This is a genomic window from Mesorhizobium sp. M0833, from assembly GCF_040319905.1.
Taxonomy (GTDB): domain Bacteria; phylum Pseudomonadota; class Alphaproteobacteria; order Rhizobiales; family Rhizobiaceae; genus Mesorhizobium.
This window is the reverse complement of record NZ_JAMYOQ010000014.1, coordinates 112,958-160,690: the sequence shown is the minus strand read 5'-3', so window position 1 is coordinate 160,690 and position 47,733 is coordinate 112,958. Positions and strand designations below refer to the sequence as shown.

At 61.7% G+C, this 47,733-nt stretch carries 38 protein-coding genes and 2 pseudogenes (1 of these 40 running past the window's edge); 18 read left to right on the top strand and 22 right to left on the bottom strand.

Going from position 1 to position 47,733, the window contains the following annotated elements:
• A pseudogene (locus tag NKH98_RS18025) lies at nt 1-595 on the bottom strand (helix-turn-helix domain-containing protein); the annotation flags it as partial.
• A 180-nt stretch (nt 596-775) separates the two neighbouring features.
• Here NKH98_RS18025 and NKH98_RS18020 point away from each other — a divergent pair.
• On the top strand, nt 776-1,576 hold the full coding sequence (locus NKH98_RS18020; protein WP_352900266.1) for an SDR family NAD(P)-dependent oxidoreductase: 801 nt from the start codon (nt 776-778) through the stop codon (nt 1,574-1,576).
• 145 nt (nt 1,577-1,721) lie between these two features.
• Here NKH98_RS18020 and NKH98_RS18015 read toward each other — a convergent pair whose 3' ends face one another.
• From NKH98_RS18015 to NKH98_RS18000, 4 genes are read right to left on the bottom strand one after another with little or no spacing between them, the layout of a single operon-like run.
• Entirely contained in the window at nt 1,722-2,147 is a 426-nt protein-coding gene (locus tag NKH98_RS18015; RefSeq protein WP_254816701.1) for a DUF1178 family protein, read from the bottom strand.
• A complete protein-coding gene (locus tag NKH98_RS18010; RefSeq protein ID WP_352900263.1) occupies nt 2,144-3,010 on the bottom strand; it encodes a carbon-nitrogen hydrolase family protein in 867 nt (288 codons plus the stop codon). The genes NKH98_RS18015 and NKH98_RS18010 overlap by 4 nt, the downstream gene beginning before the upstream one ends.
• Before the next feature lie 10 nt (nt 3,011-3,020).
• A complete protein-coding gene (gene grxC, locus NKH98_RS18005; protein ID WP_254816699.1) occupies nt 3,021-3,290 on the bottom strand; it encodes a glutaredoxin 3 in 270 nt (89 codons plus the stop codon).
• A 37-nt stretch (nt 3,291-3,327) separates the two neighbouring features.
• Nucleotides 3,328-4,128, bottom strand: coding sequence for a ComF family protein (locus tag NKH98_RS18000; RefSeq protein WP_352900260.1), 801 nt, complete (start codon nt 4,126-4,128; stop codon nt 3,328-3,330).
• A 54-nt stretch (nt 4,129-4,182) separates the two neighbouring features.
• On the opposite strand from NKH98_RS18000, the gene NKH98_RS17995 reads away from it, so the two are divergent.
• Entirely contained in the window at nt 4,183-5,055 is an 873-nt protein-coding gene (locus NKH98_RS17995; protein WP_352900258.1) for a methyltransferase domain-containing protein, read from the top strand.
• 48 nt (nt 5,056-5,103) lie between these two features.
• Here the strand turns inward: NKH98_RS17995 and NKH98_RS17990 are convergent, their stop codons facing one another.
• The 5 genes from NKH98_RS17990 to argJ form a co-directional block, all read right to left on the bottom strand.
• Entirely contained in the window at nt 5,104-5,283 is a 180-nt protein-coding gene (locus NKH98_RS17990) for a Flp family type IVb pilin (protein WP_254816696.1), read from the bottom strand.
• A gap of 126 nt (nt 5,284-5,409) precedes the next feature.
• Nucleotides 5,410-5,715 (bottom strand): hypothetical protein, encoded by a 306-nt coding sequence (locus NKH98_RS17985; RefSeq protein ID WP_254816695.1) that lies wholly within the window; start codon nt 5,713-5,715, stop codon nt 5,410-5,412.
• 126 nt (nt 5,716-5,841) lie between these two features.
• Complete coding sequence (locus NKH98_RS17980) at nt 5,842-6,264, bottom strand: (deoxy)nucleoside triphosphate pyrophosphohydrolase (protein WP_352491816.1); 423 nt, start codon at nt 6,262-6,264, stop codon at nt 5,842-5,844.
• Nucleotides 6,261-7,040 carry a GNAT family N-acetyltransferase gene (locus NKH98_RS17975; protein WP_352649341.1) on the bottom strand — a complete coding sequence of 260 codons (780 nt, stop codon included), beginning with the start codon at nt 7,038-7,040 and terminating at the stop codon, nt 6,261-6,263. The genes NKH98_RS17980 and NKH98_RS17975 overlap by 4 nt, the downstream gene beginning before the upstream one ends.
• Complete coding sequence (gene argJ / locus NKH98_RS17970) at nt 7,040-8,281, bottom strand: bifunctional glutamate N-acetyltransferase/amino-acid acetyltransferase ArgJ (RefSeq protein WP_352900254.1); 1,242 nt, start codon at nt 8,279-8,281, stop codon at nt 7,040-7,042. Before argJ ends, NKH98_RS17975 begins: the two co-directional genes overlap by 1 nt.
• Before the next feature lie 180 nt (nt 8,282-8,461).
• On the opposite strand from argJ, the gene NKH98_RS17965 reads away from it, so the two are divergent.
• Nucleotides 8,462-9,688 (top strand): caspase family protein, encoded by a 1,227-nt coding sequence (locus tag NKH98_RS17965; RefSeq protein WP_352900252.1) that lies wholly within the window; start codon nt 8,462-8,464, stop codon nt 9,686-9,688.
• Nucleotides 9,689-9,691: 3 nt separating this feature from the next.
• Here NKH98_RS17965 and NKH98_RS17960 read toward each other — a convergent pair whose 3' ends face one another.
• Entirely contained in the window at nt 9,692-9,928 is a 237-nt protein-coding gene (locus NKH98_RS17960; protein ID WP_352649338.1) for a putative antibiotic biosynthesis monooxygenase, read from the bottom strand.
• Between the two features lie 111 nt (nt 9,929-10,039).
• On the opposite strand from NKH98_RS17960, the gene NKH98_RS17955 reads away from it, so the two are divergent.
• On the top strand, nt 10,040-10,696 hold the full coding sequence (locus NKH98_RS17955; RefSeq protein ID WP_352900280.1) for a TetR/AcrR family transcriptional regulator: 657 nt from the start codon (nt 10,040-10,042) through the stop codon (nt 10,694-10,696).
• A gap of 43 nt (nt 10,697-10,739) precedes the next feature.
• Here the strand turns inward: NKH98_RS17955 and NKH98_RS17950 are convergent, their stop codons facing one another.
• Entirely contained in the window at nt 10,740-11,657 is a 918-nt protein-coding gene (locus tag NKH98_RS17950) for a peptidylprolyl isomerase (protein ID WP_352821252.1), read from the bottom strand.
• Between the two features lie 252 nt (nt 11,658-11,909).
• Between NKH98_RS17950 and secA the strand changes: the two genes are divergently transcribed.
• The gene (gene secA, locus NKH98_RS17945) at nt 11,910-14,642 is read left to right on the top strand and encodes a preprotein translocase subunit SecA (RefSeq protein ID WP_352900249.1); all 2,733 of its coding nucleotides are present in this window, start codon (nt 11,910-11,912) and stop codon (nt 14,640-14,642) included.
• A gap of 339 nt (nt 14,643-14,981) precedes the next feature.
• Here the strand turns inward: secA and NKH98_RS17940 are convergent, their stop codons facing one another.
• Entirely contained in the window at nt 14,982-15,167 is a 186-nt protein-coding gene (locus tag NKH98_RS17940; RefSeq protein WP_031194557.1) for a hypothetical protein, read from the bottom strand.
• Between the two features lie 274 nt (nt 15,168-15,441).
• Between NKH98_RS17940 and NKH98_RS17935 the strand changes: the two genes are divergently transcribed.
• Together NKH98_RS17935 and NKH98_RS17930 are read left to right on the top strand one after the other, a co-directional pair.
• Nucleotides 15,442-16,842, top strand: coding sequence for a lipopolysaccharide biosynthesis protein (locus NKH98_RS17935; protein ID WP_352900247.1), 1,401 nt, complete (start codon nt 15,442-15,444; stop codon nt 16,840-16,842).
• Complete coding sequence (locus tag NKH98_RS17930; protein ID WP_352900245.1) at nt 16,842-18,122, top strand: GNAT family N-acetyltransferase; 1,281 nt, start codon at nt 16,842-16,844, stop codon at nt 18,120-18,122. Before NKH98_RS17935 ends, NKH98_RS17930 begins: the two co-directional genes overlap by 1 nt.
• A 10-nt stretch (nt 18,123-18,132) precedes the next feature.
• On the opposite strand, the gene NKH98_RS17925 is transcribed toward NKH98_RS17930, so the two are convergent.
• A complete protein-coding gene (locus tag NKH98_RS17925) occupies nt 18,133-18,477 on the bottom strand; it encodes a hypothetical protein (protein WP_352900242.1) in 345 nt (114 codons plus the stop codon).
• 393 nt (nt 18,478-18,870) lie between these two features.
• Here NKH98_RS17925 and NKH98_RS17920 point away from each other — a divergent pair, with 393 nt between their 5' ends.
• The 7 genes and pseudogenes from NKH98_RS17920 (at nt 18,871) to NKH98_RS17890 (ending at nt 24,620) form a co-directional block, all read left to right on the top strand.
• Nucleotides 18,871-19,479 (top strand): hypothetical protein, encoded by a 609-nt coding sequence (locus NKH98_RS17920; protein WP_352476299.1) that lies wholly within the window; start codon nt 18,871-18,873, stop codon nt 19,477-19,479.
• A gap of 355 nt (nt 19,480-19,834) precedes the next feature.
• Entirely contained in the window at nt 19,835-21,271 is a 1,437-nt protein-coding gene (locus NKH98_RS17915) for a tyrosine-type recombinase/integrase (RefSeq protein ID WP_352900240.1), read from the top strand.
• Entirely contained in the window at nt 21,268-21,576 is a 309-nt protein-coding gene (locus NKH98_RS17910) for a helix-turn-helix domain-containing protein (RefSeq protein WP_352900237.1), read from the top strand. Before NKH98_RS17915 ends, NKH98_RS17910 begins: the two co-directional genes overlap by 4 nt.
• A gap of 63 nt (nt 21,577-21,639) precedes the next feature.
• Nucleotides 21,640-21,954, top strand: a pseudogene (locus NKH98_RS17905) (type II toxin-antitoxin system RelE/ParE family toxin); the annotation flags it as partial.
• Nucleotides 21,955-21,959: 5 nt separating this feature from the next.
• Nucleotides 21,960-22,316, top strand: coding sequence for an XRE family transcriptional regulator (locus NKH98_RS17900; protein ID WP_352900234.1), 357 nt, complete (start codon nt 21,960-21,962; stop codon nt 22,314-22,316).
• A gap of 227 nt (nt 22,317-22,543) precedes the next feature.
• Nucleotides 22,544-23,332: a DUF5131 family protein gene (locus NKH98_RS17895; protein ID WP_352900232.1), complete on the top strand. Its 789-nt coding sequence runs from the start codon at nt 22,544-22,546 to the stop codon at nt 23,330-23,332.
• 25 nt (nt 23,333-23,357) lie between these two features.
• Nucleotides 23,358-24,620 carry a three-Cys-motif partner protein TcmP gene (locus NKH98_RS17890; RefSeq protein ID WP_352900229.1) on the top strand — a complete coding sequence of 421 codons (1,263 nt, stop codon included), beginning with the start codon at nt 23,358-23,360 and terminating at the stop codon, nt 24,618-24,620.
• Nucleotides 24,621-24,803: 183 nt separating this feature from the next.
• On the opposite strand, the gene NKH98_RS17885 is transcribed toward NKH98_RS17890, so the two are convergent.
• From NKH98_RS17885 to NKH98_RS17855, 6 genes are read right to left on the bottom strand one after another with little or no spacing between them, the layout of a single operon-like run.
• Nucleotides 24,804-28,100 (bottom strand): DUF499 family protein, encoded by a 3,297-nt coding sequence (locus tag NKH98_RS17885; RefSeq protein ID WP_352900226.1) that lies wholly within the window; start codon nt 28,098-28,100, stop codon nt 24,804-24,806.
• A gap of 12 nt (nt 28,101-28,112) precedes the next feature.
• Nucleotides 28,113-31,052 (bottom strand): DUF1156 domain-containing protein, encoded by a 2,940-nt coding sequence (locus NKH98_RS17880; RefSeq protein ID WP_352900223.1) that lies wholly within the window; start codon nt 31,050-31,052, stop codon nt 28,113-28,115.
• Nucleotides 31,036-35,280: a sacsin N-terminal ATP-binding-like domain-containing protein gene (locus tag NKH98_RS17875; RefSeq protein ID WP_502894272.1), complete on the bottom strand. Its 4,245-nt coding sequence runs from the start codon at nt 35,278-35,280 to the stop codon at nt 31,036-31,038. Before NKH98_RS17875 ends, NKH98_RS17880 begins: the two co-directional genes overlap by 17 nt.
• Nucleotides 35,277-36,254 carry an ASCH domain-containing protein gene (locus tag NKH98_RS17865; protein WP_352900214.1) on the bottom strand — a complete coding sequence of 326 codons (978 nt, stop codon included), beginning with the start codon at nt 36,252-36,254 and terminating at the stop codon, nt 35,277-35,279. The genes NKH98_RS17875 and NKH98_RS17865 overlap by 4 nt, the downstream gene beginning before the upstream one ends.
• Nucleotides 36,251-39,754 carry a DUF8742 domain-containing protein gene (locus tag NKH98_RS17860; RefSeq protein WP_352900211.1) on the bottom strand — a complete coding sequence of 1,168 codons (3,504 nt, stop codon included), beginning with the start codon at nt 39,752-39,754 and terminating at the stop codon, nt 36,251-36,253. Before NKH98_RS17860 ends, NKH98_RS17865 begins: the two co-directional genes overlap by 4 nt.
• A gap of 25 nt (nt 39,755-39,779) precedes the next feature.
• Nucleotides 39,780-40,643, bottom strand: a complete 864-nt coding sequence (locus tag NKH98_RS17855) for a BrxR family helix-turn-helix transcriptional regulator (protein ID WP_352900208.1) — start codon at nt 40,641-40,643, stop codon at nt 39,780-39,782.
• A gap of 103 nt (nt 40,644-40,746) precedes the next feature.
• On the opposite strand from NKH98_RS17855, the gene NKH98_RS17850 reads away from it, so the two are divergent.
• From NKH98_RS17850 to NKH98_RS17835, 4 genes are all read left to right on the top strand, one after another.
• The gene (locus NKH98_RS17850; RefSeq protein ID WP_352900205.1) at nt 40,747-40,983 is read left to right on the top strand and encodes a DUF2188 domain-containing protein; all 237 of its coding nucleotides are present in this window, start codon (nt 40,747-40,749) and stop codon (nt 40,981-40,983) included.
• Between the two features lie 140 nt (nt 40,984-41,123).
• Complete coding sequence (locus NKH98_RS17845) at nt 41,124-42,380, top strand: nucleotidyltransferase domain-containing protein (protein ID WP_352900202.1); 1,257 nt, start codon at nt 41,124-41,126, stop codon at nt 42,378-42,380.
• Between the two features lie 22 nt (nt 42,381-42,402).
• Nucleotides 42,403-43,068 carry a hypothetical protein gene (locus NKH98_RS17840; protein ID WP_352900199.1) on the top strand — a complete coding sequence of 222 codons (666 nt, stop codon included), beginning with the start codon at nt 42,403-42,405 and terminating at the stop codon, nt 43,066-43,068.
• Between the two features lie 44 nt (nt 43,069-43,112).
• Nucleotides 43,113-44,246, top strand: coding sequence for an SAVED domain-containing protein (locus NKH98_RS17835; protein WP_352900197.1), 1,134 nt, complete (start codon nt 43,113-43,115; stop codon nt 44,244-44,246).
• Nucleotides 44,247-44,337: 91 nt separating this feature from the next.
• Here the strand turns inward: NKH98_RS17835 and NKH98_RS17830 are convergent, their stop codons facing one another.
• Together NKH98_RS17830 and NKH98_RS17825 are read right to left on the bottom strand one after the other, a co-directional pair.
• Entirely contained in the window at nt 44,338-45,501 is a 1,164-nt protein-coding gene (locus tag NKH98_RS17830) for a hypothetical protein (RefSeq protein WP_352900194.1), read from the bottom strand.
• Nucleotides 45,502-46,244: 743 nt separating this feature from the next.
• Nucleotides 46,245-47,733 carry the 3' portion of a hypothetical protein gene (locus tag NKH98_RS17825; RefSeq protein ID WP_352900192.1) on the bottom strand. Its footprint extends 26 nt past the window's final position, so only the last 1,489 of its 1,515 coding nucleotides appear in the window; its start codon lies beyond the right edge, outside the window; its stop codon occupies nt 46,245-46,247.

The window sequence follows — 47,733 nt, the reverse complement described above, 5'->3', positions numbered from 1 at the left end:
CGGGGGGCCCCCCCCCCCCCCCGCCCCCCCCCCCCCCCCGCCCCGGGGGGGGTTCCCCCCCCGCCGGCGGCGCGGGCGCCGCCGGCCCGGGGCCGCCGGGCGCAGGACCGGTCCGCAAGCGGCGGATGGCGATGCCGGCGACAGCCAGCTCGTGGGCGGCCCGCGATGCCGGCGGCAGCGGCGAGGGATCGAAGCCGTCCAGCCTGCGCTCGGCTTCGTCGAGATGGCCGATCAGCAGCAAGCGCCGGACTTCGAGGTTGCGCGCATGTGCGGCATTGACGCGGTCGCCATGCCTTTCAAGCGTCGCCCGCGCGGCGTCGAGTGTCTTGGCCGGCCAGGCGAGGTCGCGCGAGACGAGCGCGATCTCGGCCTCGGCGACGACACACCTCGCGCGGGCCACGGCCTCCCTCGGGCTGAATGCGTGTGCCGCCCTTTTTAGAAGAACCTTCGCCCGAACCAAGTCGCCAAGCTGCGCCATTGCGATACCGCGCAACGCCAGTGCCGGCGCATCGTCGCGCAGCGCAACCCGCTTCAAGGCGCCGAGCGGATCGCCCGCCGCAAGCGCATGCGCCGCGGCCGTGATCAGCGAGTCCATCGGAATCCCGTCACACTTGTCACTCCCATGGCTTCGACATCCGGCGCTAAGTCCATCTCACCAACCAGTCGTATCGACAACGGCGACTGTAGCCAACCTGAGTTGCGGCGCGCCAACCTTGAGTCGCGGCTAGATTGTGCACTGAGCTCGAACGCAACGATAAGCACTAGGAGAGACGCAGTGAAGATCGAAGGTACAGCCATCCTGGTGACTGGAGCCAATCGGGGCATCGGTCGGGCACTGGTCGAGGAAGCCCTGAGCAGAGGCGTAAAGCGCGTCTATGCCGCAACCCGCCAATCCATGGCCCACCCGGACCGGCGTGTGACGTCCCTGACCATGGATGTGACCCACGTTGCGCAGATCCGGGAGGCCGTCGAGAAGATCGATGCTCTCGATATCCTCATCAACAACGCCGGCGTATCGCCCTTCGATGACCTCAGCGACCGTCGTGTGCTCGAACAACAGCTCGCCGTAAACCTCTTCGGATCGTATGACGTTACCCAGGCTCTGCTGCCGTTGCTGGCCCGGTCGCGGGGAGCCATCGTCAACATTCTGTCGCTGGCCTCGATTGCCGCCGTGCCGTTCAGTCCGGCTTATTCGATCTCGAAGGCGGCCTCATTCTCCCTGTCGCAGTCGTTACGCACCCTTTTGGCCGGACAGGGTGTCAGTGTCCACAGGGTCCTTCCTGGCCCCGTGGACACGGACATGACCCGGGGCCTGGACATAGCGAAGGCCTCTCCGGAGTCTGTTGCGCGGGCAATCCTGGACGGCGTGGAGAATGGCGAGGAGGAGATCTTCCCCGATCCCATGTCGGAATCCGTGGCGGAGGGCTGGCGCAGCAGCGCGGTCAAGGCGCTTGAACGCCAGTTTGCAGCCTATGCGGAAGCAAGCCCGGCAAGTGAAGCAAGCCCGTCAGGCAGTGGGCATGAAGGAAAGAGCGAAACGATTACCCGCGAGGCCCATCCGTGCTGCTCGGCCTGAAACTGCGAACGGTTGTGAAAAGGGGCGGCAGCATCGCCGCCCTCGACGCCACCGATCGGCCGTTGCTGGCAACGGCGCCGACCTTCACGATCATGGCTCTAGCTGGCGGAGCTATGCCTCGCTATGTCTGGAGCAAGTTGACCGATCAGTTGCGGTCGTCGGGGAAACTTGGAATAGGCAAGAATTCGACGCCATCCTCGGCGAGGCTCTTGGCCTCCTCCAGCGTCGCCTCGCCATAAATGCCGCGCGGATCGCTCTCGCCAAAATGGATCTTGCGCGCTTCCTCGGCAAATTTGTCGCCAACATAATCGGCGTTCTCGCGCACCTTCTCGGCAAGCGCCTTGAGCTGCGCCAGCGCCTGCTTTTGCGCCTCGCCCATGGCCAGCGCGATCTTCTCCTGGCTGCGCCCGGTCGAGACGGCCGGCGCCATCAGCGCCTTCTCGACCTTGTGCGAGCCGCAGGCCGGGCAATCGATGAAACCGCGCCTCTTCTGTGTGTCGAAATCGTCGTTGCTGCGGAACCAGGCCTCGAATTCGTGCTCGTGTTCGCAGATCAGGGAAAAGCGGATCAAGAGGCGGCACCCCTGAGCGGCATTGCCTCCGCCGAACCGGCGTTTACGGCAAAATCGCGTGCGTTTTTGAGATTCGGTATCTTCTTGCGCGCGGCGACTGACTGCACCGGGTCGATCTCGGCGACAATCACCGCCGGCTCGTCATGCGCCGCCTCGGCGACGATGCGGCCCCAGGGATCGACGATCAGCGAATGGCCATAGGTTTCGCGGCCGTCCTCGTGCACGCCGCCTTGCGCCGCGGCAACCACATAGGCGCCGTTCTCGATGGCGCGCGCCCTGAGCAGCACATGCCAATGCGCTTCACCGGTCTGGCGGGTGAAGGCGGCGGGCACCGAAAGCAGATCGGCGCCGGCCAGCGCCTCGGCACGGAACAGCTGCGGAAAGCGTAGATCGTAGCAGACGGCAAAGCCGAGCTTCACGCCATTGATTTCGGCGACGACGGCCTCGGTGCCAGGCTCATAGGCGGCGGATTCGCGCCAGCTCTCGCCATTGTCGAGATCGACATCGAACATGTGGATCTTGTCGTAGGTGGCAATCGTGGCACCGTCCGGCCCGAACAGAAGGGCGCGGTTGGCAAGCTTGCCGTCGGCGCGCAGAATGGCGGTCGAGCCGATATGCAGGAAGATGCCGAGCTCCTTGGCCAGCCTCCGCGACGTCGAGACGACGATGTCCTTGTCTTCGGAGGTGAAGGAAGCGGCCCGCGCTTGGCTGTCGCGGATCAGCGCGCCGGTCATTTCCGGCGTCTGGACATAGGACGCGCCAAGACCTGCCGCCTCGCGGACCAGCCGTTCCAGATCGACCGCATTGCGCTCCGAACTGGTTCCCGAACGCATCTGGATCGCCGCGGCCTTGAAAGCACCCATCGTCATGTCCTTACCTGGTCGAGCCGTTGGCGAGCAATCCGTCCAGCCGTCCTTCCGCCTCCAATTCGTGGAGATCGTCAGAGCCGCCGACATGCGTGTCGCCGATGAATATCTGCGGAAAGGTGGAACGGCCATGGGCCCGGGAAATCATTTCCTGGCGCAGTTCCGGCGAGAAGGAGGCGTCGTGCTCGGTATAGGCGACGCCCTTCCTGTCGAGCAGCCGTTTGGCCGCGGTGCAATAGCCGCACATCATCCGCGTGTAGATCGTCACATCGACCATCGGTCAGCAATCCTGCCTCGTTCTGCTGTCATATAGGCTATATAGGCGCCGATTCGTCGGCCCGAAAGTCCCCCGGCAGCACGCGCGCGAAGGTCAGTACGTCGACCGCGCCGGCACCGCCCTTCTTCAATGCCCTGGCGACCGCGCGGACGGTGGCGCCGGTGGTGTAGACATCATCGATCAACAGCACCCGGCGGCCGGCGATTTCGATCTCCGCCTCATCCGGCACTTTGAATGCGGCGCGAACATTTTCCTCGCGTTCCCGCCGCTCCAGCCCGACTTGCTGGCGCGTGAGTTTGACGCGCTTGATGGCTGATGGCGCGAAAGGCCGCTCCCCGAGCTGCGCCACCGCCCGCGCCAGTTCCGCGGACTGGTTGAACTGCCGTCGGAAGAAACGCCGCCAGTGCAGCGGCACCGGCACGACCACGTCGGCCTCGGCGATGAGTTCAGCACCGGCGCGAAGCATCCAGCGCGCCATCCACGGCGCCAGATCGGTGCGGTCCTGGTATTTCAGCCCTTGCACCATCTGGCGGGCAACGCCGGAATAGGCAACCGCCGCCCGCGCGCGTTCGAACGGCGGCGGGTCGGCTATCGCCTCCGCCGACAGGAAACCCTCACCCATACTGTGGGTGAACGGCGTGCCCATCACCGGGCACCACGGCCGTTCCAGCAGCCTGAGTTTCGGCCAGCAGGCGCCGCACAACACGCCGGGCTGCGAGACATGGCGGCCGCAGCCGGCGCAGACCGGCGGGAACAAGAGGCGCGCCGGCCAGCCCAATGCCTTGCGGGCAATGCTCTTGATCGCAATACGCTTGATCTCTGGCATGGGATCGGCCACGTGGTTGGTCCTCCGCATCACTATATCAGAGAGCGAAGCACAAGGACCTGCCCATTGCAGCCTGTAATCGACACCTCGCTCTGGCTGGCGCGCAAGCGCCGGGCACTGGCCCGTCCCATCGCCGGCGCGGATTTCCTCATGCGGCGGGCGGCCGAGGATCTGGCCGACCGGCTCGGCGCCGTCGAACGCAGGTTCGGCAAGGCGGCCTCATTGTTTTGCCAGACGCCGGCAGCAGCAGAAGTGCTCGCTGAAAGCGGCAAGGTGTCGGAAAACGTGCGCGTCGAGGCCGACGCCGCTTTCCTGGGTGGCCAGCCAGGACTGTTGGCGCCGTTGGAAACCGTGCCATTCGAACCGGAAAGCCTCGACCTCGCAGTCTCGCTGCTGTCGCTGCAGGCGATGAACGACATTCCCGGCATGCTGGTGCAGATCCGCCGGGCGCTGAAGCCGGACGGGCTTTTCCTCGGTGCCTTCGCCGGCACAGGCACGCTTTCCGAGCTGCGCGAAAGCCTGCTTGCCGCCGAGACCGAGCTCTATGGCGGCGCCAGCCCGCGTGTGATCCCATTCACCGACGTCCGCGACGCCGGCGCGCTGCTGCAGCGCGCCGGCCTGGCACTGCCGGTGGCGGACGTCGAGACGATCACGGTGCGCTACGATTCGGTATTTGGCCTGGTCGCAGACCTGCGCGCCATGGGCGAGACCAGCGCGCTAGTCGACCGCAGCAGGCGGCCGGGCACGCGAGCGCTGTTCGCGCGCGCCGCCGAAATCTATGCGGAGCGGTTTTCGGATGCGGATGGCCGCGTCAGGGCCAGTTTCTCGGTGGTCTGGATGTCAGGCTGGGCGCCCGATGCCTCTCAGCAAAAGCCGCTGAAGCCGGGCTCCGCAAAAATATCGCTGAAGACAATCCTGGAAAACCCCGGCGGCCCCTGAGCGTATCCTTGCGCAAAAACTAAGCGTTTCCCATCAAGGCTAAGCGGGTCACTGCGCAAAAGCGTTGGCAAGCCTGCTGCTGTTGTCGCTGAACAGCCACTGAATCGCATCGGCAGCCCGGCCGACACCAGCGACAATGGCAAGCGACAGCACGGCAACGATCAAACCATATTCGACAACCGTCGCGCCCCTCTCGTCTTCTAAAAATCGTTGCAGCAAGATTTTCATGGGCGCCCATCCCTCTTGCCCGAACCTAGCGCCGACCCGTTAAGAAAGGTTAACGCGACAGGCTTAACGCGCGGTGAACCAGCCGCATTCTAGGAAACAGCCGAATCGTAGAGATCTGTTGAGGAGTCAGCAGTCGCCGCTGCTTCTGCCATCGGCCCGTATAACGCAGACCGAACTGGGCAGCGGCTGCAGCACGCTCTTGCGTAGCGTATAGCTATCGCGCTGGCCGATCGAGCCGGTGCTCATCGTATCAAGCCCGTCGCGGGCAAACTGCGAGCGGGTCCGGCTGTCGAGGTAGGGCGTCGCGATCAAGGCCAGAGCCACCGCGGCCGAGCCGAACAAGAGGGCGATGCGCAATATTCCCATGCCGGCATTGGCGGCGCCAGGAAGGCGGTCGGCCCAAGGCGAGTCCCAGTCCTTGTCGAGGCTCATGCACATCGCTCCCAGCGGTGGAATCGGCGTAACCGCTTTGCGTCAATTTTTCACGGCCAGATAAATCTTTCATTAATGCTGCCGATATCGCGTTGAGGAGCTGCCCGGTTTACGGCAGGTCGGCCGTTAGAGCAGATCGATGAGGAACTGGATCAGCGGGGCATCGGCCGGCGGCATTGGAAAATCGCGCATCTGGCGCGGCCGTACCCATTTCAGCACCTGACCTTCCTTCGGCTGGGCAATGCCGCGGAAGCGACGGCAGACGAACAGCGGCATCAGCAGGTGAAAATCATCGTAGGAATGGCTGGCGAAGGTGAGCGGCGCCAGGCAAGGGATATCGGTCTCGATGCCGATCTCCTCGTACAATTCGCGGATCAGGCATTGTTCCGGCGTCTCGCCGGGCTCGACCTTGCCGCCCGGAAACTCCCACAGGCCGGCGAGTTGCTTGCCTTCGGGCCGCTGCGCCAACAGCACGCGCCCGTCGGCATCGACCAGCGCGCAGGCGGCGACCAGGAGCAGGCGTTTGCCGACCGTATCCAAGCCGCTCATGCGCCTTGTGGCCGGCGATAGTGATAGCGATAGACTTCGTCGAATCCGAGCGAGCGGTAAAGCGCCAGCGCCGGCGCGTTGTCCGCCTCGACCTGCAGCCAGGCTTCCCGCGCGCCGCGCAGCCGCGCCCATTTCAATGCCGAACGGATGAGGTGGCGGCCATGGCCCTGGTTGCGCACCGACCTGTCGGTGGCGATCTCGAACAGGCCGGCAAGGTCGCCGTCATGCACGCAGATCAACGTTGCCAGCGGTTCGCTGCCGGCCTCCAGCGCAAACAGCCCGGCCTCCGGTTGGATGGCGCCGATGATCTCCGACAGGCCCGGCCGCAGCGACACATCAGAACCGCTCACCTTGAGCGCCGCGCCGATGAAACGGCTGATGTCCCTCAACGGAATCTGGTCCATGGCATCGTCGAGCGCGGCGTCGGCCAGCGGCAGCCGCATGACCAGCGACTCCGCGAATGTGCTCCAGCCTTCGCTGTCGAGGTACTTTGAAAGATCAGGCCCCGACAGCGGTGAGATGCGAAAGGTCAGCGGCCTGCCATAAGCGTCGAAGCGGCGGCTGGCGCGACCGATGCGCTCGGCAATGTGCTGGATGTCGCCCGGATCGAGCGGATTGACCGAGTTCAGCCGCTTGGCCGGGTGGCCGGCCGTCAGCCGAACCACCCAGGTGCCGTCATAATGGACGGCGGCCGCCGGCCAGGCGCGAAAGCCGGCCGCCTCATAGCGGCGCACGATCGCCAACACGCTTGCGGGATGTCTGGAAGCCAACGCCATCAGCTCCGATAATCGCCGTTTATGGCGACATATTCCTTGGTGAGATCGCAGGTCCACACCGTCGCCTTGCCGCGGCCGATGCCGATATCGGCGCGGATGCGGATCTCGTCGCGCTTCATATACGCCGAAGTCGCCGCCTCGGAATAGGCGGCGTCGCGCTCGCCCTGATAGGCCAGGCGGTTGTCGCCGAACCAGATCGACAGAAGGTCGCGGTCGGCCGGCTCCCCGGCCTTGCCGACGGCCATGACGACGCGGCCCCAATTGGCGTCCTCGCCGGCGACTGCCGTCTTGACCAGCGGCGAATTGGCGATCGACAGCGCGATGCGCTTGGCCGAGCGAGCCGATTTGGCCCCGGTGACGGTGACCTCGACCTGCTTGCGGGCGCCCTCGCCGTCGCGCACCACCTGCAGTGCCAGCGATTTCAGCACCTTGCCTAGGGCACGGCGGAAGGCGCCGAGGCGCGCATCCTTAGGGTCGGAAATTGCCGGCGCGCCGCGCCTGGCGGCAGCACCCGTGGCGAACATCAGCAGCGTATCGCTGGTCGAGGTGTCACTGTCGACGGTAACCGCGTTGAAGGTCTTGGCCGTGCCGCGCGACAAGAGATCCTGCAGCACGGGTGCTGCGATCGGCGCGTCGGTGGCGACGAAGGAAAGCATCGTCGCCATATCGGGCGCGATCATGCCGGCGCCCTTGGCGATACCGTTGATGGTGACGTCCGTATCGCCGAGCTTGACCGTCACGGTCGCCAGTTTGGGATAGGTGTCGGTGGTCATGATCGCCTTGGCGGCTTCGGTCCACAATTCCGGCTTGCCGTCCTTGACCAGCCCGGCCAGCAGATGGCTGAACTTGCCGGCGTCGAGCGGTTCGCCGATCACGCCGGTCGAGGCCAGGAACACCTCGCCCGCTGTGCAGCCGGCCGCCTTCGCCGCCACCTCGCCCGTGAGTGCCGTCGAGGCGCGGCCCTTCTGGCCGGTGAAGGCATTGGCATTGCCGGAATTGACCACCAGCACGCGTGCCTTGCCAGCCACGAGGTTCTGCCGGCAGAAATCGACCGGCGCCGAGGGGCATTTCGACCTGGTGAACACCCCGGCGACGGTGGTGCCGGCGTCGAACACCATGGCCAGCAAGTCGGTGCGGTCCTTGTATTTTATGCCGGCCTCGGCGGTGGCGATGCGCACGCCCTCGATCACCGGCATCTTGGGATATTTCTTCGGCGCGAGCGGCGAAACCTGTGCGGACATGGAAGACCTCGGGCGGGAAAAATCGCGAAAGGAACGCCGGTTTGCCCGATAGCACGCGCCGGCGCAAGGCGTTTTCACAGCCGTTATGGCTACCGGAAGCCTGACACCTGCCGCGGCCGCAAGCAGGCTGTTGCAAATTTGTTGGTGTCGCTGCGACCGATAGCGCTATGATCCTGCCCCATGGGCAGGCTTGTGGTCTTGGCACTGGCGTTTCTGGGCTTTCTGCTGCTGCACGCCGATGCGCAGACGGCGCGGCGCGTGGCGCTTGTGGTCGGCAACGGCAGCTACGCCGAAGCCGGCACGCTGGCCAATCCGGTCAACGATGCGCTCGACATCGCCGACAAGCTGCGCGCCATCGGTTTCGAGGTGATCGAAGGCAACGATCTCGGCAAGCGCGAGCTCGAGCGCAAGATCGGCGAATTCTCAGATGCGCTGCAAGGTGCCGGTGCCGGGCTGTTCTACTATGCCGGCCACGGCCTGCAGGTCGACGGGCGCAACTTCATCGTGCCGGTCGACGCCCGGCTGGACATGCCGGTCAAGCTGCAACTCGAGGCGGTGCCGATCGACGAGGTTCTCGACATCATGGAGCAGCAGGCCAAGGTCAGCCTGGTCTTCCTCGATGCCTGCCGCAACAACCCGTTTGCCCGAAGTCTCAGCCGCGGCGCCACGACGCGCTCGGCGACGGCTCTCGCCGGCCTTGCCCAATTCGAGTCGACACGCGGCTCCTTCATCGCCTTCTCGACGGCGCCCGGCGCCGTGGCAATGGACGGGACGGGGCGCAACTCGCCCTTTGCCGCGGCGCTTTTGCGGCACATGGCGGAGCCCGGACAGAGCATCAGCGACATGATGATCGCGGTGCGCCGCGACGTCGTTTCCGCAACGCGCGAGGCGCAGCGTCCCTGGGAGCAGGGGTCGCTGCTCGAGCGTTTCGAATTCGTTCCGGGCGGAGACACTGCCCAGCAACCGAAACCGGCCGTCAGCCCGGCTCCCGCGTCGCAGGTGGCTGCGCTCGGACGCTCCGTCGGCGACGAGGGTGCCATCGAAAAATTCTTGCGCGAAAACTATCTGGCGCCTGATGCCAGGAGCATGCGCGAAACCGTCAAGCGGCTCTACGGTTCTTCGGCCACCATCTACGGCACGCGTTACGACAGCGAGGCCATCGTCAAGGTCAAGACCGACTGGTTCGCGCAATGGGCGTCGTGGTCGTTCGGTCTCGAGCCCGGCAGCCTCGAGGTGACGCCGCACGGTAAGGATCGTGCCGACGTGGTTTTCGCCATGAACTACGACTATGTGCCAAAAAACAAATCGGCGCAGCGCCTGACCGGCAAGGCGCGGGTGACGCTGGAACTCGTTCTGGCCGACGGCGAATGGCGCGTTGCATCGGAAACGTCGCAAGCGCTGGAATGACCGTCACCGGACGGTCGGGTTGAGGAAGCCACGAAACATCCGCTGCACACCCGGAATCAGCCCCCAGATCATGATCGAGACCATCACCGGCGCGATGACCAGCGTGCGCTGCCAGATCTGCCATCCCTGCGTCAGCGGAAAAACCACGTACAAGATGGCAGTGATCAGCGGATAGACGCCGAGCAGTTCCAGCAGGGCGAAGCGCAGGCGCGAAAAAAGGATCACGACGGCCGAAGTCATTGCTGTCCCTCCTTATCGTTACGGAACGTTTCGTTACATATAAAACGGATCGTTCCGTTTCGTCAAGAGTTGTATATGATGACTGCTGAAATCGCGGGTAAGGAAGAAGAGATGGGCGAAATCACCGATCCCGGGCGCAAGTCAGCCGGCGCACGGCGCAGCCCCGAAAGCGCCGATGCCATTCTCGATGCCGCCGAGGCGGTGCTGGTCGAGGCCGGTTATTCCGGCTTCTCGATCGAGGCGGTGGCGCGCCGCGCGCGTGCCGGAAAACCGACGATTTATCGCTGGTGGCCAAGCAAGGCCGCCTTGCTGCTCGACGTTTACCAGCGGCAAAAGCGCGTCGACAATCCCGATACCGGGAACCTTGCGGAGGATCTCGCCGGCTTCCTGAAGAGCTTGTTCGCGCACTGGCGCGACACATCATCGGGCAGCGTGTTCAGATCGCTGATCGCCGAGGCGCAGTCGGACGAAAAAGCCGCCGCCGCCCTTGCCGAATACGCGAGAGGGCGTCGCATCCACACCGGCCAGATGGTCGAACGCGCCAAAGCAAGGGGAGAGGTGGCAGCCGGTGTCGACGCCACTGTCGTCGCCGACCTGATTGCCTCGTTTGCCTGGGCGCACCTTCTGACAGACCGCCTGGACGAGGACGAGGCGATCTTACGCAGGGCGGTCGGCTATATCTTGAAAGGCATCGTCGCTGAGGATGCCGGCGACGCCACGGCGGTCCGGCGGCGGCGTCGACGCATCCTCGCTCGCCCTACCAAATAGAAGCGACAGGGCGGCAGCGCGCCCTGTCGTAGCCCAATCTGGCTTATTTGGCGCTTTCCAACGCGTCGACCGTCTTCTTCAGGTTCGCATCCGGGATGTCGACCTTGGCGTTGGCACGCAGCGACTTGACCAGCGCGAAATACTTGTCGCGGATGACCGCCTGGCGCGCCTGGTCCTTGACCTGGTCGAACGCCGGCGGCTGCTTGGTGCGCTTGTCCTCAACCTTGATGACATGCCAGCCGAACTGCGACTGCACCGGCTGCTCGGTGTATTTGCCGACCGCCAGCGCAAACGCCGCCTTGTCGAACTCCGGCACCATCTGGCCAGGTCCGAACCAGCCGAGATCGCCGCCGCTGGTCTTGCCGCTCGGATCGCTGGTGTGCTCGTTGGCGAGTTTCTGGAAGTCGGCGCCGCCGTCGAGCTGCTTGATGATGGCGTCGGCCTCTTCCTTCGTCTTCACGAGGATGTGACGGGCGTGCACCTCGTTGGTGGGCGGCGTGTTGGCGATTTCCTGGTCGTAGCGGGCGCGGACCTCGGCATCGGTAACCTTGTCGATGACGCCCTTCTCGACCATTTCGCCATGCAGCGCGCGCTGCTGCAGGAACGCCATGCGGCGCTGGAAGTCGGGATCCTTGTCGAGGCCGGTAGTCACTGCCTGAGCCGCCATGACGCGGATTTCGATCGCCGCCGACAGTGCCGCGGCGCGGCGCTGCTCGGGCGGAAGCTGCGCGAACTGCTGCGACAGCTCGCCCTCGGCAAGCCCAAGGTCTGCCTCGGTCAGCGTCTGGCCGTTGATGGTGGCGACCACGGCGTTCGGATCGACCGGCTTGGCCGCCGGGGCGGGTGCTGCCGGCTGGGCAGGGGCGGCTTCCTGTGCCATCAGCGGCGACAGCGAGAGGGCCGACAGGCCGAATGCCAGACCAAGGCTGGCGAGCGACGCACGGCGGAACAATACAGACATTACGATTATCTCCAAAGCGGGGTAGCTAGAGCGGAATGGCTTCCAGACCAGCAGGATTGTGGCGGAATTTGGCGCGGTCGACAGGGCGAGCGCGGCGTTGACATCGAATGAGCCCCCTCTTATCTGTCCAACGACTTTGCGTCCAGAACCGTTTTCCGGGCGCTTTTTGCGTTTGTCCGCGTTCACGTGGATTTGATGGGGCCAGCCGGCGCCCGTCGCAACGACTTGGAATGCTATCGAAAGGGCCATTGGATGGTCAGTCTCGGCGGTCTCGCCCGTAAGGTTTTCGGCTCCTCCAACGATCGTCGGGTCAAATCGACCCGGCCCCGCGTCGAGGCGATCAATGCCATGGAAAACGAGATGCGGGCGCTCTCCGACGCCGAGCTTCAGGCCCGAACCGACAAATTCCGCCAGGACATCGCCAACGGCGCCAGCCTCGACGACCTCCTGGTGCCGGCCTTCGCTACCGTGCGTGAGGCCGCCCGCCGCGTGCTCGGCATGCGCCCGTTCGACGTGCAGCTGATCGGCGGCATGGTGCTGCACAATGGCGGTATTGCCGAGATGCGGACCGGTGAAGGCAAGACGCTGGTGGCGACGCTGCCGGTCTATCTCAACGCGCTCGCCGGCAATGGCGTCCATGTCGTCACCGTCAACGATTATCTGGCGACGCGCGACTCCGAATGGATGGGCCGCGTCTACAAATTCCTCGGCCTTAAGGTCGGCGTCATCGTCCATGGCCTGTCCGACGAGGAGCGCCGCGTCGCCTACGCCGCCGACGTCACCTACGCCACAAACAACGAGCTCGGCTTCGACTATCTGCGCGACAACATGAAATACGAGCGCGCCCAGATGGTGCAGCGCGGCCATAGCTACGCCATCGTCGACGAGGTCGATTCCATCCTGGTCGATGAAGCCCGCACGCCGCTAATCATTTCCGGTCCGCTCGAGGACCGTTCGGAAATGTACAACACCATCGATACCTTCATCGTCCAGCTGCAGCCGCAGGACTACGAGATCGACGAGAAGCAGAAGACCTCGATCTTCACCGAGGAAGGCACCGAGAAGCTGGAGAACATGCTGCGCGATGCCGGCCTGCTCAAGGGCGAGTCGCTCTATGACGTCGAGAACGTGGCCATCGTCCACCACGTCAACAACGCGCTGAAGGCGCACCGGCTGTTCCAGAAGGACAAGGACTATATTGTCCGCAACGGCGAGATCGTCATCATCGACGAGTTCACCGGCCGCATGATGCCCGGCCGCCGCTATTCGGAAGGCCTGCACCAGGCGCTCGAAGCCAAGGAGCATGTGGCGATCCAGCCGGAGAACCAGACGCTCGCCTCGGTCACCTTCCAGAACTATTTCCGCCTCTACAAGAAGCTCGCCGGCATGACCGGCACGGCGCTGACCGAGGCCGAGGAATTCGCCAACATCTACAATCTCGACGTCACCGAGATCCCGACCAACCTGCCGGTCATCCGCATTGACGAAGACGACGAGGTCTACCGGACGGTCGAGGAGAAATACAAGGCGATCGTCAAGGAGATCAAGGAAGCCCGCGCCAAGGGCCAGCCGACCCTGGTCGGCACGACTTCCATCGAGAAATCCGAGCAACTGGCCGAGCGCCTGCGCAAGGAAGGTTTCAAGGATTTCGAGGTGCTGAACGCCCGCCATCACGAGCGCGAGGCGGCGATCGTCGCCCAGGCCGGCAAACCCGGCGCCATCACCATCGCGACCAACATGGCCGGCCGCGGCACCGACATCCAGCTCGGCGGCAATGCCGACATGCGCATCGCCGAGGAGCTTGGCGACATGCCGGCCGGCCCCGAGCGCGAGGCCCGGGAAAAGCAAATCCGCGACGACATCGCCCGGCTGAAGGAAAAGGCGCTTGCCGCCGGCGGCCTCTACGTGCTGGCCACCGAACGCCATGAATCGCGCCGCATCGACAACCAGTTGCGCGGCCGCTCAGGCCGTCAGGGCGATCCCGGGCGGTCAAAGTTCTTCCTGTCGCTGCAGGACGATCTGATGCGCATCTTCGGTTCCGAGCGCATGGACGGCATGCTGCAGAAGCTCGGCCTCAAGGAAGACGAGGCGATCATCCATCCCTGGATCAACAAGGCGCTGGAAAAGGCGCAAAAGAAGGTCGAGGCGCGCAACTTCGACATCCGCAAGAACCTGTTGAAATATGACGACGTCTCCAACGACCAGCGCAAGGTGGTGTTCGAGCAGCGCCTCGAATTGATGGACGGCGAAGGCCTGTCCGAGACGATCACCGAGATGCGCGAAGGCGTCATCGAGGAGATCGTTGCCAAGAACATTCCCGAAAACGCCTATGCCGAGCAGTGGAACGTCGCCGGGCTCAAGGCCGAGATCGCCGAATTCCTCAACCTCGACCTGCCGGTAGAAGACTGGGTCAAGGAAGAAGGCATTGCCGAGGACGACATCCGCGAGCGCATCAGCCAGGCCGCCGATGCCGCCGCCAAGGAGCGCGCCGAGCGCTTCGGCCCCGACGTGATGACCTATGTCGAGCGCTCCGTGGTGCTGCAGACGCTCGACCATCTGTGGCGCGAGCACATCGTCAATCTCGACCATCTGCGCTCGGTCGTCGGCTTCCGCGGCTACGCCCAGCGCGATCCGCTGCAGGAGTACAAGAGCGAGGCGTTCGAGCTGTTCCAGGCGATGCTGGGCAATCTGCGCCAGGCGGTAACGGCGCAGCTGATGCGCGTCGAGCTGGTCCGCCAGGCGGCGGAAGCGCCACCGCCAGAGGCGCCCGACATGTTCGGCAGCCACATCGACGGCTCGACCGGCGAGGACGATTTCGAAGGCGGCGAGACGGCCGTCCTGGTCCGCCAGGAGACCAACGCCATCGTCGCCCCCGAAAACCGCGACCCGAAGAACCCGGCGACCTGGGGCAAGATCGGCCGCAACGAAGCCTGCCCCTGTGGGTCAGGCAAAAAGTACAAGCATTGCCACGGGGCGTTTGCGTAAGGCACTGCCTTTCTTCGCCCCATTCACGGGGAGAAGGTGCCCGAAGGGCGGATGAGGGCAGCGGAGGCGTTGGCAATTAGCCAATCTCGCCACCTGAGGGGGAGATGGCCGGCAGGCCAGAGGGGGCGCTCAGCCTTTTTGGCGATCTTAGGGCGACGCTCTGGCGTCATATTCTCGGCCCGCTTCGTGCCGCCTTTCGCGCCCAGCGCTTTCGCGGCAGGTCTTTACCGTCGTCAACCACGTCATCGGATTCCTCGCCTGTAGCAATACGCATGACGCGGACGGCATTGCCGATCACGTCGGCAGGACGCTTCTGGCCTTTAGGTCCGGTTGGCATTCCTAGTTCTCGGCATGGCTAAAGACGACAGCGCCGTTGTCCTTACGAACTTCAACGGACACGATTCCATCGTCACCCTTTCGGGTTTGAAACATGGAGGTTGCATGATCTTTCGCGGTCTTCTCGTCGTCGAAGATCACCTTGTCGACGATGCCCTGCCTTCCATACCAGATGACAGTGTAGACCATTGTTGCTGCCGTGCGTTCCGCTAAGCATATAGGCGTTTTCGCATATGGGGCAAACGGGATAGGCGTTTCCGCGGATTTCAAACTGAGACACTCCCGAGCAGGTTGAAGGGTTGCGCGAATGATGAATATGAAGCAGCCCGCGCCGCCCTCATCCGCCTGCCGGCACCTTCTCCCCGTATAGCGACAGGGCGAAGGAAAGCCCACCCAACCGTTTCTTAATGTGTCTCCGCTACACCAAGCCCCTGTAAATTGGCGGGAAAACGGAGAGTATTGGGTGCGCTTTTCCGCGGCGACGACAGCCGGGCGGTTCCTGCCGCAGCGCCTTGCGCTGCGCATAAGGCCGCTGCTCGGCCTGATCGATGCCGTGCTGTTCGCCGCCGGCGAGCGCGGGGAGGCCGGCCGCATGTCGCTGATCGCCTTTTCGGTCCGCATCGTCAGCGCCGTCATCGCCTTCGTCAGCCAGGTGCTGATGGCGCGCTGGATGGGCTCGTTCGAGTACGGCATTTTCGTCCTCGTCTGGGTGACGATGGTCATCGTCGGCAATCTCGCCTGCCTCGGCTTCCACACCTCTGTCATCCGCTTCATTCCCGAATATCGTGAGCGCGGCATGATGGCCGAACTGCGCGGCATCGTGCGGGCCAGCCGGCTGTTCGTGCTGATTGCCTCCACAGTGATCGCCGGCCTCGGCGCGCTCGCCGTCTGGCTGCTGTCGCCCTTCATCGAAGACTATTACGTCGTGCCGTTCATCCTCGGCATCATCTGCCTGCCGATGATCGCCATGTCCGACCTTCTGCAAGGGCTGGCGCGGGCCAATTCCTGGGCGCTGTTTGCGCTGTCGCCGACCTTTCTGGTGCGGCCGCTGCTGATCCTGGCGTTCATGGCGCTGATGCTGCTGGCGGGCTACGCGGCCGACGCCAGGACGGCGATCTTCGCCGCGATCGCCGCCACCTATGGCACCACGCTCGGTCAGCTCATCGGCGTGACGTCGCGCATGGACAGAAGGATCCCGGCCGGGCCGATGAAATTGCATTTCGGCCAATGGTTCATCGTCTCGCTGCCGATCTTCCTGGTCGAGAGCTTTTTCTTCCTGCTCACCAATGCCGACGTGCTGATGGTCGGCGCCTACCTCGATCCCAACGACGTCGCCGTCTATTTCGCCACGGTCAAGACGCTGGCGCTGGTGCATTTCGTCTATTTCGCGGTCAAGGCCGGCGTCGCCCAGCGCTATGCCCAGTTCACCCATGGCGAGCCGCAAAAGCTCGCTGCCTTTGCCCGCGAGACGGTGTCGTGGACCTTCTGGCCGTCGCTGGCTATGGCGCTGCTGGTGCTGGCACTGGGCGAGCCAATGCTGACCTTGTTCGGCCCCGAATTTTCCGCCGGCTATCCGCTGCTGTTCCTGCTGGTGTTCGGCGTCGTGGCGCGGGCCGCCGTCGGCCCTTGCGAAAGCCTGCTCACCATGAGCGGCAACCAGAACATCTGCGCCGCGGTCTACGCCCTGACGCTGGCCTTCAACATCGCGCTGACCGTCGTGCTGATCCCGCTCTTCGGCCTGTGGGGCGCGGCGATGGCCACCGTCTTCGCCATGATCTTCGAGGCCGGCGCGCTGTCCTTCACGGTCTGGCGCAAGCTCGGCATCGTCATGGTCATTTTCGTATCAGCCAAAGGAGCCGCCTGATGGCTGCCGTCCCCCTGCTCGAGGAAACCAGCGGCGGCCCGGCCGGCGCCATGGTGTCCGGCCTTGCCGGGCTCGCCCGCGAGGCCGATCCCGCCCATATCGAGATCCTCGCCAACCACCGGCCCGAGCGCAAGCTCGCCATCTATCCAGCCTCCGCCGGCTTCGACCTGGTCGAGGAGCTCGACTATCTCTGCACCCGCACAATCGAGCCCAACGTCTTCTTCAACCCGCGCTTCCTGGCGCCGGCCATGCCGAGGCTGGAGGACCGCGAAGTGCGGCTGGCCGTCATCCGCGACGGCGACCAGTTTCGCAACCGGCTGCGCCTGCTGGTGCCGTTCTCGGTCGAGCGGCCGGCGGTGCCGCTCGGGATTCCAGTCATGCGCACCTGGTCGAGCCCGTTCGGCCCGATCGGCACGCCGCTGGTCGACCGCGACGATCCGATCGGTGTCATCGAGGATTTCTTCTCGATGCTGTCGCGGCCGCATCTCAAGCTGCCGAAAGTCTTCGTGCTGCCCGACATAAGGCTGGACGGCCCGGTGGCCAGCCTGCTCGCCAGCGTCGCCGAAACGCGCGGCCTGACGCTGGTCACCACCGGCAAGGCCGACCGCCCGGTGCTCGAAAGCGCGCTCGACGGCGAGGAATATCTGAAAGCTTCGCTGCGCGCCCACCATTATCGCGAGTTCCGCCGCCTGAAGCGCCGCCTCGCCGGCCTCGGCCGGCTGGAGCATGTGGTGGCGCGCGGGCCGGACGAGATCCGCCATGCCATCGAGAATTTCCTGACATTGGAGGCCGCTGGCTGGAAAGGCCGCGAGCGCACCGCCATGGCCATCGACCGCTACCGCGCCGCCTTCGCCCGCGAGGCGGTGCACCGGCTGGCCGAGCAGGATCTCTGCCGTATCCACTCGCTGACGCTCGACGGCCGCACCATCGCCTGCCTGGTCGTCTTCGTCGAGGCCGGCGTCGGCTACACCTGGAAGACCGCCTATGACGAGACGCTCGCTGCCTATTCGCCAGGCACGCTGCTGATGATCGAGGTGACCAGGCAGCATCTCGACGACCCCAACATCATGATGACCGATTCCTGCGCCGTGCCCGACCATCCGGTGATGAGCCGGCTGTGGACGGAGCGCAAGCCGATGGGCACGCTGGTGATCGGGCTGACGCCGGATGCCGACCGCCCTGCCCGCCAGGCGGCCTCGCAGCTTCACCTCTACCGGGAGACCCGCAACATGGCCCGCCTGCTGCGCAACCGGATGAAGAGCTTGCTGCGGCGGCGGTAGGAGCGATCGCCTAGAACGCGTCTGCCGGCGCGAAAAAGCAGTTTTCGTGTTCTTCGGTCGGATGAAGGCAGATGTGAAAGTTGTCGTCGCCGGACGGAATTACGCTATCGTAGGGGACAAAATATCGGTTCTGATGAGTGACCTTCTGGTGGTCGCCTGGCCGCAAAACGATCACATAGCCGTCGGGCCGCGGTGTGACGGTTATGCTGGGAATCTTGCCGCACTCTCCTGTCAGCCGATCGCCGTAGCAGCAGGCCGGTGGATAGGTCCAACCGCCATCGGAACTATGCGCAAATGCCGAAACACTCCCAAGTGCTGCAGCCGTGGCGATCACGCCTGCCAAGCTGGCGTCCATCCATCGTTTTCCGACCGCATGCACCCGGGCTCCAACCGCCAGTGACATTTGCGGCAATCATACATCATTAGCGTGCACTAATATAGCGAAGCGGGCGTTTCCGGATATCCATTCGAGGCATAGGCAATGCTGCTTCCGGGCTGCGGCCAAATCAATGTCCAGCAAACTAACGCCGAGGCCCAACCTGTTCCGGTTTCTGTCCGTCTGGGTTCTTCCCGCGCCATGCGCTGGGCCGGCTTGGGCCTAGGTCGTCAGGGTTAATTCTCCCAATCACCGGAAGGGACTAGCATCAACGCAGTCCCAACAGGGATGAGGCGATCAATTTCGGCCGCGCGTCCAGCATCATTGCCGCCTCGGTCCTGCACGGCCAGAAGAAAAAACTGGGAGGAATGCATGACGAAACCAACTCACCTCAGGCATCTCGGTATCCTCACATTGGCAGGTCTCGTTGGCGCGTGTCTGAGCGCCGCCGCGCCTCGGGCCGCCGAACCCGACAAGGCCGAGATAGATGCCCTGCGCAAATCGCTGTCCAGATATGAAGACTACAAGGTTGCCGTTCGCGAACTTTATCTGTCGACGGTCGGATGCGTCTTCTACAGCGGCGAAAAGGTGGAAGGGGCGATGGACTACCCGAAAGGCGCAATGGGCATCCATTTCGTCAATGTCACGACTGTCGGCCCGACCGCAGATCCGACGCGCCCCAATGTGCTGATCTATGAGCCGGTCGGTAACGAGTTGCGCCTGGTCGGCGTGGAATGGCTCGTGCCCTTGACGCCGGACACCAAGGAGCCGCCGAAACTTTTCGGCCAGACATTCATGGGGCCTATGGAGGGGCATTATCCGCTCATCCCGAAGGAGTTCCACCACTACGACCTTCACGCCTGGCTGTTCAAGGAGAACCCGCTCGGAATGTTCAGTCCGACGAACCCGGACGTGAAATGCGACAATTATGCGTTTCCGATGCCGGAGCAGCCGACCAAGATGGTGCCGGGGCCGATGTAAGCGACCTCGTTACCGCTGAGGCTGTCGGAGGGGCCGGCCGCGGCCTCAATAGCGGTTATCCCAGGAGGAGGGCTCCTGGGATAACGCCAGCCGAGCTCGCGGTTTCTCAGGTGGGTGGTGCCCCTAGCCGGGATCGAACCAGCACTCCTTGCGGAACTCGATTTTGAGCCCGCCAATTTCGTCTAACGTCATCTCCGCCGTTTGCAAGTAAAAACGCGAAAACCTACTACGATGCAATGACTTAGCTTGCATCCTTGGGCCTTCGACCTTTTCTCTAGCACGCGGCAGTAGCCGGGAGCAGTGGGCCTGAGTGCCCCTATTCTGCTCCTAGTTTTTGACGCTCGGAGACGACTAGATGGCCAAAATCAAACTGACAAAATCCGCGGTTGATGCCGCCGCCCCGCAGGACCGCGATTACGAACTCCGCGATACGACGGTACCCGGCTTCCTCCTCAAAGTCACGCCCACCGGGCGCAAGATCTTCATGCTGCAATACCAGACCAATGCCGGCGTCCGCCGCAAGCCCTCGATCGGGAAGTTCGGTGAGTTGACGGTCGAGCAAGCTCGGAAGATCGCCCAGGACTGGCTTGCAGAGGTCCGGCAGGGCAAGGACCCGAGCACCGAGAAGTCCGCAGCGCGGGCAGCTCCGACAATGAAGGAGCTCTGCAATCAATTCATCGAGGACTACTCCAAGCTCCACAACAAACCCCGCACCGTCGAAGGCAATGAGCTCAACATCAAGAACCACATTGTGCCGCGGCTCGGCACCTTGAAGGCTCACGAAGTCACGCGAGCCGATGTATCCGCGATGATGACAGCGATGGCGGACCGACCGATCATCGCCAACCGGACGCTCGCCTGCCTCCGGAAGATGTTCAACCTCGCGGAGGTGTGGGGTTATCGTCCGGATGGGTCCAATCCCTGCCGGCACGTCCAGAAGTATGCCGAGAAGGGATCCACACGGTTCATCACCGACGCAGAGATGCGGAAAATCTATGCCTACCTCGATCGCGCGGAACGCGAGGGCCTGGAGCATCCCTTCATCATATTGGCCATCAGGCTTCAGTTCGAGTTCGCGGGTCGCATGTCCGAGGTGCTTTCCCTTGAGTGGGACTGGATCGATCTCGATCAGCGCAAGGTGACCTGGCCCGACAGCAAGACCGGCGGGATGATCAAGCCGCTCAGCGGTGAAGCCCACAGCTTGTTGGCCGCCGCGCCTCGATTTGAGGATTCGCCGTTCGTCTGCCCCTCGATCTTCAACCCGTCGAAGCCGATGACTGACAATACCTATCACAAAGGATGGCGCCGCATACTTGAGCGAGCCGGAGTGCCGCATGTCGGCACCCACGGCATCCGGCATCGTGCCGCGACCGACATCGCCAATTCCGGTGTGCCGGTGAAGGTCGGCATGGCGCTCACCGCGCATAAAACGGTCGCGATGTTCATGCGCTACATCCACACCGAAGACAATCCGGTTCGACTGGCAGCGGACGCAGTCGCCGCGCGGCGGCGTCTTGTCGTGAATCCCGCTGCCGCTATAGCTGAACAGGCGCCGCACGCCGAAGAGCCGCCCCGGGCGGAAACGCCGTCGCAGGTTGAAGAGATCGCTATCCCCGCCGCTCCGCCAGCGGCACAGCCGGCTACGGCTGCACAAGCAGCCGGTTTCGAGGACGGGAAATACACATCCCGCACCAAGGCAGGCAATTACCGCCCCTTCCGTCACCGTAGTGGAAACAATCGCGCCGTGCCGCCTGGGACGCAACGCGCTCAAGGAGAGGAGGCACAGGCATGAACTCCTCAAAGCAAAATCGCAGGCGTGGACAGTGGCCATCTGCGGACCTTCTCACGCGAGCGACCTTCGTCAACGACGCGGGTCCGATCCGCTTCGTCGATACCGATGCGGCCGCTAAGTACCTCGCGCTCGATCCCCACACGCTGGAGTGCTACCGGTCTCGCGATACCGGACCGGCATTTTACAAGTTCGGGCGCTATGTTCGTTATGCCGTGGCTGATCTCGACGCATGGGTGGAGCATTGCCGACGGTCAACGTCGGCGTCTCCTGTCGCGCCGCGCATCCTTCCCATTGACCCAACATAGCTTTGAGGCTATATGTGATGGGAAGTCAGACTACACGCCGCTTTCGAAGATGAGCTTCTCGGCTACGCTCCACAAGTGCGTATCGCGTTGACAGCCACCGCCAAGCTGCTCGCCCGATACGGTCCGCAGCTTGGCCGGCCGTACGTCGATACGCTCAACGGATCGAAACACGCCAAAATGAAGGAGCTCCGGTTCGTTGCGGCAGATGGTGAATGGCGCGCAGCCTTCGCCTTCGATCCTGAACGCAGAGCGATCCTGCTGGTGGCGGGCGACAAATCGGGCGGCAGCCAGAAGCGCTTCTATCGGCAGCTTATCGCAAAGGCGGATCTCCGGTTTTCCCAGCATCTGGAAAACCTGAAAACCGCAAAGAAGGGATGACTGAGATGGGCAGAAAACTTGAGGACGTTATCGCCTCCCTCCCTGCGGAAGAGCAGGCTGCAATCGAGAAGCGCTATCAAGAGCTGAGACAGGAGGTCGAGGGGCTTCGGGAGCTTCGCAAGATCGCCGGCAAAGCCCAGGCCGACATAGCGTCGGCCCTTAACATCAAGCAGCCCTCAGTCTCCAAGATCGAGAAGCAAGCCGATATGTATCTCTCCACATTACGCAGCTATGTCGAGGCTGTCGGCGGAGAATTGGAGCTTGTCGTCAAGCTGCCGAGCCGTCGCGCCTTTCGCCTACAACATCTTGGCGATGTTGGCGCTACGCCGGAGGATGCTCCTCGGAGTCGGCGAAAGGCCTGACCGAGAGGCGCTAATGATATGACAGGGCGTGCCGATGCTGACATTCGACAATCGCTGGCGGTTCCTCGCGGCAGACCGCGGCCAACGCCACACGTCTCGAAAATTACCGTCACACAGTGTGCGCTGGCGAAAGATAACGAAAATGACTTGCCGGATTCCAGGGCGTCAATCCGATATGTGGAGCGGACTGATGCGGCGGCAGGTCAAGAAATGCTCGGGAGGGCAAGATGGCTGAAACTCAGATAGAGTGGACAGACTCCACTTGGAACCCCGTCGCAGGCTGCTCGATCGTCACCGCAGGTTGCACCAATTGTTATGCGATGGAAATGGCCAAACGCCTTGAGGCCATGGGCATCGCAAAATATGCGGGGCTTACCCGAAAGACGGGCAAGCGCACGGTGTGGAATGGCGTGGTGCGAGAAGACCGCGAGGCGCTTGCCATTCCCTACGGCTGGAAAAAACCGCGGAAGATCTTCGTAAACTCGATGAGCGACCTCTTTCATGAGGGCGTCAGCGACGAATTCATCCTCGGCGTCTGGAGCGTCATGCGTGAGACACCGCGCCACAACTATCAGATCCTTACAAAGCGCCCCGAGCGAATGGCAGCCCTCGTCGCCTCGCAGGTGGGCGACATCCTGCCCAATGTGTGGCTGGGCACAAGCATTGAAAACGCGGACGTCGTGAGCCGAATCGACTATCTCCGCCAGGCGCCTGCGGCCATTCGCTTCATCTCCTTTGAGCCTCTGATTGGATCAGTTGGCGCCGTCGATCTCCGTGACATCCATTGGGCAATCGTGGGCGGTGAAAGCGGCAAATCCGCTCGACCGATCAGGGAAGAATGGATCGATGAAATTTACGGCCAATGCCTGAGCGCCGGTACTGCCTTCTTCTTTAAGCAGTGGGGAACCTGGGGCAAGGATAACAAAAAGCGTTCAAAGAAGGCCAACGGGCGCGAGTATCGGGGCCAGACCTGGGACGAGATGCCGACCACCCAGCAGGGCACGGTTTCAATATAGAACAACATCCGTCGGGGGGACATAGGTGGTCGAAAAACGATATGAATGGGCCGATGGAGCAAAGCTGGAGGAACACTCGCGCCGCAAACATAAAATCTTGCGCGAATACGTCTTCGACTACCTGACCGTCCGGTGCAAGCTGCCTCAGCAGGAGCGGTTTCGCCTCGCCATTGTCGACGGTTTTGCCGGCGGCGGGCGATATCAGTGCGGCTCGCCCGGATCGCCGTTAATTTTCATCGAGGAATTAAAACGGGCCGTCGAGGCGGTAAATACCCAGCGCGCCGTCCAAGGGCTCGGGGCTGTCGAAGTCGAATGCCTCCTCGTATTCAATGACACCAGCCGCGACGCCATCGAGCTATTGAAGACGCACATCGCGCCCATACAAGCTGAAGCAAGCCAAGCCTGCCCAAGATTGCACTTACGCGTCGAGTATCTGAACGAGTTCTTCGAAGTCGCGTATCCCAATATCAAGCGCATACTGGGGCAAGGCCGGTATCGGAGCGTGATCTTTAATCTCGATCAGTGCGGGCATAGCCACGTCGAGCGGAACACCATTCTCGACATCATGCACTCCTATCCCGCCGCTGAGATATTCTATACCTTCGTCATTAGTTCCCTGCTAGCGTTCCTTCAGAAGGACCAGCCGGAACGGCTTCGCGCCCAACTCGACCATCTCGGCCTGACGAGGAATGACATCCAAGCGCTGGATGCGCTGATGAGTCAGAAGGAGTGGCTCGGCACGGCCGAGAAAATCGTCTTTGACGCTTTCCGATTGTGCGCGCCCTATGTCAGCCCGTTCTCAATCAATAATCCCGAAGGATGGCGGTACTGGCTGATCCACTTCGCCAATGCTTATCGGGCAAGGCAGGTCTACAATAACATCCTTCACGACAATGCCAGCTTGCAGGCGCATTTCGGTCGGTCTGGCCTCAACATGCTGTCCTACGATCCAAAGCATGATGGCATGCTCTACCTCTTCGATATTAGCGGTCGAGCATCGGCGAAGGATCAGCTTTTCGGGGATATTCCGCGTCTGATCACGGAATCCGGGGACGCCATGCCCGTCATGGACTTCTATGAGAGCATCTACAATATCACGCCTGCACATGCAGACGATGTGCATGCGGCGATCATAGAGAATCCGGACCTTGAGGTCATAACCCCCGCTGGAGGCGAGCGGAGGAAGGCCAATACGATTGGCGTCGATGACGTGATCAAGATCAAGAAGCAAATCAGCTTCTTCCCAATGTTCCTGAATGCCGGGAAAAACGGCGGCGCCAAGGAATGACCACGCGGCGGCGTCGGGATCCGGAATGGCGCGAATTCGAACGCCTAGTCGCGCGGATTGAGGCCGACGCCGGGCCTAGGCGCGCGCGTCCCAGAAAGGGATCTCTATGACTATTGCCCAGTCAGTTCGACCGATTCATTTCGAGGATTTCAGCGGGTCCGAGTTTGAACGACTTGTCCGCCCCTATTCGATCGACTTCTCTACGAAGCCCAGCGTGTTGGCGTTTTCGATCAGCGTGCGCACCTTTGCACGGTCCAGCCCCGCGGGAACCTCCGCGTCGATCTCGAGCTTCAGCTTCACTTCACTCCCCGGCAATGTCGTGAGCTGCTCCACAATCGCCTCGACAATCTGATGCATGTCTCTCGCCGGCCGGTCAGGTGAGATCATCACACTGCCCGTGAACCGGGTCGGCTTATTTTCTGCAGGGGGCGGTTCAGGCGCCCCGCCAGTCGGCTGTCCCCCTGTCTCGGGCGGCTTCTCACCTGGTGCTTCGGGACCGCCGGTTGGCCCTGGCTGCGCTGGCGCAGGCCGGTGTGCCTCGGCCACATCGGACTTCACAATGACGCTGTCACTATCGATGACGATCATCGCGTTGCCAGCCCGCTCGATCGCCAGACCCAGATAGGTGTCCGACTTCTCGTCCCATCGCTCGGCATAGGCAAAGGGGCCGGGTAACATGCCGCTCACGGCCGCCTGCACGGCCTTGACCAGAACGTCCTGATTCTTAAGGCGCGGCAGGTAGATGTAGCGGTTGAGATACTCCCGCATATCCTTCAGCGACAGATGCGGCTTGCCATTCCAGATGTATTTCTGGAGATCGCGATCGAGCCGTGTCGGCCCCAACTCCGTGAGCAACCCTTCCTCGGCCACCAACTTCTTGCTCGCCCGCGCCAGTAGTCCATCTTGCGCCGGGATCTTGCCGGAGACCCATTCCACATCGGCCTGCGCGCTCTCCTGCGCTGGGTAGTGCAAATAACACCACGCCTCCTTAAGGCGCGTCTTCATCGTCTCGTTCGCTTCGGCCAGCTTGGCCTTGGCAAGCGCGCTATCGCTCTGCGTGAGATTCAAACGGTCGGTGTCGCGGACGATCTCACCCCACGCCAAGGCCGCTCGCACGGCATCCTTCAGATTGTCGAGCTGGCGTGCATCGGCGGCGATGAAGATCAGCATGTTGCGATAGAGGCGCGGCATGCTGCCGCGCTGCATTAGGATATCCTTGGCCTCGACCAGAGCCTCGGAGCCATCGCGTCCGTTGTGCGGATGCGCGACGCCCAGCACCACAGCACGCACCCCCCCGGCCTCATCCGGCACCTCCGCCGACGACGCAGGTGCGACCTGCACGGCGTCGAAATGCCCCCGATCAGCGAGGGCGTTTACATACTTGCCCAACTCGTTGTCGATCGTCATCAGGACGAGGGCTGTCTCGATTTGCGCTGCCTTGTCTGCTGCGATGCGATTAAGGCTGGCCGACATGGAGTACCAGTAGCGGCCAAGATCGGCGTGCATGAACTTGGCCTGGTTGGTCAGCCGTCGCAACGCATCGCCGAAGATCGCCGGCCTCTCGCCCGGCTGCACGACGCCGAGATTGATCTGCTTGTCGTCGAGGCCGGTGTTCTGCTGCTGATGCGTCGGCGCCGTACCCATGAAGATCGCGCGAGCGACCCGCCTGGTCGCAGAGTATCGATTCAGGTTGGGCGCAGACTGATCAATCTTGTACGGCGTGGACGCCGTGCCATCGACATCGCCCGCGATAATCGATTGCCAGCTCACGTCGAGGTAGTGGAGCAATTCCGGTTCCACGCGTGATGAGCTCACCGCGACGCTCCCCGGCATGATCATCACGGACGGATCGCCGTTCATCCAAAGCTCGTGGATGGCCTGCGCCATCAGACGCAGCACGCCGCGCGTGCGCTGGAACTTTTCGAGCGAGCCCCAGGTCGTATAGAGCTGGTCGAACAGCTCGGGATGGATCGGATAGGCCTTCTCCAGCTTGCGCCTGTAGTCCTCGTCCGCGCAACCCTGCGGGAAGTCGTTGGCGTTCTCGCGATAGAGCTTCGCGAATTGCTTCAGTGTGTTGTCGCGGTGATGGAACTTGTCACCAGGGATTTCCTTGAACAGTCGCCGCCGGACGATCTCGTAGCTCTCTTCCTGGCTTGCCGGCCGCCATGACGATTCGACACGACTGAAGGTCTGCTTGAGGCGCGCAAGCGCTTCCTGACCGCCTTCACCGCCAACCTCGATCTGCGAGGCCGGCAAGGAAGCAACCAGCAGCGTACCTGGGCTGGCCTTGACCGCTTCGGTCAGCGACTGGACGAATGAGAGGTTGGAATCAAACGACCCCGACGGCAGCCCTTCGACCCGGTAAATTTGTCGAAGATAGGCAACCCACTCATCGATCAGGATCAGGCACGGCGCGCACTTCTTGAAGATCGCCTCAAGCAGGTGGGAGCCCGGCGCAATGCCGTTGGCATCATTTTCAGCAATCATGTCGAAGGCCTCGGCCCCGCCAAGCTGCCATGCCAATTCGCCCCAGGTCGTGCGAATCTTTCGCCCTCCCTCAGCATTAAGGACATCCTGCGGCCCTCGCGACGTGCCGACAAGCACCGCACGGTTAATCGCCGGGGGCACGCTTAGCTCATGCTCATCCAGCAGCCGATCAAGCCCGGACAGGTCCTGAACCGGTGTTGGGCCCGCCATGTGATAGAGGGCGAGCATCGAGTGGGTCTTGCCGCCGCCGAAATTCGTTTGCAGTTCGACGACCGGATCACCGCCGCTGCCGGACAGCCTCTTGGCGGCGCCGATCAGGAGCGCGCTAAGGCCCTCGGTCAGATAGGTGCGGCTAAAGAATTGGCGCGGGTCGCGATATTCGGCGGGCGCGCTGCCCGAATGAACCTTGGCGAGATCGGCTGCGAACTCGGCCTGCTGGAATTCGCCGGTCGCGACATCCTGGTGCGGCTCGACCACCTCGCGCCACGGAAGCAGTCCAGCTACGGTCTCGACGGAAATTTCCAGGCGCTGGGTTTTTCGGCGCTCCTCATTGCGCTGAAGCTCTGCGAATTTTGTGCGCAGGATAGTGTCGCGCATCTTCGAGAGCTGCTCGGCGGTCTCACCGGCGCTGATAGCTTCCATCAGACGACGCATTGAGTCGAGCGCGCGCTCAGCGTCATCATAGGTGAAGGTCTCATTGTGTGAGAGCTTGTTGCGGACGTCGCCGAGCTCATTCACCCACGAACGCTCGGCGCGGCCGAGCACAGCTTTGAACGCCTCGGACCAGAAGCGGTCCATCGCGTTGAACAGCGCGGCCTGATCCCATCCGACAGCCCCATCGGTATTCGGGCGTAGGTTTGGCAATTTCTCCAGAACTTGGACCTGCCAGTGCCCTTTAAGCGAGCTTTCCAATCTCTTTTCGACGAACGGAATGAGCGCCGCCGGAAGCAGTTCCATTCCTTCAAAAACATATTGGCGGGTGCTTTTTGCCATGTCCCGTTCCCCTCAAATATCCAGCCGGATCTGACGATCCCCGCTTGTGTCGTGGATCGCTGCCGCCTGCCGCGTCAATTCTGTCCAATCGGCGATCAACGCGTTGTAGGCCGTGGCCTCTTTCGCATCCTTCCGCTTGTTGGCGCTGATGTCGTAGAGGCAGTAAGCGAGGTCCTTCACGGCTTCGGCCTTCGTGTCGATCTTCTTCAATAGGACGGCAGTATCATACGAGATGCCGTCCTTCTCATGCTTCCGGACTAAGTACTGGAGGCATTCCCAAACCGTCAGGTGGCCGTCGCTTTCCGGCTCCCACTCGTCGGTCAGTTCGTCGCGTGAGAGAATGCGGACCTTACCTGCGGCGCTCTCGACGATCCCGGCATGTTTCACGCTTTCGACGGAAATCCCGCGCGCACGGGCGAGGTTATCAGCCGCGCCGTATTCGCCCTTCGCCATACCGTGCTGTTCGAACCACGTGATTGCAAAACGGGTGTCGCCATCGAACTCACCCTGAATGCCGCCCAGGTACTCATCGAGTTCGCGGTTGATGAGCTGAAGCGCGGTCTTCACGCTCATCGGGCTGTCATCCGATTCGAGAACTGCCTTGTAGCGCGAGAAGACGCCCATCCCAGGGCCGATAGCCGATTGCGGCATGTCTGCCGGTGCGATGTTGGCGGCCTGAAGCTCGGCGATGGCCGGGGGCAACTCCCGTTTCAGTGCGCGAGTGAACTCGGCCCGGCTGATGACATCCGCATTCTGGACCCGTTTGCGGCAAACCAGAACGACAGAATTTGCTAGAGCGTTTGTTCCAGTCGCAATAGTTCGCGCCGCGCGCTCCGTTCGGATGGGCCAGGTTCCGACTATCGCGTATCCAGCCGAGATCACGGCCTGAATGAAAGTTGCCCAACCGGTCGAAGCCAGGCCCTCTTCTTCAACCTCACTTTGCTTAAAGGCGTAGTAAATCGTTGCTGGATATTCAGGGTTGGATTGCGAAGCTAAGCCCGATATTGCTTGAGTCATGCCGTTCAGGAAGAATTTTTCTGCCTCGGCGTGGCCGCCGTGGCGATAAGGAGTAGCCACTAGCTCTTCTGACTTAGGAACAGATATAGTCGCGCCCTGTTCGGGATATATTTCTTTAATGTTCCAGCGGAGCCAAACATAGAAGTAGTCAGAAAGGTCCGCATAACCAATGTTGTCGTAATAAGGCGGATCGGTAGAAACAACACAGTTATCTGGCAGCGATACGGTCTGAGCATCGTGCTGAATAATATTCCCAGCCGCATTCGAGCTAAGACCTAAGAGCGCCTTCCACACCCAATCGACGGCACCTAGGAAATTCCCCGTACTGTCACTGAAAACATTACATTCGGCGAAGTCCCAAGTCATGGCGATGCCCTGTCGGGCAAATGTGAACCGGATGAAGCCCGATGAAGACCAAGTCGCCATGGAACTGCCGGCGTCCGCTACGCGATCAATTGCAAACGCCAAGTACACGCAGATTGCCTCGGAATAAGCCCGCGCTCCATTACCCCCATCGCGCAAGGCCTGCTTATCATCAGCATACCCTGCGCTTATCGCATCCCTCTCAATTTCTCGCCGGACTTCTCGTACCAACTCACTAAAGGTATTCAATGCGGCTAGCTGGCGTTCGATAAAATAATCTCTAAAAGTGCTAAATCCGTATCTTCGACCCTGAGCATTACTCGCAAATGTGCCGCGGCACGGAATGTCCAGATAGCTCAGATCCATGCTCTTAACTACGGCCTCAGCAGAGGCTGTAGCCGCTGTCTCGCTGAGCTCGTCCACTGACAAATATCGACGACCCCCCGCGCCTTCAGCGATGATCGCCATCAGTGTCTTACCCATACGGCCATCCGTGGCCATTTGGTCTATATATTCCCCAGTTATTGGAGCATCCGAAAACACGCATCGGAATACGGCCCGGCCTGCCTTCGTACCCTTTTTTGCATTCTCAATTTGCGATTTGGCTCCGCCAGTTCTGACCCGATAGATGATCGTCTTCTTTACCTTGTCGATCGTCGGTTCGATCCACGCTTCCTTGCCCGCGCCAAGGCTTAGCAAGAAGCTCGAAGCAATAGGAACCTGGACATCAGAGAACGCGGGATCGGGACTGGGCACTGTCCTAGCCCAAACCCAGGCTACGACAGTTGCACGCCCTCCGCCCAATTCTCTCGGTAGAGTAACCTGAGGGTAGAGGTGGCCAATACGCTGCCAAGCTTTTTCACGGATCCACTCACCGTAATACCGAATGTCTTCTGCCATACCCTCGGCGTTACGATAGTGAATTCGCCCAGGCACACCCGGATGGATGGCGAGCTTATCTTTAAAGCGAGGCGGTATCTCCACTATCGCTTTTCCGATCATAACTGCAACGGGGTTTAGGTCCGACCCAAAGGAGTTGAGACCAAGGCGCTGTGCTTCGAGTGGGATCGACGCACCACCGGAAAAGGGATCATAAATCGCTGGAAGCTCGTTGCCGCAGCTCCTGCGGATTTCGGCCCGTGCGCGCGCCAGCACCTCCTCGTTGGTCGAGTTTTCCCAGATCACCAGCTCTTCGATGATCTCGAACAGCCGCTTGCGCTCGATGTCAGCGGCGCAGTCCTCCAGAGTTGGCTCAGGCGTTTCAGGCAAGTTGCCTTGCGCGTCGGCCGTACGGTCTCGCCACGTCTGGAGACGCACGTCCAGGTCCGCCTCCGCCTGTTTGCGGATTTTCGGATCGTCCAACAGCTTATCCGCGTAGCCCGATGGATCATCAACAAGCTGGGCAAACAGCACCGCCCGGCACGCCGCCAACGGGCGCCGGGCCCACCACAAATGCAACGTCGACGGATGCCCGTGCCGGATCGATTTCTCTCGAGCCGACGCCGCGTTGATCGCTTCAATCGGGATCGCGACCTCGATGAGCTTCTTCTTGTACTTATAATTCGAGGTCATAAACCAGCCTGTATGTTGCGGGGTGAATGGTGATCTCGCCGCCGTCGCGCAGAGCGCGCAGGCGGGCACCCGTCATTTCAACGGGCTCACCCTCCGGGTTAACGAGAATGAATGAGTAGTTGTCCGGCTTCTGGTCGAGCAGTCCCCAGACGTCGGCTTCAATCTGGAGCGGGTCGCGTTCCAGGCAATGTTCTTTCGGATAATAGTGACGCAGAATCTCGCCACCCGCCGAACGGCGTTCCCACGGGAACCTCGCGCCATTGGCACGCCCGATCCAGCTTCCATCCGAGTGGAAAAAGCGATCCTCGCCATTCGGCCTATAGCCCATGGCCAACGCGAAGCGTGCGATGACGCTCGGACGCGGCGGCTTCGCTGGCGAGCGCGGACGGCTGACGGTCTCCAGCACCAACAGCCTGCCTTCGGGTTCATGGGGCTGCTGCTCAGGCTCCGGCGGGGACGCAGGGCCTCCGTCCTCTGACAGGTCCTGATCGCTCCCCGTCGCAGTCTCGCCGACCGATAGGGCAGCTTCGTCGGGGTCCTCGGACAACTCGTTGACAGCATGGTCATCGACAGGCGCGGTGGCAGGAGGCGCCTCGACGACGGGCGCGGCTGCTTTCTGCTCAGGGCCGAGCGTGAAGTTCTCTTCGAGATATGCCTTGATGTCCTCCGGTGACCGCTCGAATGCATAGGCCAGCGCGGCACGAATATCCGCATTCAGGCTCTTGCCGATCTCCTCCGGGACGCGCTTGGCCAGCTTCGCCTTTGACAGCGGGCTGATGAACAGCTTGCCGTCGAGCCACAGGATATCCGTGAGCCGTGCCGTACCAGCAGGCACCCCATCAAGATAGGGGATGACTTCCAGCTTCGGCGCTCCGACCCAGCTTGTCGCCGCGATCGCTGTTGCAACCGTCCGCACGCGCTCGGTCTCGGCGGGTTCGGTCAACTCGATCCGCACAAGCTGGCTTCCGAAGGCGGTGAGCCAAGCCCGATGATCTTCCAGACCCGGGAACAGTGGAGGCTGGTTGAAGTGTTCCTCGACCAGATCGGACAGCGCCTGCAACGAAGAGAATGGCGGGTTGCGCGCCATGTCGGCGGTGAGCTGGCGGAAATCGGCGGTCTTGCGCTTCACCCAGTCGTGGAGATGCCCATAGGTAAACAGGCTTTGCATGCTGAGCGTATAGGAGAGCGCGCTAGTTTCGACCCATTCGCCTGCCAGGTTCATCCAACGGCCGCACTCGTCCCAGATTCGGGTCGGATATCGCGACATCAGGGTCCGAACACGACGGGCATCGTCAGCTGACAGCGTCTTACCCGAGGCCAGCGTGCCGAGCCATTGCAGAGCCAGATCAGCGGACGGCCGCTCGGCGACCCCGACGCGCCGCCATAGACTGAGATCGATCACCGAGGCCCGTATGACGGCCGCGCCGGGAACGTCCTCCTCGTCTCCGGCCAGGAAGACGCCGCCCGATGTCACCCACGTTCCATCCTGGGCGAGGATCAGCTTCTCGGCCTTGAAGGCGTCCTTGATGCTCTGCGCGTCCGCAGTGGAACAGCCGTCGAGCATCTGATCGAGACGGCGATACCACTTCTCGACCTCGTGAGCAGGAGCCTTGTCCGATTTCGCAAGCGCGCGCAGCCGGTCGAGCAACCGGCCCGGCCCGCTCGGCGTGCTGCGAACGCCGAGCAGGTCGAGCAGCGGCCGCGTCGTTTCCCTATCGAGCAGGCCATGGACGAACGATTCGACGTCGAGCAACGCCTCGGTTTCGGGAGTGCGTCTCATCAGATCTATAGGCTTTTGGACATAACCACGTACGTCTCGCAGGCACGGCAAGTCGCGAAGCCGGACGGCCCACATGGGCGTGAGGTCTCGACGCAACACCGTCCTTTGATGTCCGTTGGACGCCTCTTCGACGACACGGGCAGACGTCTTTTGGGACCAGAATTCGCTCTTTTCCGACAGTAGTTTCTCAGCGACGGTCACCCAAATTGTGGGATCGTCCTTTGCGAGGCGATGCCAATAGGCCCATAGGTCGGACTCGAAATCCCAATCGACGATGTAGAACCAGGGATCTTTGTATCGGATCTCAATTCGGCCAGCGAAGCCGCGCTTCTTCAGATCGTCATCAAGGGAACGCTGCCTGCCGGAAAGAGTGCGCGCCTCAACCAGCGGTGGAAAGGACTTCAGTCCCGCCTTACCAGACGACACCCATTGCAGCCAATCCTCCTTCGAGCAGGACCGAAACTCGGTGACATACGCAGGATGCAAGAGCTGGGTCTGCTTCAGCGTTGGCGGCAAAAGGACACCGAGCGCCCCGCTTTCGTCAAACAGGATGGTCTTTGAAACCGGCCGAAGCTTCTTGTCGGCGCAGGCGAAGCGGAAAGCGTCGCCGGCTGTCGCGCCCAGCTTGGCGGCGATCTGGGCAAGCTGAACACACTCCGCCAGTTTTAGATCGCTGGACCCAAAGAAGTCGGCGGCCACGCGCTCGACAACTGCGTTTACGTCGCTGGTTCCATCAAGACCGATCTCCTCCAGAACCGCAAAAGCAGCCTCGACGATATCTACTCGTCCGCCGGCCGCTTCGCCGCTATCGCGGCGTTGTTCCGCGAGAAAGCGGGTCCAGTTCTGGTTGAGGACAATCAAGTGCCCAGCCAAGAACTCCCAGTCCTCATCGGACTGGAGCAGCTTCTTCTCGCCGAGCCGCACCACCTCAGACGCCGAATAGAGCACTTCCTTGCCCTGAACGGGAACGATGCGAAGGCAATCGGCGTCCTGGCACTGCCAACCCGTCACCTCGGGCGCGATGTAGGTCCAAAGGTTCAGCAGATGCCGCCAGGAGGAGGGACGAGGGAGATGCCGCTCCCGCAGGCGATCTAGCAGATCGCCCTTCGAGAACTCCTCGACCATGTTCCAGTGAACCAGTTTGGTCCGATCGGCGGCCGAAACATGACGGCACAAGGCCGGCCGCGACTTCTCGTCCAACAGGGCCATGCACTGCTCGGCCGGCCAAATGTCGAAGATCGGCAGCGGGATCCCAATCGCCGCGCCGGCGGCAACCACGTTGCCCTCGTCGGTCAGCAGGATCGGCCGGTCATCGATCGCATCCGCGAAAGCCAGCTCGACGATGGCCGCGCAGGACCCCTCGAGTGTGCTTGCCTCCCGATCCACGTCAGGAAGCAGACCATATGCGGCCGCTCGTTCCAGAGTGCCGGTCTTGACCTGTTCGAGCCATTCGACCATCGCCTTGGCCGCGAGTTCGCCCGCGCGCTTCAACAGCCAGCGATTCGTAGGCGAGGTCTCCGGGTCCTTTATCTTGATGCGCGCGGGATCTTGGATGAACGGCGCGTTGCAAGCGAAGGGAAGCGGCGTCTCGACGCCCGTGGGCAGTACGACGTAGAGCCTGCCCTTCGCGCCCAATACGATCTCGACACGGCAGGGCGGGAAATCGCCGCTGTCCTCGGCCCCCAGCATCCGTTCCTTTCGGATTTCGTCGAGCGCGTCGGCAGGAAACGCTTCCTCGGCCGACCGGAGAAGCAGGAGAGCATCGTCCCCCTTGTCGTCCAGCGACATCCATTCGCTCTTGGCGACGGGTCCGGGACCAAGGCTTTGCCAATGGATCACCCGTTCACCGACCTGAAGCCGCCGGATATTCTTGAAGAACAGCAGGGAAACCGGACTTTTCAGCCATTCATCGAGGTTCTTCTCGACCTCTCTGTGCAGAAGCGGGTTGGCGATCTCCACTTCGATCCGAGTGGTTCCAGACGTCAGGCGCCCGCCCGCGATCCAGTGCGGTTCGGTGAACCGATCGCGTTCGAAAGCGACAGCCAATGTCGGCGTAAACAGCTCGACCCGATCGCCCAAGCTGAAGGTGCTCTTGAAGCCGATCCCTCGGAAGCCGATCGTGTGAAGCGCGCGCTTGTTGGAGTAACCGAACCGGCAGATCGACGCGAAGTGAGCCTCGATGAAATCCTCGCCATTGTGCTCGAACACAAAACGATCGTTTTCGATCGACACGCGCGCCTCGCTGGCGCCAGCATCGTCGGCGTTTTGAAGCAACTCGGAAAGGATATGGCGCGGGCTCTGCACCTGCTTGAACAGCTGATGCCACGGACCCGCAAGTTCTGGGTCCGCCTCAAGCTGATCCCAGCGTTTCGACGCGCGCTCCCTAATCTGGTGGAAGTAATTCGGCGGCGCGGAGGTAAAGTTGGCGAGGTCCCTGATGTCGCTCACGACGCCTCCCGCAGCGATCCGGATTTCTTCAGGCTGACGCGATATCGATACGGTGCGACCTCCTCGACCACGACGCGGTCCCCCGCGCGAGCGCGATGCAACTGATAGAACGCGCCGATCCAGCCACGCGCGCGGAAGAACTTTTTCTCACCGTCAAGGTCGGTCTGAATGGATTCTCCACCCCAATAGATCGTCAGGTCGCGCTTCGCCCGCGTCGCCTTATTCGAACCGCCTACGGCGTCGGCCGGGAAGCGGTCGAAAAACGAACGCAGGTAGATGTGGTTGTTCGTGATGTTTCCGCCTGTGATCTCCACTTCACCGATCACACGCCCCGCCGCGGCCTGCGAAGCTGCCGCGACTGGTAGCGTCAGAGGCTGTGCGGCATGAAAGGTCGGTGCCGGTGGGCTCGGCTTTGCCGGCGGAGCAACATCCGAGTTGCCGTCATCCCGTTCAATATCGAGATGCAGCTTTCGTCCGCGCTGGGAGACATCGACCTTCTCCGTATCGGCGCTGCCTAGCTGATCGCGCCCCGAAATGCCAACCAAGGGCATCGCCTTTTCCGGGTTAATCGTCGTGACCGCGGCTCTGAACTGGTCGACAACAGCATCGATGGCCGCGTCGTCCAGCTCGACCCAGGTCACCGCTCCGCTCTTGTGCCGGTAAGGAACCGGGCGGTCGAGCCGACGCACATCGGCGAGCTTCCAAGGCGTGTTCCACTTGGCGACTTCGCCCGAACGGATCATGTGCTCGGGAATGCGGTGATGCCCAAACGTGGCGATCATCTCTGTTGGCGACAACGGCGCGCCGACCTCAATCAGCCTGGCCACGCCATAGACCGCCCCAGTACCTTTGCGGATCAGACCGAACCAGCCGCGATGCGACGCGCCGGACGACCGCATTTCCCAGTCCTTGGTCCCACCGAGAATGTAACCAATCCAAGGATCGGCGATGATCAGCCCTTTGGTAATCCTCATCGCGGCGCCTCCGCGCGCTCGAGCAGGCGCGGCAGGTGGAACTGAATCGCAGTCTCCAAAAAGGATGGCTCACGGTCAACAAGAGGACCGCGCACATAGCGGGGCGCGTGGGCGAAGCCGCCGGTAACGGGGACGATCGCCAGGATGAACTTCTCCGGCTCGTGCAGCGAGGTGATGACCTCCTGCCTTGTGACCATGACGGAATCGGCGCCATCGATGCGGCCCTTTACCTCGATGAAACGCAGATGACCTGATTTGGGATCGTGTGAGGCGATGTCGTAGCCGATCTTCTGGGCCGAAACATCGACGGGTGCGTGCCCCAAGGCGCGCTCCGCCGCCATGACTGCTTCCATTGCGGCGAGCTCGATTATTCTGCGAGCCGCTGGATCTTCCGCGAAATGGGTCGGGATACTCGATGCCTGACGCGTGTCCAGGAGGCCACGTGGAATGACCACCATGCCGCCACGCACCCGCGGCGGCTGGGACGAGATGAATCGCTCGCGTTCGAGCTGATCCATTCGGCGTTTCTGGCGCTCCGCCAACTCCTCGGCCCGACGCTGGGCGTTCTGCCAGTTCAGCCGCGTCTTTTTGCCTGCCTTCTCCTCTTCCTTCAGCTCGAAGGCCCGCGAATCCCAGTAATTGATCTCCTTCTTGAGCCGGGCGCGCACCTCCTGCTCAACCTTCTCGATTTCAGGCAAACGACGCGCCTTGACCTCCGCGACATGCCCTTGCGCCAGCTCCACCGTGGCGAAGCGAATGGCCGTCTTTTCCAGCTCGCTTGTCAGCCAATTCTCGTCGAGCAGGTCGCGGACGGTGCTCACCTCCTCTGCGGTGGCCGGGCGAAGGTTGAGGTGGGGCGCGATGCCGGCGTTGACCGCCTCGCCGGCCTTGTCGATTGCTGCGAACTGGAGCCGCTGCGAAATCACATGCGGTTTGCCGGCGCTCGTCGTGCGGCCGTCCTGCACCGTGTGCTCCAGAAGGAAGATGGCGGAGAGCGCATTGCCCGGATCGGTTTCATCGACCAGAATCGCGCCTTGGCGCATGATCTGTTCATACTGCTCCCGAATGAGGCTGATCACCGCCTCCAACAAGGGGTGCCCAGGGCAGATGAAGGCCGCGACCGGCTGCTGGTTAATCTGGTTCTTCTCGAAACAGACCCGTTCATATTGCTTCTGGATCGGCGCGCCGGTGCCGATCTGGCGATCGCGCTCGCGAATGCGGACCGGCACATAGGTGATTTCCCAGCGACCATCCTCGCGGCGCTTGAGGCGGCCGCCGAGATGCTGGAACGCTGCGACGAAGAAGCTCTGGATGTGATGCGGCTGTAGGCGCAGCGCTTCGGCCCGCTCCATCTCGAGCCGCAGCTCCTCGACCTTCGCCTCGGGCATGGTGTCATTGGTGAGTGCGCGGCGACGAAGCAATTCCAGTAGATGGGTCTGATCGACTGCCCCATCGACCTGCCGGAAGAGACGCGCCTTCACATCCTCCTGTTCACCATACTGGATGGCCTGGAAGAGGAGGTCTTTCAATGCGGTGCCCTCGAAGAGCTCGCCAAGCACGTCATAGACGCGACCGCCCAACGCCTCACGCGCGGCCTCCAGCTTTTCGAGGAGTCGCCCATAGACCTCGCCTTCGCGCGTGTCGGCCGCCACGAGATTCCACAAGTGACAAACCTCGGTCTGACCGATGCGATGGATGCGGCCGAACCGCTGCTCGATCTTGTTGGGGTTCCAGGGCAGGTCGTAATTGACCATCAAGTGGCCGCGCTGGAGGTTCACGCCCTCGCCAGCGGCATCGTTGGCGATCAGCACGAGCAGGTCCTTGTCCTGCATGAAGCGTTCGATCACCTTCCGGCGCTCCTCGCGGGAAACGCCACCATGAATCACATCCACGGCCTCGGGATTGCCCAGACGCGCACGAACCTTGTCGAGCAGGTAATGGAGCGTGTCCTTGGGTTCGGTGAAGATGATCAGCTTACGGCGATTGCCGGCGGCGTCGAGCATCAGATCGTCGTCGAGAATGCGATTGAGCTGGGTCCATTTCGTATCCACGCCCGAGCGCAGAACGCCCAGCGCCATCAACTCCAGGCCCTTCAGCGTCTCAACCTCCAGCGCAAGCTGCTCGACGGTCTCAGCCGTCGTCGCGCCCGTCGAGACTAGATCCTCAAGCTCGTCGATCTCCTCCTGTCCATACTCCTCGATGTTGCGCAGCACGTCCGGATTGACCGCCGGCTCGCTGATCCCGGCCCGACGCCCCTTGGCGGCGAGACGCGCTTCACCGAGTTCGCTCTCCAACCGCTCGCGACGTCGCTTCAGCGACTGGTAGATGGCGGCCGGCGACGACGCGAGGCGCCGCTGAAGAATCTGCAGCGCGAAGCCGACATTGTTGCGCTTCTTGCCGTCACCTTCGGCGAAACGCAGCACTCGGTTCATCTCGTTGCGGACATATTCGGTGACGGCGGCATAGAGCGCGGCCTCGCCTTCCGAGAGCTGATATTTGACCGTGCGGGCACGGCGCTCGGGAAAGAGCGGCCGTCCATCGAACTTGAGCAGTTCCTCCTTAGTCAGCCGCCGCATCATGTCTTCGGTGTCGGCATAATGGACGCCGTCGCGGAACCGCCCTTCGAAACGGTCGCCGTCGAGCAGCGCCATGAAAAGCTGGAAATCCTCTTCCTTGCCGTTGTGTGGTGTCGCCGACATGAGCAGGAAATGCCGGCAGACCTGACCGAGTTTCTGGCCGACCTGATAGCGCCGGGTATATTTGATCTCACCACCGAAATAGGTCGCCGACATGCGATGCGCTTCATCGCAAATGATAAGGTCCCATTCGCGCGCGCTCATGAGCTTGTCCTGAAGCTCTTCATTGCGCGCCAGCACATCGAGACGGACGATCAGCCGATCGCGATCATTGAACGGGTTGCCCGACCGCGAGGTCTCGATCATGTCGCGGGTGAGGATGTCGAATTCGAGGTTGAACTTCTGACCGAGTTCATCTTGCCACTGCTCGACCAGGCTGCCCGGCGCAACGACGAGGCAGCGCTCAAGATCGCTCCGCGCGATCAGCTCCTTCATCAGGAGACCGGCCATGATGGTCTTGCCAGCGCCGGGATCATCTGCGAGCAAGAAACGCAGCGGCTGGCGCGGCAACATTTCGCCATAGACCGCCGAAATCTGGTGCGGCAACGCATCGACCAGACTCGTGTGGATGGCCAGATAGGGGTCGAAATGATGCGCGAGCTTGATGCGGTTGGCTTCGGTCACCAGTCGCAGAAGCGCGCCGTCGGCGTCGAAAGACCAGGGTCGGCCACTTTGGACCACCTCCAACCGATGCTCGTCGTCCCGATAGAGCACCGCTTCCGCGACCCCTCCGCCATGGTCGCGAAAGACCACATTGACCGCCTGGTCGCCGATCCAGTCGACGGATACGACCTGAACAGGCTGAGCGGATGCAATGCCGCGAACGGACGCGCCGTTCTTTATCTCCTCGAGCTTTGCCCCCATTATCCGACGCTTCCCCCCGCTGCCTTCACAATTGAATCTCCGCCTTCTGCAGCGCAGCCTCGGTTTCTTTGCGGTTTAGTGCAACTATGTGCTGCGTGCGCGCACTCTGCTTCGCTGCATCGCCAAGCAACCCCAACCGCCGGAGAACATAGAAAAGCATGGCATACCGGACAGAGAGGACGCCGCTTCCGTGGTCAAACCCATAGTCCTTGGCGACGACCCTCTTCTGACTGTCCGTCAGGTCAGGGTGTGGCCCGATGATGATGTCGAAGTAGTTGTTCCACGACCAGTCAAGGTCAGCTGTTCCGCCCGGCTCGTCCCTGTCCCGCACCTCGAGAATTCGGGGCAGGAGGAAATCCTTGAACTTGTGGGTGAGATGGCAATAGGCCCGCGCGTGCCAGCGAGATCCGTCATAGCCGAAGGCGTGAGGGGTGATCCGGCGCCAGATTGGATCGGGACGGTCTCTGTTCATCGACTGATAGAAAACTTCGATCGATTTGCCGTCTCGCACCGTGTCGAGAACCTTGCGTAAGACCTCGATGTCGATGTCCCGCTTTGGCGTCAGCGCGACGTCGACTTTGGGAGGTCCTGCAATCCACGATTCTTGAGACGCCACGCTACGTTCGGCGACTGAACGGAGCTGCGAAAGATAGATATAAGGATCGGGATCCAGAAAGCGTAGCACGAACTTCTCCGCCGCAACATAGCGCTTGCCACGCGTATCGTACTCCATGTTTCCAGGCGCCCGCTCCTGATAGAGCGTTAGATCTTTCGACGCCTGAGGAACCGATACGCCAAAGAACTCCACGATATCAGCGCGATTGATCGCGCCCTCCCAGAAAAGACGAAACTCAATAAATTCAAGCCTTTGCTCGACACCCCAGCGCATTTTGCCTCTTATAATGGGAGTAATAACTATTCTGACTTGACATTTCGTCCGAATAGTTCTTATATGAATTCCATCGCCGAGTCAAACATCCGGGAGGATTGAAATGCCCGACCGATACGTCACCAAGCATCCGCGGGGCTGGGCCGTCAAAGCCCCAGGCGCCGAGCGTGCGAGCAGCGTTCACGGTACCCAGCGTGAAGCCGAAAAGGCCGCAAAGCAGACGGTCGGCAATCTTGGAGGTGGCGAGGTCCGCATCCAGGGGCGCAACGGCCGCTGGCGCGACTCTGACACCGTGCCGCCCGGCAATGACCCGAATCCGCCGCGGGACAAGAAACACTAGTCGCGAGCGGGTGGCACGGCATTGAAACGGAGCCAGAAAGACCGGGCCTTTGCCGACGCACGCATCCAGAAACCTATCCTTCAACCGCAATTCTTCGACTCGTCTGCCGAGGAATTCGTTCCCTCACCATAGGTGATGCCATGACCTTGCACGACAAGCGACTTGCGAAATCCCACGACGATATCCTGGAAGCGATGGCGGATGCGCTCGACATTCCGCCCTCCAAATTGGAGGAGGCGAAGAGCCGTTACGAGGCGCTCGGCAACTGGCTCGACCGCCCGGAGTCGACCCTCGCGGCCAATGACCCCGCGATCTCGCCGCAAGGTTCCTTCCTGCTCGGTACCGTGACGCGGCCGTTCACCGATGCCGAGGAATATGACGTCGATCTTGTGTGCCGGCTCGAAGCGTCCAAGGCCGACTTCACGCAAATGAGCCTGAAGGAGGCAATCGGCTACGAGGTTGGGCTCTATGCCAAGGCCCATGGCATGGCCAAGCCAGATGAGAAGCGGCGTTGCTGGACCCTTAATTATGCCGACGGTGCCCAGTTCCACATGGACATCCTGCCCGCGCTGCCAGACGCCCAGCGCTACCAGACGAAGCTCCTTGAGCAGGGGTATCGTAGCGTTGCGCTTGATGGCACGCTGAGCGGGCACGCCATCGCCATCACCGACAAGACGTTGCCGAACTATGATCAGCCAACGGAGGATTGGCCGCAGAGCAATCCAACCGGCTATTGGGCCTGGTTCCGGAGCCGGATGCTAGTGCGCCTGACGGAAGCCAAGCGCGCATTCGCCCACCGCGAGCGGATTACCGCCAGCGTCGACGAAATCCCCGACTACAACGTAAAAACGCCATTGCAGCGTGCAATCCAGCTTCTGAAACGGCACCGCGACTGCATGTTCGTCGCTGACAGCGAGCACAAGCCAATCTCGATCATCATCACCACGCTTGCAGCTCACGCCTACAACGAGGAAGCCACAATCTCGACGGCGCTTCAAAGCATTCTGACCGGTATGGATTGTCATATCGAAGAACGCGGCGGTACCGCCTGGGTGGCCAACCCGGTCAATCCCGCTGAAAATTTTGCCGACAAATGGGCGGAAGAGCCCAAGAAACAGCAGAACCTTTACCGTTGGCTCGATCAGGCGCGGCAGGATTTTGCGCTCTATCTGCGGGCAAGCCCGTTCGACAAAGTTCCGGAGTTGCTGCGGGAGCATCTCGGTGCCGGCCTGGTCGATCGTACGATTGCGGCAGTACTTCCCGTGACCACGGTTAGTCTGCCGGCACCCACCATCGCCAGGGACACATCTGGTGCCGATGACATGGCGCGCGCCGAACGTGCCGTCGAACAGATCAACCGCACCGGGCCGCAGTCGAAGCCTTGGGCCAAGTCGTAGGCGAGCGTCCAAGTTGTTGGCGTTGGAGGAGGTCAAGGCTGCGATCGCCTTTGATCAGCCGAAGCTGCGCGCCTCGGTCGATGGTCAGACGATTCTTGTCGAGGGTGCCTATCTTGTATTCGAACAGGACGTCATCGCGGCCCCCGATGGCGCTATCGCCGAGTTCCAGATTCGAATGGAGTTGCGCGTGGTCTATCCACGCCATGAACCCAAGGTCTTCGAGGTCGGCGGGAGAATTCCGCGTATACCGGACCGCCACATCAATCCCGACGGTGATTGTTGCATCACGGTCTGGGAGAACTGGTTGGTCACAGCCAACGATCATTCCTTCCGTAGTTTCCTGGGTGGCCCGATCAACGAATATTTTCTGGGGCAGTTCTGGTTCGAAAGAACGGGAAAATGGCCGTTCGGCGAGCGGGAGCATGGTACGCCGGGGCTCGAGGAAGCTTACTCAGATGCACTCGGAATCGCGAACAGGCGAAAAAGCCTTCTCTACCACGTTCGTCTGCTGACCCAGCATTGGCCGAAGGGTCACTGGCCATGTCCCTGCGGAGGCGGTTTGCGCCTGCGCCACTGCCACCGTCACGATCTGATGACCATGCATCAACGCGTCCCGCCAAACGTAGCGCGGCGCATGTTGCGCAAGCTGAACCCAGACAAGCGGGAAACGCGAAGCGTTGGATTCTAGCGTCTACTTTCCGTCCCGCAGAACTATTGAAGAGGCAACCGCACGTGGCAAAAACACAAATTCCAAACAAGATTCAAGTAGCTCTCTGGGCCAAGGCTGGAGGACGATGTGAGTACCGCGGTTGCAACGAGGATCTTATCGGCGACCTGATTGCCGGCCGTGAGGATGGGAAGTTCGGCTTCATCGCGCACATCGTCGCCGACAGCGCAGACGGACCGCGCGGGGACCAAGTTCGTTCGCCGGCGCTCGCCAAAGACCTGAACAACATGATGCTACTATGCGCGAAGCATCACAAAGGCGTGGATGTGGACTATCTCGCGGATCATCCGGAAAGCGCCCTTCTCGAAATGAAAGCGGAGCATGAGGATCGGATCGCCATCGTGACAGGAGTGGCGCAGGAGCGTGCTGCGCATGTGATCCGGTTTGCGGCCGATATCGGCCAACGGGACGCTCTTGTGTCGACTCGGTCGATCTTCATGGCTATGCCGCCGGATCGCCACCCCGCTGAAGGTCGCACGATCGATATCGAGCTGGTTGGATGTGACTATGCCGATCACGAAGAGAAGTACTGGACGATCCAGCAAGACAATCTCCGGCGCGTCTTCGCTCGAAAGGTGAAGGAGCGGATCGAACAGAAGGAGATACGGCAGCTTAGTGTCTTTGCCTTGGCACCGCAGCCGCTTCTCATCGAGTTGGGCCATCTTCTGGGAGATATTGTTCCGGTGACAGTACATCAGAGATATCGTGAGCCAGCGACATGGCGGTGGCAGCCCGATCAGCCGGCAATTTCATTTCGCGTTGGCGAGTATTCAGGGCCAGCAGATAAGACGATCGCTCTTAAGCTGGCGCTCAGTGCGACCGTAACGGACGAGCGGATACACGCTGTGCTTGGCGATGATGTGGCTATCTGGTCTTTGACAGCGGAAGGTCCGCACAATGACATCATGTGCCGTCCAGAGGATTTGGTCGAGTTCAGACGCCACCTGCGGCATCTCTTTGATCAGATCAAAGCTGTTCATGGAGAGAGTGCCGTCATCAACGTCTTTCCCGCCCTGCCGAACTCAGCGGCAGTTGAGGTCGGGCGCGTTCGAATGCCGAAGGCCGATCTGCCACTCCATCTCTATGATCAAAATCGATCGGTCGGCGGTTTCGTTCCGACCCTGACAATCACGAGCTAAAGCATCGTGCCGTTGCGTGCAGGCACGCTCTGGTGCGGATTCGCATCAGCGGCAGATCAACCAATTTGCTGCTGAAGCAATGCGGCATTCGTCAGTTCGAAGGCTCACCGAGATGAGTCATGATCTGACCGGACCGAACTGGATCGAGCCGGTCGGCCTCCGCAAGTGCCCATCGGTGCCATGCTTCAAGTGTCGAAGCGTCGATATCAACAGAACCTTCATCGATCGCGCGACAGACGCGCTCAACAAGCGCGCGAATGTCTTCAGCTTGACGTAGCAACTCTCCGCTGTTCCGCAGGTTTTGCAGGCGCTTTTGGTTAAGTTGGGCCAACCGTTCCTGACGCTGCTTCTCCTTTTCAATCCGCTCCCGCTCTGCACGCTCCTCGACTTCCCGCAGGCTACTCCGGAACTTCTTCTCGCCCGCCACGATGATCGAAGCAGCGATCTCGGCGATCTTTGACTCAAGCTTTGCGTCGCCGCCGTCCTGCCACGAGACCGTATTCTTGCGGTCGAAACCTGGATCGATCCGCAGCGCGAGCGGGGTTGATGCTGGCAGGTCTGGCGCCGGCCGCACGTAGCCCTGTTGACGCACGGTGCGGTGGCTGCCGACTATTCCGATGTCCAATCCAAGATATGTGTCGCCGATGGCTGCGCGCGCGTGAATTTCTCCATCGTGCTCGTAGGCATCACCGTCATGGCCGCGCTTGCTGAGCACCAAAAACAGCGCATTGAAAATTTTCAGCCGACGCTTGCCCAGTGGATTGTCGAACTTGGGTTCGTCAAAGGTCCACTGGCGTTCGGCATTTTTATCGCGGCGCCGCTGCTCCTGCTTGAGCAGTTGAACGAGCCCTTTGTGGGGCCTGTCCAACGTCTGCGGGACAGAAACTTTGCCAATCGCCTGCAACTCTTGTGCGTGGAGTTCGTCGAGGTCTTCTGGAACCAGAGCGGATGCAAATGGCCCATTGGATGCAAGAGGGGCTGCAATCGACAGCACCTTTTTGAAGCGGGCATCGACACTTGCTCGGCCCAATTCACCGGGGCGCCTTGGTGGCGCTTTGGGTAGTGCTGGCACCCTCTTTCCGGCACGGATTTTGTTCCAATATCCTTGCGGCGGCGACGCGACTCCGCATCGCGTCAGCAGCTTCTTCAGCCCGACGTCGGACAGTTCCAGCTTCGCCGCCAAGTCCCGCATCGGTGCAGACCAGGCGAACGCAATCAGATCGTCAGGCAACACAAGAATGTCTTTCTGCCACACGGCGGCTTACCTCCATTTTGTTCAGCCAGGTTGCTTTTGGCACGCCATCGCAGTGTCGATATGACAGGCTGGCCAGAGCAAGCTAGCGGCAAATCTGGCAACTCCAACGTGCCCTGGATCGCGCCAGCAATTCGTGTGCATCATTCGGGCAACTGCAGATCGGCTGCAGCTCAGGCAACGCGCTCGGTGAGCATCGGCAGGACGCTCTAGACGCGATCTGTTACTTTTCGCAGTGCCTCGCGCAGCAGCGGGCAGCCGGGTATTGCCGCGTGGCAGAGCGCGGGTTTGGTGTTGTGGAGGGAGGGACGCGAAACACGACCGAAGACCGATGGCAAGATAAAAGGGAGCACATTGCGCTGCGGTTGGGTCGTTGTTTTTCAATGAGTTAGACAGTGATTTCGCAATGTGTGCATGTTTACTGCACATTGCTAGGATTGCCATTTGTCAGCGATTTCCGTGGTTTAGTGCAATGTGCGGTGCATCGGGCCGCGACTGGCGGGAGCCGGAGCCGGGAAGGTCGGGGCGTCCGGGGGCGACGGCTGGCGAACGGGTGACCAAATTGCTTGCTAGGGCTTCTAGCGCACATTCTTCGAATCAACATGTGCCAGGTGGCAGGCACCTGGCTCGACCGGCAACAGACGCAAAGTGTTCGACCAGAATCCGTTCGACTTTGACGACGCGGTCAAGCAGATGGGGTGCAGTTTGCGAAACCCGGTCGCGCTGCGCTGGCGTGGAGGACGAGGTCAGGCCGCCAGCTCCGGAAGGAGGCCGCACTCCGCGGCCAGGGAGATAGCCGTTTCGATCCTGTCCGGAGTGGGCGCGGGACTGAGTCTGCTCCTGCCCGGCAGCGCCGTCCAACCACCCTCTTCCATCACCAGCTTGAGGCGCAGGATCGTCTTGCCGCCGCCGCGCGCGTCCTGCAGTCCCCTTCCTACGGCCCAGTATACATGCTGTGCTATCGCCCATGTCTCGATCGCGTGACGGATGAGTTCACGTGCCTCCACCTGTCGGCGGGCGTTCGCTTCCTTACCCGCCCTTCGCAGTGGCAGGCGGTCTTCCCGGTCGAAGGTTTCCGGGTCTTGCGGCGTGTGAGCGATGCAAAGGGCGAGCGCTTGCGCGATCGCTGCTGCGAGGCCTTCCCTTGTTTGGCTGCGTAGTGCATCGGCGATAGCCGTCGTCGCAGACGATGGTGGTGTTGCAGGGTCCGTTCCGTCCAGCCAATCCGAGGCAGGTCTTACCCCGTCGATTGCGGCTTCGGCGAGGAAGGCGGAGACCAGTGCTGGGGTCCCAAGCGGTCCGTCCGACTCCGCCAGCCTATCAAGCGTCCACGCTAGCAGGGACTCCACGGAGTAGCGGAACAGCTGCCTGTATTGGAGCCTTCGCCACCGCGCCGCCGCTGTCTCCAATCCCTCGGGGACTTCGAAGCCGGGGTCCTCTCCCGCGAGAGCCGACCTCACAGCTTCGGTCGAACCCTGTTCTGGGCGGCCGGCTGCGTGCAGAAGTAGCTTCAGGCCTTCCGCCCGAGTCGCCGTGGCAAGATCGCCAGTCAGGGTTCTCGCTGCATGTCTGCGCTCTTCTTCCGTTAGTTCGTCGGGCATCCATGCCGGCGCCCAGGCCAGTGCTTCTTCTCTCGTGACTGTCACCGGGCCGAAACTCGAAAATGCAGGGTGGCTAAGCCGGTCGGCAATTCTGGCTTCGAATGAATCAAGCGCTGCATCGACGTCGGTTGGCGGCACAAGAACCTTTCCGTTCACGTCATTGCGTGCGAGCCAGCCGAGGGCCTTGAGGCCCGGTCCGTAGTTCACTGCGGCGGAGAGCGACGTGCTGTCCGCGCGACCTTCTCGGAACGCTTTCCACGTCGCTCCGTGAAAGTCGATTTTCTGCGCGCCAAGCAACTGCCCCATGGCCTGCCGTCCTGGAAGATCCGTCTGGGATGCTGAGATGAAAACAGACCAAGCGAAGATGACCTCGCAGCGTGCTACGAAGTCTTCAAGGACCGTTGCGTCAGTATCCGGTCTGCCTTCGGCCTTGGCGAGCCTCAGCGCGCGCCGCCACGCCCATGAGACAAAAGAGAACGGCCTAACGTGTCTTGCGACGTTGTTCAGTCCGTCAGCCACTAGGTTCATAAGGTCGAAGTTTGTCTGTCGGAGGCCGCATGGATCTACCGAGGAATGCGCGATTTGCGTGTCGTCGACGACGCTTGGTCCATCCGCAGCACTCGCCTCGGACAGG

Bases quoted from the DNA above. Each gene is read 5' to 3' on its own strand.
- NKH98_RS18010 (WP_352900263.1), bottom strand. From the start codon at position 3,010: ATGGGTGCTTTCAAGGCCGCGGCGATCCAGATGCGTTCGGGAACCAGT.
- grxC (WP_254816699.1), bottom strand. From the start codon at position 3,290: ATGGTCGATGTGACGATCTACACGCGGATGATGTGCGGCTATTGCACC.
- NKH98_RS17990 (WP_254816696.1), bottom strand. From the start codon at position 5,283: ATGAAAATCTTGCTGCAACGATTTTTAGAAGACGAGAGGGGCGCGACG.
- NKH98_RS17985 (WP_254816695.1), bottom strand. From the start codon at position 5,715: ATGAGCCTCGACAAGGACTGGGACTCGCCTTGGGCCGACCGCCTTCCT.
- NKH98_RS17980 (WP_352491816.1), bottom strand. From the start codon at position 6,264: ATGAGCGGCTTGGATACGGTCGGCAAACGCCTGCTCCTGGTCGCCGCC.
- NKH98_RS17975 (WP_352649341.1), bottom strand. From the start codon at position 7,040: ATGGCGTTGGCTTCCAGACATCCCGCAAGCGTGTTGGCGATCGTGCGC.
- argJ (WP_352900254.1), bottom strand. From the start codon at position 8,281: ATGTCCGCACAGGTTTCGCCGCTCGCGCCGAAGAAATATCCCAAGATG.
- NKH98_RS17965 (WP_352900252.1), top strand. From the start codon at position 8,462: ATGGGCAGGCTTGTGGTCTTGGCACTGGCGTTTCTGGGCTTTCTGCTG.
- NKH98_RS17960 (WP_352649338.1), bottom strand. From the start codon at position 9,928: ATGACTTCGGCCGTCGTGATCCTTTTTTCGCGCCTGCGCTTCGCCCTG.
- NKH98_RS17955 (WP_352900280.1), top strand. From the start codon at position 10,040: ATGGGCGAAATCACCGATCCCGGGCGCAAGTCAGCCGGCGCACGGCGC.
- NKH98_RS17950 (WP_352821252.1), bottom strand. From the start codon at position 11,657: ATGTCTGTATTGTTCCGCCGTGCGTCGCTCGCCAGCCTTGGTCTGGCA.
- secA (WP_352900249.1), top strand. From the start codon at position 11,910: ATGGTCAGTCTCGGCGGTCTCGCCCGTAAGGTTTTCGGCTCCTCCAAC.
- NKH98_RS17940 (WP_031194557.1), bottom strand. From the start codon at position 15,167: ATGGTCTACACTGTCATCTGGTATGGAAGGCAGGGCATCGTCGACAAG.
- NKH98_RS17930 (WP_352900245.1), top strand. From the start codon at position 16,842: ATGGCTGCCGTCCCCCTGCTCGAGGAAACCAGCGGCGGCCCGGCCGGC.
- NKH98_RS17925 (WP_352900242.1), bottom strand. From the start codon at position 18,477: ATGGACGCCAGCTTGGCAGGCGTGATCGCCACGGCTGCAGCACTTGGG.
- NKH98_RS17920 (WP_352476299.1), top strand. From the start codon at position 18,871: ATGACGAAACCAACTCACCTCAGGCATCTCGGTATCCTCACATTGGCA.
- NKH98_RS17915 (WP_352900240.1), top strand. From the start codon at position 19,835: ATGGCCAAAATCAAACTGACAAAATCCGCGGTTGATGCCGCCGCCCCG.
- NKH98_RS17910 (WP_352900237.1), top strand. From the start codon at position 21,268: ATGAACTCCTCAAAGCAAAATCGCAGGCGTGGACAGTGGCCATCTGCG.
- NKH98_RS17900 (WP_352900234.1), top strand. From the start codon at position 21,960: ATGGGCAGAAAACTTGAGGACGTTATCGCCTCCCTCCCTGCGGAAGAG.
- NKH98_RS17895 (WP_352900232.1), top strand. From the start codon at position 22,544: ATGGCTGAAACTCAGATAGAGTGGACAGACTCCACTTGGAACCCCGTC.
- NKH98_RS17885 (WP_352900226.1), bottom strand. From the start codon at position 28,100: ATGGCAAAAAGCACCCGCCAATATGTTTTTGAAGGAATGGAACTGCTT.
- NKH98_RS17880 (WP_352900223.1), bottom strand. From the start codon at position 31,052: ATGACCTCGAATTATAAGTACAAGAAGAAGCTCATCGAGGTCGCGATC.
- NKH98_RS17865 (WP_352900214.1), bottom strand. From the start codon at position 36,254: ATGAGGATTACCAAAGGGCTGATCATCGCCGATCCTTGGATTGGTTAC.
- NKH98_RS17860 (WP_352900211.1), bottom strand. From the start codon at position 39,754: ATGGGGGCAAAGCTCGAGGAGATAAAGAACGGCGCGTCCGTTCGCGGC.
- NKH98_RS17855 (WP_352900208.1), bottom strand. From the start codon at position 40,643: ATGCGCTGGGGTGTCGAGCAAAGGCTTGAATTTATTGAGTTTCGTCTT.
- NKH98_RS17850 (WP_352900205.1), top strand. From the start codon at position 40,747: ATGCCCGACCGATACGTCACCAAGCATCCGCGGGGCTGGGCCGTCAAA.
- NKH98_RS17845 (WP_352900202.1), top strand. From the start codon at position 41,124: ATGACCTTGCACGACAAGCGACTTGCGAAATCCCACGACGATATCCTG.